At 63.2% G+C, this 53,476-nt stretch carries 58 protein-coding genes and 1 pseudogene (1 of these 59 cut by a window edge); 34 read left to right on the top strand and 25 right to left on the bottom strand.

The genetic code is table 11. The features are described 5' to 3' along the window. Together choX and betC are read right to left on the bottom strand one after the other, a co-directional pair. Nucleotides 1-798: the 5' portion of a choline ABC transporter substrate-binding protein gene (gene choX, locus U873_RS0131765; protein WP_025132096.1), read on the bottom strand. 120 nt of this gene lie to the left of the window's left edge; the window shows 798 of its 918 coding nt (coding positions 1-798); its start codon is at nucleotides 796-798; its stop codon lies off the left edge, out of view. A gap of 15 nt (nucleotides 799-813) precedes the next feature. Next, nucleotides 814-2,328: a choline-sulfatase gene (gene betC / locus U873_RS0131760; RefSeq protein ID WP_025132095.1), complete on the bottom strand. Its 1,515-nt coding sequence runs from the start codon at nucleotides 2,326-2,328 to the stop codon at nucleotides 814-816. Nucleotides 2,329-2,442: 114 nt separating this feature from the next. Here betC and U873_RS0131755 point away from each other — a divergent pair, with 114 nt between their 5' ends. Beyond that, nucleotides 2,443-3,393 (top strand): LysR family transcriptional regulator, encoded by a 951-nt coding sequence (locus U873_RS0131755; protein WP_025132094.1) that lies wholly within the window; start codon nucleotides 2,443-2,445, stop codon nucleotides 3,391-3,393. A gap of 156 nt (nucleotides 3,394-3,549) precedes the next feature. Next, complete coding sequence (locus tag U873_RS0131750) at nucleotides 3,550-3,876, top strand: DOPA 4,5-dioxygenase family protein (protein ID WP_025132093.1); 327 nt, start codon at nucleotides 3,550-3,552, stop codon at nucleotides 3,874-3,876. A 69-nt stretch (nucleotides 3,877-3,945) separates the two neighbouring features. On the opposite strand, the gene U873_RS0131745 is transcribed toward U873_RS0131750, so the two are convergent. The 3 genes from U873_RS0131745 to trpB form a co-directional block, all read right to left on the bottom strand. Continuing rightward, on the bottom strand, nucleotides 3,946-4,401 hold the full coding sequence (locus tag U873_RS0131745; RefSeq protein WP_025132092.1) for an anti-virulence regulator CigR family protein: 456 nt from the start codon (nucleotides 4,399-4,401) through the stop codon (nucleotides 3,946-3,948). A 124-nt stretch (nucleotides 4,402-4,525) separates the two neighbouring features. Continuing rightward, complete coding sequence (trpA, locus tag U873_RS0131740) at nucleotides 4,526-5,338, bottom strand: tryptophan synthase subunit alpha (protein WP_025132091.1); 813 nt, start codon at nucleotides 5,336-5,338, stop codon at nucleotides 4,526-4,528. Then, the gene (trpB, locus tag U873_RS0131735; protein ID WP_025132090.1) at nucleotides 5,338-6,558 is read right to left on the bottom strand and encodes a tryptophan synthase subunit beta; all 1,221 of its coding nucleotides are present in this window, start codon (nucleotides 6,556-6,558) and stop codon (nucleotides 5,338-5,340) included. The genes trpA and trpB overlap by 1 nt, the downstream gene beginning before the upstream one ends. 129 nt (nucleotides 6,559-6,687) lie before the next feature. Between trpB and U873_RS0131730 the strand changes: the two genes are divergently transcribed. After that, the gene (locus U873_RS0131730) at nucleotides 6,688-7,581 is read left to right on the top strand and encodes a LysR family transcriptional regulator (protein WP_025132089.1); all 894 of its coding nucleotides are present in this window, start codon (nucleotides 6,688-6,690) and stop codon (nucleotides 7,579-7,581) included. Here the strand turns inward: U873_RS0131730 and U873_RS0131725 are convergent. Further along, nucleotides 7,578-7,904 (bottom strand): YqjD family protein, encoded by a 327-nt coding sequence (locus U873_RS0131725; protein ID WP_025132088.1) that lies wholly within the window; start codon nucleotides 7,902-7,904, stop codon nucleotides 7,578-7,580. The two genes, U873_RS0131730 and U873_RS0131725, sit on opposite strands and share 4 nt — an antisense overlap. 159 nt (nucleotides 7,905-8,063) lie before the next feature. On the opposite strand from U873_RS0131725, the gene U873_RS0131720 reads away from it, so the two are divergent. Both U873_RS0131720 and U873_RS0131715 read left to right on the top strand, forming a co-directional pair. After that, nucleotides 8,064-8,279 (top strand): dodecin, encoded by a 216-nt coding sequence (locus tag U873_RS0131720; protein WP_011058429.1) that lies wholly within the window; start codon nucleotides 8,064-8,066, stop codon nucleotides 8,277-8,279. Between the two features lie 134 nt (nucleotides 8,280-8,413). Further along, a complete protein-coding gene (locus U873_RS0131715; RefSeq protein WP_025132087.1) occupies nucleotides 8,414-8,638 on the top strand; it encodes a DUF1161 domain-containing protein in 225 nt (74 codons plus the stop codon). A 96-nt stretch (nucleotides 8,639-8,734) separates the two neighbouring features. Here the strand turns inward: U873_RS0131715 and U873_RS0131710 are convergent, their stop codons facing one another. Continuing rightward, nucleotides 8,735-9,736, bottom strand: a complete 1,002-nt coding sequence (locus U873_RS0131710; protein WP_025132086.1) for an LLM class flavin-dependent oxidoreductase — start codon at nucleotides 9,734-9,736, stop codon at nucleotides 8,735-8,737. Nucleotides 9,737-9,975: 239 nt separating this feature from the next. On the opposite strand from U873_RS0131710, the gene U873_RS0131705 reads away from it, so the two are divergent. Then, nucleotides 9,976-10,407, top strand: coding sequence for an OsmC family protein (locus U873_RS0131705; RefSeq protein WP_025132085.1), 432 nt, complete (start codon nucleotides 9,976-9,978; stop codon nucleotides 10,405-10,407). A 176-nt stretch (nucleotides 10,408-10,583) separates the two neighbouring features. Beyond that, nucleotides 10,584-10,817: a DUF1161 domain-containing protein gene (locus tag U873_RS0131700; RefSeq protein WP_025132084.1), complete on the top strand. Its 234-nt coding sequence runs from the start codon at nucleotides 10,584-10,586 to the stop codon at nucleotides 10,815-10,817. 6 nt (nucleotides 10,818-10,823) lie between these two features. Here U873_RS0131700 and U873_RS0131695 read toward each other — a convergent pair whose 3' ends face one another. Both U873_RS0131695 and U873_RS0131690 read right to left on the bottom strand, forming a co-directional pair. Further along, nucleotides 10,824-11,243: a hypothetical protein gene (locus U873_RS0131695; protein WP_025132083.1), complete on the bottom strand. Its 420-nt coding sequence runs from the start codon at nucleotides 11,241-11,243 to the stop codon at nucleotides 10,824-10,826. A 42-nt stretch (nucleotides 11,244-11,285) separates the two neighbouring features. Continuing rightward, nucleotides 11,286-11,699: a hypothetical protein gene (locus tag U873_RS0131690; protein WP_025132082.1), complete on the bottom strand. Its 414-nt coding sequence runs from the start codon at nucleotides 11,697-11,699 to the stop codon at nucleotides 11,286-11,288. A 59-nt stretch (nucleotides 11,700-11,758) separates the two neighbouring features. Here U873_RS0131690 and U873_RS0131685 point away from each other — a divergent pair, with 59 nt between their 5' ends. Beyond that, the gene (locus U873_RS0131685) at nucleotides 11,759-12,832 is read left to right on the top strand and encodes an aminopeptidase (protein WP_025132081.1); all 1,074 of its coding nucleotides are present in this window, start codon (nucleotides 11,759-11,761) and stop codon (nucleotides 12,830-12,832) included. Between the two features lie 44 nt (nucleotides 12,833-12,876). Here U873_RS0131685 and U873_RS0131680 read toward each other — a convergent pair whose 3' ends face one another. Continuing rightward, a complete protein-coding gene (locus U873_RS0131680; RefSeq protein ID WP_025132080.1) occupies nucleotides 12,877-13,530 on the bottom strand; it encodes an HAD family hydrolase in 654 nt (217 codons plus the stop codon). Between the two features lie 28 nt (nucleotides 13,531-13,558). Further along, a complete protein-coding gene (locus U873_RS0131675) occupies nucleotides 13,559-14,107 on the bottom strand; it encodes a gamma carbonic anhydrase family protein (RefSeq protein WP_029978793.1) in 549 nt (182 codons plus the stop codon). Nucleotides 14,108-14,274: 167 nt separating this feature from the next. On the opposite strand from U873_RS0131675, the gene U873_RS35600 reads away from it, so the two are divergent. The 3 genes from U873_RS35600 (at nucleotide 14,275) to U873_RS0131665 (ending at nucleotide 16,872) form a co-directional block, all read left to right on the top strand. Further along, the gene (locus U873_RS35600) at nucleotides 14,275-14,463 is read left to right on the top strand and encodes a hypothetical protein (RefSeq protein WP_081818741.1); all 189 of its coding nucleotides are present in this window, start codon (nucleotides 14,275-14,277) and stop codon (nucleotides 14,461-14,463) included. An 82-nt stretch (nucleotides 14,464-14,545) separates the two neighbouring features. Beyond that, entirely contained in the window at nucleotides 14,546-16,597 is a 2,052-nt protein-coding gene (gene prlC / locus U873_RS0131670) for an oligopeptidase A (RefSeq protein WP_025132078.1), read from the top strand. Then, nucleotides 16,594-16,872, top strand: coding sequence for a YheV family putative zinc ribbon protein (locus tag U873_RS0131665; protein WP_025132077.1), 279 nt, complete (start codon nucleotides 16,594-16,596; stop codon nucleotides 16,870-16,872). The genes prlC and U873_RS0131665 overlap by 4 nt, the downstream gene beginning before the upstream one ends. Nucleotides 16,873-16,995: 123 nt before the next feature. On the opposite strand, the gene U873_RS0131660 is transcribed toward U873_RS0131665, so the two are convergent. Then, entirely contained in the window at nucleotides 16,996-17,655 is a 660-nt protein-coding gene (locus tag U873_RS0131660; RefSeq protein WP_025132076.1) for a tyrosine-protein phosphatase, read from the bottom strand. Between the two features lie 295 nt (nucleotides 17,656-17,950). Here U873_RS0131660 and U873_RS0131655 point away from each other — a divergent pair, with 295 nt between their 5' ends. The 3 genes from U873_RS0131655 to U873_RS0131645 are packed head-to-tail and all read left to right on the top strand — an operon-like array spanning nucleotide 17,951 to nucleotide 21,801. Continuing rightward, nucleotides 17,951-18,697: a gluconate 2-dehydrogenase subunit 3 family protein gene (locus tag U873_RS0131655; RefSeq protein ID WP_025132075.1), complete on the top strand. Its 747-nt coding sequence runs from the start codon at nucleotides 17,951-17,953 to the stop codon at nucleotides 18,695-18,697. Between the two features lie 2 nt (nucleotides 18,698-18,699). Further along, nucleotides 18,700-20,484, top strand: coding sequence for a GMC family oxidoreductase (locus U873_RS0131650; protein ID WP_025132074.1), 1,785 nt, complete (start codon nucleotides 18,700-18,702; stop codon nucleotides 20,482-20,484). 12 nt (nucleotides 20,485-20,496) lie between these two features. Continuing rightward, nucleotides 20,497-21,801 (top strand): cytochrome c, encoded by a 1,305-nt coding sequence (locus tag U873_RS0131645; RefSeq protein WP_025132073.1) that lies wholly within the window; start codon nucleotides 20,497-20,499, stop codon nucleotides 21,799-21,801. Nucleotides 21,802-21,846: 45 nt separating this feature from the next. Here the strand turns inward: U873_RS0131645 and U873_RS0131640 are convergent, their stop codons facing one another. Further along, on the bottom strand, nucleotides 21,847-22,203 hold the full coding sequence (locus U873_RS0131640) for a hypothetical protein (protein WP_025132072.1): 357 nt from the start codon (nucleotides 22,201-22,203) through the stop codon (nucleotides 21,847-21,849). Between the two features lie 192 nt (nucleotides 22,204-22,395). Here U873_RS0131640 and U873_RS0131635 point away from each other — a divergent pair, with 192 nt between their 5' ends. From U873_RS0131635 to U873_RS0131625, 3 genes are all read left to right on the top strand, one after another. After that, on the top strand, nucleotides 22,396-23,454 hold the full coding sequence (locus U873_RS0131635; protein WP_025132071.1) for a PA0069 family radical SAM protein: 1,059 nt from the start codon (nucleotides 22,396-22,398) through the stop codon (nucleotides 23,452-23,454). A 243-nt stretch (nucleotides 23,455-23,697) separates the two neighbouring features. Next, on the top strand, nucleotides 23,698-24,432 hold the full coding sequence (locus tag U873_RS0131630) for a carbonic anhydrase (RefSeq protein ID WP_025132070.1): 735 nt from the start codon (nucleotides 23,698-23,700) through the stop codon (nucleotides 24,430-24,432). 147 nt (nucleotides 24,433-24,579) lie between these two features. Then, nucleotides 24,580-26,112: a SulP family inorganic anion transporter gene (locus U873_RS0131625; protein WP_025132069.1), complete on the top strand. Its 1,533-nt coding sequence runs from the start codon at nucleotides 24,580-24,582 to the stop codon at nucleotides 26,110-26,112. Nucleotides 26,113-26,185: 73 nt separating this feature from the next. Here U873_RS0131625 and U873_RS0131620 read toward each other — a convergent pair whose 3' ends face one another. Next, entirely contained in the window at nucleotides 26,186-26,836 is a 651-nt protein-coding gene (locus U873_RS0131620; protein WP_025132068.1) for a hypothetical protein, read from the bottom strand. Nucleotides 26,837-27,207: 371 nt separating this feature from the next. Here U873_RS0131620 and coxB point away from each other — a divergent pair, with 371 nt between their 5' ends. From coxB to U873_RS0131600, 4 genes are all read left to right on the top strand, one after another. Next, a complete protein-coding gene (gene coxB, locus U873_RS0131615) occupies nucleotides 27,208-28,335 on the top strand; it encodes a cytochrome c oxidase subunit II (protein ID WP_025132067.1) in 1,128 nt (375 codons plus the stop codon). 82 nt (nucleotides 28,336-28,417) lie between these two features. Next, a complete protein-coding gene (ctaD, locus tag U873_RS0131610; protein WP_025132066.1) occupies nucleotides 28,418-30,013 on the top strand; it encodes a cytochrome c oxidase subunit I in 1,596 nt (531 codons plus the stop codon). Between the two features lie 111 nt (nucleotides 30,014-30,124). Next, on the top strand, nucleotides 30,125-30,682 hold the full coding sequence (locus tag U873_RS0131605; RefSeq protein WP_025132065.1) for a cytochrome c oxidase assembly protein: 558 nt from the start codon (nucleotides 30,125-30,127) through the stop codon (nucleotides 30,680-30,682). Nucleotides 30,683-30,717: 35 nt separating this feature from the next. Next, nucleotides 30,718-31,605: a cytochrome c oxidase subunit 3 gene (locus U873_RS0131600; RefSeq protein ID WP_025132064.1), complete on the top strand. Its 888-nt coding sequence runs from the start codon at nucleotides 30,718-30,720 to the stop codon at nucleotides 31,603-31,605. Nucleotides 31,606-31,612: 7 nt separating this feature from the next. On the opposite strand, the gene U873_RS0131595 is transcribed toward U873_RS0131600, so the two are convergent. After that, nucleotides 31,613-31,816: a twin transmembrane helix small protein gene (locus U873_RS0131595; RefSeq protein WP_025132063.1), complete on the bottom strand. Its 204-nt coding sequence runs from the start codon at nucleotides 31,814-31,816 to the stop codon at nucleotides 31,613-31,615. A gap of 70 nt (nucleotides 31,817-31,886) precedes the next feature. Between U873_RS0131595 and U873_RS0131590 the strand changes: the two genes are divergently transcribed. Genes U873_RS0131590 through U873_RS0131570 form a run of 5 tightly spaced genes read left to right on the top strand, consistent with a single transcriptional unit; the run spans nucleotide 31,887 to nucleotide 35,795 of the window. Continuing rightward, a complete protein-coding gene (locus tag U873_RS0131590; RefSeq protein ID WP_025132062.1) occupies nucleotides 31,887-32,627 on the top strand; it encodes an SURF1 family protein in 741 nt (246 codons plus the stop codon). Continuing rightward, nucleotides 32,593-33,183: a hypothetical protein gene (locus U873_RS0131585; protein WP_025132061.1), complete on the top strand. Its 591-nt coding sequence runs from the start codon at nucleotides 32,593-32,595 to the stop codon at nucleotides 33,181-33,183. Before U873_RS0131590 ends, U873_RS0131585 begins: the two co-directional genes overlap by 35 nt. A gap of 10 nt (nucleotides 33,184-33,193) precedes the next feature. Continuing rightward, nucleotides 33,194-34,273 (top strand): heme A synthase, encoded by a 1,080-nt coding sequence (locus U873_RS0131580; RefSeq protein WP_025132060.1) that lies wholly within the window; start codon nucleotides 33,194-33,196, stop codon nucleotides 34,271-34,273. Beyond that, on the top strand, nucleotides 34,261-35,163 hold the full coding sequence (gene cyoE, locus U873_RS0131575; protein WP_025132059.1) for a heme o synthase: 903 nt from the start codon (nucleotides 34,261-34,263) through the stop codon (nucleotides 35,161-35,163). Before U873_RS0131580 ends, cyoE begins: the two co-directional genes overlap by 13 nt. After that, nucleotides 35,160-35,795, top strand: coding sequence for an SCO family protein (locus U873_RS0131570; protein ID WP_025132058.1), 636 nt, complete (start codon nucleotides 35,160-35,162; stop codon nucleotides 35,793-35,795). Before cyoE ends, U873_RS0131570 begins: the two co-directional genes overlap by 4 nt. Nucleotides 35,796-35,862: 67 nt before the next feature. Here U873_RS0131570 and U873_RS0131565 read toward each other — a convergent pair whose 3' ends face one another. The 3 genes from U873_RS0131565 to U873_RS0131555 are packed head-to-tail and all read right to left on the bottom strand — an operon-like array spanning nucleotide 35,863 to nucleotide 38,368. After that, a complete protein-coding gene (locus tag U873_RS0131565) occupies nucleotides 35,863-36,636 on the bottom strand; it encodes a MetQ/NlpA family ABC transporter substrate-binding protein (protein WP_025132057.1) in 774 nt (257 codons plus the stop codon). Between the two features lie 59 nt (nucleotides 36,637-36,695). Beyond that, on the bottom strand, nucleotides 36,696-37,361 hold the full coding sequence (locus U873_RS0131560) for a methionine ABC transporter permease (protein ID WP_029978791.1): 666 nt from the start codon (nucleotides 37,359-37,361) through the stop codon (nucleotides 36,696-36,698). Beyond that, a complete protein-coding gene (locus tag U873_RS0131555; RefSeq protein ID WP_025132055.1) occupies nucleotides 37,361-38,368 on the bottom strand; it encodes a methionine ABC transporter ATP-binding protein in 1,008 nt (335 codons plus the stop codon). Before U873_RS0131555 ends, U873_RS0131560 begins: the two co-directional genes overlap by 1 nt. Nucleotides 38,369-38,639: 271 nt before the next feature. Here U873_RS0131555 and katE point away from each other — a divergent pair, with 271 nt between their 5' ends. Further along, nucleotides 38,640-40,778: a catalase HPII gene (gene katE / locus U873_RS0131550; protein WP_025132054.1), complete on the top strand. Its 2,139-nt coding sequence runs from the start codon at nucleotides 38,640-38,642 to the stop codon at nucleotides 40,776-40,778. A gap of 49 nt (nucleotides 40,779-40,827) precedes the next feature. Here the strand turns inward: katE and U873_RS0131545 are convergent, their stop codons facing one another. Genes U873_RS0131545 through zur form a run of 4 tightly spaced genes read right to left on the bottom strand, consistent with a single transcriptional unit; the run spans nucleotide 40,828 to nucleotide 43,633 of the window. Beyond that, a complete protein-coding gene (locus U873_RS0131545; protein ID WP_025132053.1) occupies nucleotides 40,828-41,547 on the bottom strand; it encodes a PA5502 family lipoprotein in 720 nt (239 codons plus the stop codon). Between the two features lie 37 nt (nucleotides 41,548-41,584). Then, complete coding sequence (znuB, locus tag U873_RS0131540; RefSeq protein WP_025132052.1) at nucleotides 41,585-42,373, bottom strand: zinc ABC transporter permease subunit ZnuB; 789 nt, start codon at nucleotides 42,371-42,373, stop codon at nucleotides 41,585-41,587. Further along, nucleotides 42,366-43,151 carry a zinc ABC transporter ATP-binding protein ZnuC gene (gene znuC / locus U873_RS0131535; protein WP_025132051.1) on the bottom strand — a complete coding sequence of 262 codons (786 nt, stop codon included), beginning with the start codon at nucleotides 43,149-43,151 and terminating at the stop codon, nucleotides 42,366-42,368. Before znuC ends, znuB begins: the two co-directional genes overlap by 8 nt. Further along, nucleotides 43,151-43,633, bottom strand: a complete 483-nt coding sequence (zur, locus tag U873_RS0131530) for a zinc uptake transcriptional repressor Zur (RefSeq protein ID WP_011058466.1) — start codon at nucleotides 43,631-43,633, stop codon at nucleotides 43,151-43,153. Before zur ends, znuC begins: the two co-directional genes overlap by 1 nt. Before the next feature lie 66 nt (nucleotides 43,634-43,699). On the opposite strand from zur, the gene U873_RS0131525 reads away from it, so the two are divergent. Beyond that, complete coding sequence (locus tag U873_RS0131525; protein ID WP_025132050.1) at nucleotides 43,700-44,614, top strand: zinc ABC transporter substrate-binding protein ZnuA; 915 nt, start codon at nucleotides 43,700-43,702, stop codon at nucleotides 44,612-44,614. Nucleotides 44,615-44,704: 90 nt separating this feature from the next. Here the strand turns inward: U873_RS0131525 and U873_RS0131520 are convergent, their stop codons facing one another. Together U873_RS0131520 and U873_RS0131515 are read right to left on the bottom strand one after the other, a co-directional pair. Next, on the bottom strand, nucleotides 44,705-45,655 hold the full coding sequence (locus U873_RS0131520; protein ID WP_025132049.1) for a homoserine kinase: 951 nt from the start codon (nucleotides 45,653-45,655) through the stop codon (nucleotides 44,705-44,707). Between the two features lie 62 nt (nucleotides 45,656-45,717). Then, complete coding sequence (locus U873_RS0131515; protein WP_025132048.1) at nucleotides 45,718-46,005, bottom strand: DUF2782 domain-containing protein; 288 nt, start codon at nucleotides 46,003-46,005, stop codon at nucleotides 45,718-45,720. A 74-nt stretch (nucleotides 46,006-46,079) separates the two neighbouring features. On the opposite strand from U873_RS0131515, the gene polA reads away from it, so the two are divergent. Further along, nucleotides 46,080-48,869 carry a DNA polymerase I gene (gene polA / locus U873_RS0131510; protein ID WP_025132047.1) on the top strand — a complete coding sequence of 930 codons (2,790 nt, stop codon included), beginning with the start codon at nucleotides 46,080-46,082 and terminating at the stop codon, nucleotides 48,867-48,869. Nucleotides 48,870-49,285: 416 nt separating this feature from the next. Here polA and yihA read toward each other — a convergent pair whose 3' ends face one another. Beyond that, nucleotides 49,286-49,927, bottom strand: coding sequence for a ribosome biogenesis GTP-binding protein YihA/YsxC (gene yihA / locus U873_RS0131505; protein ID WP_025132046.1), 642 nt, complete (start codon nucleotides 49,925-49,927; stop codon nucleotides 49,286-49,288). Nucleotides 49,928-50,118: 191 nt separating this feature from the next. Here yihA and U873_RS0131500 point away from each other — a divergent pair, with 191 nt between their 5' ends. The 5 genes and pseudogenes from U873_RS0131500 to U873_RS0131480 all read left to right on the top strand — a co-directional run. Then, nucleotides 50,119-50,409, top strand: a complete 291-nt coding sequence (locus tag U873_RS0131500) for a cytochrome c5 family protein (protein ID WP_025132045.1) — start codon at nucleotides 50,119-50,121, stop codon at nucleotides 50,407-50,409. Between the two features lie 46 nt (nucleotides 50,410-50,455). Beyond that, nucleotides 50,456-51,061, top strand: a complete 606-nt coding sequence (locus tag U873_RS0131495; RefSeq protein ID WP_025132044.1) for a cytochrome c — start codon at nucleotides 50,456-50,458, stop codon at nucleotides 51,059-51,061. A 196-nt stretch (nucleotides 51,062-51,257) separates the two neighbouring features. Further along, on the top strand, nucleotides 51,258-51,887 hold the full coding sequence (locus U873_RS0131490) for a thiol:disulfide interchange protein DsbA/DsbL (protein ID WP_025132043.1): 630 nt from the start codon (nucleotides 51,258-51,260) through the stop codon (nucleotides 51,885-51,887). Between the two features lie 11 nt (nucleotides 51,888-51,898). Further along, entirely contained in the window at nucleotides 51,899-52,777 is an 879-nt protein-coding gene (locus U873_RS0131485) for an endonuclease/exonuclease/phosphatase family protein (protein ID WP_025132042.1), read from the top strand. Continuing rightward, a pseudogene (locus tag U873_RS0131480) lies at nucleotides 52,774-53,476 on the top strand (hypothetical protein); the annotation flags it as partial. The gene U873_RS0131485 and the pseudogene U873_RS0131480, both read left to right, overlap by 4 nt.

Genomic DNA, 53,476 nt, shown 5'->3' with positions numbered 1-53,476 from the left:
GCTGAGTTTGTTGCGCACCACCTGGGCCATGATGCTGTTCTCCATGTCCAGGGTGAAGCGCAGGTTGCCCAGCAGCTTGCCGACGTTGGGGCAGGCCTGTGCATAACCCTTGCGGGTCAGGGTGTAGACGCTGCCGCTGGCACCAAAATACTTCTCGCCGCCGCTGAGGTAGCGCATTTTCAGTTGCACGTTCATCGGGTGCGGGGTCCAGCCAAGGAAGGCTACGAAGCGCTGCTTGCGGGTGGCCCGCGAGACTTCGGCGAGCATCGCCTGTTCGCTGGACTCGATCAGCTTCCATTGGCCGAGGTGGAACTCGTTGTTCTTGATGATTTCCTGCAGGGACAGGTTGGCCGGCGCGCCGGAGCCGATGCCGTAGAGCTTCTTGTCGAACTTGTCGGCGAATGTGTTCAGGTCGGCGAAGTCGTGCACGCCCGCGTCCCAGACGTAGTCCGGGACCGCCAGGGTGAATTCGGTGCCCTCGAGGTTCTTCGCCAGTTGAGTGACCTCGCCGTTGGCCACGAACTTGTCGTAGAAGCCCTGTTGCGCTGGCATCCAGTTGCCGAGGAACACGTCCACCTGCCCGTCCTTGAGGCCGCCGTAGATGATCGGCACCGCCAGGGTGTCGACTTTCGCCTTGTAGCCCATGGCGTCCAGCAGGAAACCGGCGATGGCGTTGGTGGCGGCGATGTCGCTCCAGCCCGGATCGGCCATCTTCACCGTCGCGCACGAGTCGGCCCAGGCGGGTGCGCTGGCCAACGCCAGGACCCCGGCCGCCAGCGCTGTGGATAACCTATGCATGCTCTTCCCCTTACGTTATTGGTTTTGGCAGGGTTGTGGATAACGAGCCTTGCGCTCCAGGTCATCGAGGTCGATGTGGTTGCGCATGTACTGTTGACTGGCGTCCACCAGGGGCTGGTGATCCCAGCTCTTGAGCCGGCCCTGGCTCAGCGCCTGGGCCACCAGGCGGCGGCGTCGCTGGCTGGCCAGGACCTGTTGGCGGATGGCCGGGATGTCCCATTTGGCCCGTGCCTCGGCGAGAAACGCGGCGAACAGCGCTCGATGTTCGAGCGATTGGCTGAGGTCGCGGTGTTCTTGCGGGTCGTTGTGCAGGTCGAAGAGTAGACAGGGGTCGTCTTCGCTGTAGATGAACTTGTAGGCGCCGCGACGGATCATCATCAGCGGGCCAATGGTGCCCTCGGCCATGTATTCGCCGAACACCTCATCATGCCCGCCCTGCCCTTGCAGGTGCGGCACCAGGGAGCGGCCATCCAGGGGCAGGTCCGCCTGCACCTCGCCGCCGGCCAATTCCACCAGGGTCGGCAGCAGGTCGGCAGTGGAGACGGCGGCACTCACCCGTCCGGCGGCGAATTGTCCCGGGGCGCAGATCAGCAGCGGCACCCGGGCGGCCATTTCGAACCAGTGCATTTTGTACCAGAGGCCACGCTCGCCGAGCATGTCGCCATGATCGCCGGAGAACACGATCAGGGTGTCGTCCATCAATCCGGTGTCTTCCAGGGTCTGCAGCAGCTTGCCGACATTGCTGTCGATGTAGCTGCAGGCACCGAAATAGGCCCGCCGCGCGTCGCGGATCTTATCCACAGGCAGCGGCTTGTCCCACAGGTCGTAGACCTTGAGCAGGCGCTGGGAGTGCGGGTCCTGGTCGGTCTGGGGCGGGGTCTGGGGCAGCGCGATCTCATCGTCGCGGTACAGGTCCCAGAAGGCCTTGGGAATGGTGTACGGATCATGGGGATGGGTCATGGAGACGGTCAGGCAGAACGGCTGGTCGCCAGACTCGCGGACGTGGTCGAACAGGTACTGCTGAGCCTTGAACACCACCTCTTCATCGAAATCCAGCTGGTTGGTGCGGATGCAGGGGCCGGCCTGCAGCACCGAGGACATGTTGTGGTACCAGCTGGGGCGCAGGTCGGGCTGGTCCCAGTTCACCGCCCAACCGTAGTCGGCGGGGTAGATGTCGCTGGTCAGGCGTTCCTCGTAGCCATGCAACTGGTCCGGCCCGCAGAAGTGCATCTTGCCCGAGAGCGCGGTGCGATAGCCCAGGCGCCGCAGGTAGTGGGCGTAGGTGGGCACATCGGCGGGGAGGTCGGCGGCGTTGTCATAGGCGCCGATCTTGCTCGGCAACTGGCCGCTCACCAGGGTGAAGCGCGACGGTGCGCACAACGGGCTGTTGCAATAGGCAGCGTCGAATACCACGCCGGTGGCGGCCAGGCGGCTGAGGTGCGGCACGCGGATCGGCGATGAACCGTAGAACGGCAGCAAGGGTGCGGCCATCTGGTCGGCCATGATGAAAAGAATGTTCTTGCGCTTCATGGATTCGCGGCATTCCATAGTCGATGGTTATGCGAGAGTGCTGCGATTGAGCATGGATCCCATGTGTTTGGCGGTAAAGCCCATGCACGGCAATGACTAGGATAAGCACAGCTTATGTATGAAACCCTTGGCGACCTGTCCCTGGACCTGCTCCGGGTATTTGAAGCGGCGGCTCGCTTGCGCAGCTTCACCGCGGCCGCGGTGGAGCTGGGGACTACCCAGCCGGCCATCAGTCAGCAGATCAAGCGGCTGGAAGAACAGCTGAACGTGCGCCTGTTCGACCGCATCTACCGCGGCATCGAATTGACGGAGTCCGCGGCCCTGCTGCTGGAGCAGGTGCAGGTCGGCCTGCAGAGCATCGATGCCGGCTTGAGCGCCATCAGCCAGCAGCATCAGCATGAGGTGTTGCAGGTGGCCACGGATTTCGCCTTTGCCGCCTACTGGCTGATGCCGCGCCTGCACCGTTTTCATGAGGCCAATCCGCAGGTCGACGTCAGCCTGGTCACCAGTGAACGCAGCCACAGCATGCTGCGCAGCGATATCGATGTGGCAATACTGTTCGGCGACGGTCGCTTCAAGCAGGGGGAAAGCCGCTGGTTGTTCAGCGAGGAGGTGTTCCCGGTGTGCAGCCCGCTGCTGCTCAAGGAGCGCAGCCGGCCCCTGCCCGCCGATGGGCTGCTGGAGCTGCCGTTGCTGCACCTGCGCAGCGAGGCCAGCAACCACTGGTTCGACTGGAGCGGGGTGTTTCGCGAACTGGGCATCGCCTCGGCTCCCGCACCAGGGCAGTTGCGTTTCGACAATTACACCCTGCTGATCCAGGCGGCCATCGGTGGCCAGGGGGTGGCCATCGGCTGGCGGCACCTGGTGGACGACCTGCTGGACCAGGGCCTGCTGTGCCGACCGATCGCCGAGACGGTGATTTCCAGCTACGGCTATTACGTGGTGCGGCCTCAGCGCAAGCGCCGGGGACCGTTGATCGAGCGTTTTGTCGATTGGTTAATGACCGAGCAGGCCGACAGCGCCCAGAGCCTCAAGGGGCTGGCTGCGCTGTCGATTGCCCGCTAGGGGCGGGGCACACGATGGGGGTGAGTAATGGCACCATGGCGCTTTCGCCGGGGCATCGCAGTCCGCTGCCTTCACCGCCAGACATTCTGCTGGCCACCGGGTAGATGCGTGACCTGTGGCCAGCCATGAGAACCCGATTTTTTCGCGAGGCTTTGCATGCAACGAATCAAGGGCTATCACGCCCACGTCTACTTCGACGCCAGTACCATCGACCAGGCCCGGGCCTTGTGTGAACAGGCGGCGCAGCGGTTTGCACTGAAAATGGGCCGGGTCCACGAACGGCCGGTGGGGCCACACCCGGACTGGAGCTGCCAACTGGCCTTCGAGCCACAGTTGTTCGGCGAGGTCATCCCCTGGTTGGCGCTCAATCGTCGCGGGCTGGTGGTGTTCACCCATCCCGACACCGGGGATGACCTGCTGGACCACACCGACCATGCCATCTGGATGGGGGCGGTCAGGCCGCTGAACCTGGCGGGGTTCTGAGGGGCATCGAGCACTGGCACACCGGCCCCCATGGGACGCCGGTGGCAGATCTGGCCGGATGAGTTCTGATCAATACAGCACGCCGTCGAGAATCTCGTAGACGATGCCGGTACCGGCGGCGATCAGCACGATGTCTGCGCCCATGCGCCGCCACTCATAGCCTTGGTACACCGGCAGGCGTGACAGGGCGCGACTGTCCAGGCGTTCACCGTAGTAGCCGCGGGGCAACGGCTGGCCACGGACCAGGTGCACCCCGGGAGGCGGTGGTGCGCCGCGAACGAAGTAGCCGTGATTGTCGTGGATGGTCTGGCGCACCGGACCGAAATCCCGCGGCGGGCCGCCACGGTGATCATCCCCCGGGCCGCGGTGGTCGCCACCACGGTTGTCCCAATGACCCTGTTGCGGGCCTCCGCGAGCACCCCCCCGATCATAATCACCACGTTCGTCGGCCATGATCTGCAGCAACGGGCTGGCGCTGAGCATCAGCACCGCAGCACCGGCGATCAGACGCTTGGGCATTTTCATCAGGTATTCCTCGCAGCACACAGAGCAAAAAAAGGGGGTTCGCCACCTTGGTCGCGAACCCCCGGGTCTTGCCATTTAGTCTGTGTGCCGAGGCGCTAATTCCTCTGTATCAGGAACTTTACCTTCAGCTGACCCGAGCCTGACGTACGCCCTCGGACAGGGCCGCGCAGAGGCTCAGGACACCGTCGACCGCCTGCTCGGACGTCTCGGCGTTGGCGATGTGGTCGATCAGTGCCGAACCCACTACCACGCCGTCTGCCAGGCGGGCGATGGCGGCTGCCTGATCGGGCGTGCGGATGCCGAAACCGATGCTGATGGGCAGGTCGGTGTGGCGCCGCAGGCGGGCCACGGCCTCCTCCACATGTTCCAGGGTGGCGGCTCCGGCGCCGGTAACCCCCGCCACCGAGACGTAGTAGACGAAGCCGGAACTGCCATCGAGTACCTTCGGCAGGCGTGCATCGTCGGTGGTCGGGGTGGTCAGGCGGATGAAGTCGATGCCCGCGGCCTGGGCCGGATCGCACAACTCGCCGTTATGTTCCGGCGGCATGTCCACCACGATCAGGCCATCGACCCCGGCGTCCTTGGCGTCGGCAATGAAGCGCGGTACGCCGTAGCGGTGGATCGGGTTGAAGTAGCCCATCAGTACCAGCGGCGTATCGCTGTTGCCGCTGCGGAACTCACGGACCATCTGCAGGGTTTTTGCCAGGTTCTGCTTGTTGCCCAGGGCGCGGATGTTGGCCAACTGGATCGCCGGGCCATCGGCCATCGGATCGGTGAAGGGCATGCCCAGCTCGATCACGTCGGCACCGGCGGCCGGCAGGCCCTTGAGAATCGCCAGGGCGGTGTCGTAGTCGGGGTCGCCTGCGGTGACGAAGGTCACCAGGGCGGCACGGTTCTGTTGCTTCAGCTCGGCGAAGCGAGTGTGCAGGCGGCTCATCAGTGTTTCTCCTGCTGGGACTGTTGCATGTGATGCATGACGGTCTGCATGTCCTTGTCGCCACGGCCCGACAGGTTGACCACCATCAGGTGATCCTTGGGCAGGGTCGGGGCGCGCTTGAAGACTTCGGCCAGGGCGTGGGCGCTTTCCAGGGCCGGGATGATGCCCTCCAGGCGGCAGCACTGGTGGAAGGCGGCCAGGGCTTCGTCGTCGGTCACCGAGGTGTATTCGACGCGGCCGATGTCATGCAGCCAGGCGTGTTCCGGGCCGATGCCGGGGTAGTCGAGGCCGGCGGAAATCGAGTGGGCGTCGATGATCTGGCCGTCGTCGTCCTGCAGCAGGAAGGTGCGGTTGCCGTGCAGTACGCCGGGCACCCCGCCGTTGAGGCTGGCGGCGTGCTTGCCGGTCTCGATGCCGTAGCCGGCAGCTTCGACGCCGATGATCTGCACGCTTTTATCGTCGAGGAACGGGTGGAACAGGCCCATGGCGTTGGAACCGCCGCCGATGCAGGCCACCAGGCTGTCCGGCAGACGGCCTTCCTGGGCGTGCAGTTGCTCGCGGGTTTCCTTGCCGATCACGGCCTGGAAGTCGCGGACCATGGCCGGGTACGGGTGCGGGCCGGCCACGGTGCCGATCAGGTAGAAGGTGCTGTCGACATTGGTCACCCAGTCGCGCAGGGCTTCGTTCATTGCATCCTTCAGGGTGCCGGTGCCGGCCACCACCGGAATCACTTCGGCGCCCAGCAGCTTCATGCGGAACACGTTGGCCTGCTGGCGCTCGATGTCGGTGGTGCCCATGTAGATCACGCAATCCAGGCCGAAGCGCGCGGCCACGGTGGCGGTGGCCACGCCGTGCATGCCGGCGCCGGTCTCGGCGATGATGCGTTTCTTGCCCATGCGCCGGGCCAGGAGGATCTGGCCGATGCAGTTGTTGATCTTGTGCGCGCCGGTGTGGTTGAGCTCTTCGCGCTTGAGGTAGATCTTGGCACCGCCGCAGTGCTCGGTCAGGCGCTCGGCGAAATACAGCGGGCTTGGGCGGCCGACGTAGTCGCGCTGGAAGTAGGCCAGCTCCTTGAGGAACTCGGGATCTTCCTTGGCCGCTTCGTATTCACGGGCCAGGTCGAGGATCAGCGGCATCAGGGTTTCGGCCACGTAACGGCCGCCGAACGCGCCAAACAGGCCGTTGTCGTCAGGACCATTACGCAAAGGGGTCTGGGTCATTGGAGCGCTCCCGGAATGAGTGTGGAAACAAGACTGGATGGAATGGCAATGAAGGCCACTCTACCCCTGACGCCGGACGCTGAAAACCGATAAGATCGCCGTGACCTGTCAGGAAAACTCACCTATTCCATGAGCCGCGACCTTCCTCCCCTGAATGCCCTGCGGGCCTTCGAAGCCACTGCCCGACTGAACAGCGTCAGCCAGGCTGCCGAGCAATTGCACGTGACCCACGGTGCGATCAGCCGACAGTTGAAGGTGCTTGAGGAGCACCTCGGGCTGAACCTCTTCGTCAAGGATGGTCGTGGCATTAAACTCACAGATGCCGGTGTGCGCCTGCGGGACGCCAGCACTGAAGCTTTCGAGCGTGTGCGCGATGTCTGTGCCGAACTGACCCAGGGCAGTGCCGAGGCGCCCTTTGTCCTGGGCTGTTCCGGCAGCCTGCTGGCGCGCTGGCTGATTCCGCGCCTGGGGCGGCTGAATGCCGACCTGCCGGACCTGCGCCTGCACCTCTCGGCCGGTGAGGGCGATCTGGACCCCCGGCGACCGGGCCTGGATGCCTTGCTGCTGTTCGCCGAGCCGCCCTGGCCGGCAGACATGCAGGTCTATGAACTGGCCCGCGAGCGTATTGGCCCGGTGCTCAGCCCGCGCTATGCCGGTTATCCACGGCTGTCCCAGGCACCGGTCACGGCGCTGGCAGCAGAGCCGCTGTTGCACACCACCTCACGGCCACAGGCCTGGCCCAGCTGGGCTGGACACAATGGTATCGGTATCGAGGCGTTGAAGTATGGGCAGGGTTTCGAGCACCTGTATTACTTGCTCGAGGCCGCGGTGGCGGGGCTGGGGGTAGCGATCGCTCCGCAACCCTTGGTCACTGAAGACTTACAGGCAGGCCGCCTGGTGGCGCCCTGGGGATTTTCCGAGACCCCGGGGCAACTGGCCCTGTGGTTACCCAAGCGCGCCGCGGACGGGCGCGCTCGGCAGTTGGCGCAGTGGTTGAAGGCAGAACTGCGCCAGCAGGCTTAGTTGTTGCGCTTGCACAGCAGGTAGGCGGCCAGCAGGCCAATGGCCCCGACGGCGACACCGGCGGTGGTCCATGGGTGTTCCTGGGCATAGTCACGGGTGGCGATCCCGGTCTCGCGGGTTTTCACCTTGACCTCTTCATAGGCATCGCTGAGCAGGCTGCGGGAATGCTTCAGCGCGTTTTCGGCGTTGCCCTTGAGCGCCTTGAGGGTTTTGCGCGACTCGTCAGAGGCGTCGTCCTTGAGGCTTTCCAGTGACTTGAGCAGGCTGGCGATCTCGGATTCCATACTTTCCAGCGAGGCTTTGCGTAACGAGGTGTTGGCCATGTCGGCTCTCCTGCAGGGTGATGAGTGGCGTGTGTAGGTTCCGACTGCGCAGGGTTGGGAAAGTGCAGAAAATCTGAACCCGGGTGGGGGTGAGGGCACTCCGAGTAATAAGAACAATCACTGCTAGGCTGTAATTCACAGCTAAAAAAGGAGAGTGCCATGACTGATCATCACACCTACAAAAAAGTCGAACTGGTGGGTTCGTCGCCGAACAGCATCGAAGATGCGATCAACAACGCGCTGGCCGAGGCGCACAAGAGCATCAAGCACCTGGAGTGGTTCGAAGTGACCGAAACCCGGGGCCATATCAAGGACGGCAAGGCTGCGCATTTCCAGGTCACCCTCAAGGTCGGCTTCCGGATTGCCAATAGTTGAAGGCTTGAGCTAGGCTCTGGAACTTGTGCGCTGGCCGAGTGCCATAGGAAATGGCAAAGCGCTACAACTGTCTTGAGCCTCTGTCTGGCGGGCGCCAACGCCGCCTCTTTTGATCCGACCAGGGAATGTGACCGATGAAAAAATTAGTAATAGCAGCAGCTTTGTTGAGCCTTGCGGGAACTGCCCTTGCCGCTGGCAAGCCCTGCGAAGAGCTCAAGAGCGAGATCGCCGCCAAGATCGACGCCAATGGCGCCAAGCACTACTCGCTGGAAGTGGTGGACAAGGGCGCGGCGGCGGATGGCAAGGTGGTCGGCTCTTGCGAAGCCGGAACCAAGGAGATTGTCTACAAGCGTGGTTGAGCCCTTGTAGATGCCCATTGAAAAGCCGACGCCCAAGCGTCGGCTTTTTTGTGCCTGCAAAACCGTCGGCGCCCGCTTGCGAGGACCGCTCGGACCTCAGCCCTTCATCACCTGCGACAGCAACTGGTAGGCGTGCAGGCGGTCGGCGTGTTCGTACAAATCGCAGGTAAAGATCAGCTCATCGGCTCCGGTCTGCTCGATCAGCACCTCCAGCTTGGCGCGAATCTTCGCCGGGCTGCCAATCATCGCCAGTCCGAGGAAGCTCGAGACGGCGTCCTTTTCATGGGGCAGCCACAGGCCGTCCATGCTCTGCACCGGCTTGCGCTGGACCAGGCTCTGGCCACGCATCAGGGCCAGGATCCGCTGGTACACCGAGGTCGCCAGGTAGTCGGCCTGTTCGTCGGTATCGGCGGCCACCAGCGGCACGCCGAGCATCACGTAGGGCTTGTCGAGCACTGCTGACGGCTTGAAGTGGTTGCGGTAGACGCGAATTGCCTCGTGCATGTAGCGCGGTGCGAAATGCGAGGCGAAGGCGTAAGGCAAGCCTCGTTCCCCGGCCAGTTGTGCACTGAACAGGCTGGAGCCCAATAGCCATACCGGCACGTTGGTACCGGTGCCCGGCATAGCGATCACCCGTTGGTCCGGGGTGCGCGGGCCCAGGTAGGCCATCAGTTCGGCGACGTCCTCGGGGAAATCGTCGGCGCTGCCGGAGCGCTCGCGGCGCAGGGCGCGGGCGGTCATCTGGTCCGAGCCCGGCGCACGGCCCAGGCCCAGATCGATGCGTCCCGGGTAGAGGCTTTCCAGGGTGCCGAACTGTTCGGCAATCACCAGGGGCGCGTGGTTGGGCAGCATCACTCCGCCGGAACCGACGCGAATGGTCGAAGTGCCACCGGCCAGATAGCCGATCAGCACCGAAGTGGCGGAGCTGGCGATACCGTCCATGTTGTGGTGCTCGGCGACCCAGAAACGCGTGTAGCCAAGTTTCTCGACATGCTGCGCGAGGTCCAGGGAGTTGTGCAGGGACTGCGCCGGGCTGCCGTTTTCACGCACGGGCACCAGGTCCAGGGTCGAGTATTTAACAGCGGACAGCGGTTTCATAAGTCTGCTTCTCCTTGGGGGCGCAGGCTTTTGTCATGGGCCAAAACCTGCCGAAGTCTGTGAGTCAGATCTATGCAATGTGGGCATATACCCGAGTTTCAATAGCCAAAGTAAATTTGTCGGGTAAACGGGCGTCGTCGACAACCGCTGAACTTTGCCATCGGATCTATCCTCAGAACCCTTAGGTAACAGAAACCAGCGCGGTGCGAACCTTCGCACCGGTTCGTGAGGAGAAAGCGATGAGCATCAAAAAGAAGGCCTCGGCCCATTGGCAAGGTGACCTGAAAACCGGCATCGGCTCGATCTCGACCGAGACCGGCGTACTGCGCGAAGCGCCCTACGGCTTCAAGGCGCGTTTCGAAGGCGGCAAGGGGACCAACCCCGAGGAGCTGATCGGTGCCGCCCACGCGGGCTGCTTCTCCATGGCGTTGTCGATGATTCTCGGCGAGGCGGGACTCACGGCCCAGAGCATCGACACCCAGGCAGAGGTCACCCTGGACCAGGTCGAGGGCGGCTTCGCGATTACCGCGGTGCACCTGACGCTCAAGGCCAAGATCCCCGGTGCCAGCCAGCAGCAGTTCGATGAGCTGAGCAAGAAGGCCAAGGAAGGTTGCCCGGTGTCCAAGGTGCTCAATGCCAAGATCAGCCTGGACGCGACCTTGCTGGGTTGAGGCGCCAGCCTTGCCGGTCGGCAGCCTTTGCGGTGTTACAGGGGCGGGCTGACCGGTGAAGGCGGTGTTTGCAGTCTGTGCGACAGATCAGAACTCGTTTCCGGCAAATGTGGTCGAATACGCCATGGCGGCTTCAGCGCATGTTCGTGCGCGCCGCCGCAAGGGAGCTTGAGATCATGAAACGTTTAGCCTTGGCGGTTGTTAGTTGCGCGCTGGCCACATCGGCCCTGGCCGCCCCCAAGCCCTGCGAGGAACTCAAGGCCGAGATCGAAGCCAAGATCCAGGCCCAGGGCGTTGCCTCCTACACCCTGGAAATCGTCACCAACGACGAAGTCCACGACAACAACATGGTGGTCGGTAGCTGTGAAAACGGCACGAAGAAGATCATCTACCAGAAGAACGACCGCTGAAACCGATCAAGGTACGCAGTTGATCATGCGCTCCTCGGCGACGATCTCGCGCTTGGCGTTGTACAGCCGGGCGCTGGGGGTGAACGCCAGGTTGCGTGCTTCCAGGCGATAGCGCTGGCCGGCCTCGAAATGGTCGTAGCGCAGGCTCAGGTAGCACAGCCGTTCCTGTGGGTCGGTGGTCATGCCCATGCCACCACCGAACACTTCGAAATCGAAACGCACCATCAGCTCGTGGCTGCCGGGGCTGACCTGGAAGAACCGGCCGTCACTCAGGCGCTGGTTGTCGAGGCGCTCGGCCATCACCAGCTTGCCTCCCGGGGTCGGTGTGGCGAGGTCGATCCAGGCCTGTTGCGGATCAACGCCGGGTAACGGCGTGCTGCAGGCGCTGAGGGTGGTGAGGGCGAGGATCAGCAGTGCTGGGCGCATGAAGAGGACCAAATGAACGCAAGGCCCTCAGCATAGCGCTGATCAGCTGCGCTGGCAGCCTGCCGGCTGGGCTTTGCCAAGCAGGGTGTGCTGCTGGTCGTAGAGCCTGGCCCAGGGGTGAAAGCCGATATTGCCGGCCTGCACCTGATAGCGCTGGCCGGCGCTGAAATCGCTGAATTTCACATTCAACTGGCAGTCGCGCCACAGGGGCTCGGCGTCCGGGCCGATATTGCCCGGCTGCACCGCGAACTGGTAACGCAGGGTCAACTCATGGGTGCCGGGCGGTACCTGAAAGTAGCGTGGGTCCTGGGTGCTCCTGGCGTCCACCTCCAGGGCTTGCAGGTGGGTGTCCTGGCGAGGCGCGAGGTCGATCCAGGCTTGGGCCGGGTCGGGGTCGGGCAGCCCGGCGCAGCCGGCGAGGGTCAAGAGTCCGGTGGTCAGCAGCAACACGCGCATGGCGAAACTCCAGGCAGGCGAGATAGTCTTGCGGGCAGACTCTCTCTGGATGATTCGATTTGAATAGGCCGTGTTCAAGCCATGGGGTACTTGATCCTCTTTTGCGCTTTTTGTTTCCGGCACTGATGCTTTTGCTGCTCAACGGTTGCAGCAGCGCCGCTTATTACAGTCAGTTGGCCGGTGGCCAGCTGCAGCTGTTGCGGGCCCGGATACCGGTGGCCCAGGTGGTTGCCGACCCCAGCCGCGACCCGACCCTGCGCGCCCATCTGGCCCAGTCGCAGCGGGCCCGGGCCTTTGCCAGCCAGCACCTGCACCTGCCGGACAACAACAGCTACCGGCTGTACGTCGATATCGGCCGGCCTTACGTGGTGTGGAACGTGTTCGCCACTCCGGAGTTTTCCCTGAGCCCGCAGACCCACTGCTTTCCCATTGCCGGTTGCGTGGCCTATCGCGGCTATTACAGCCAGGGCGCAGCCCGGGGCGAGGCGGCGCTGCAGCAGCTGGACGGCATGGACGTGGCGATTGGCGGTGTGGAGGCCTATTCGACCCTGGGCTGGTTCGACGACCCGATCATCAGCTCGATGATGCACTGGGGCGACGAGCGCCTGGCGACCCTGATCTTTCACGAGCTGGCGCACCAGCGCTTCTATGTGAAGGACGACACCGAATTCAATGAGTCCTTCGCCACCTTTGTCGAGCAGGAAGGCACGCGGCAGTGGCGAGCGTATCGCGCCCTGCCGCCGACGGACGATGCCGAGGTGCGCCAGCGAGACCAGTTCATCCAACTGTTGCTCGATGCCCGCAAGCGTCTGGAGCAGTTGTATGCCCAGCCTTTGCCCGCCGCGCAGATGCGCCAGCGCAAGGCGCAGGAATTCGAGCGCCTGCGCCGGGATTATCGGCAGCTGCGAGACAGCCAGTGGGCCGGCTCCAAGCGCTATGACGCCTGGATCAACCTGCCGCTGAACAACGCCCGGTTGCTGCCCTTTGGCCTTTATGACCAGTGGGTGCCGGCGTTTGCCGCGCTGTTCAAGCAGGAGCAAGGGAGTTGGCCGGCGTTCTATGGGGCGGTGGAGAAGCTGGGCAAGTTGCCGGCCTCGGAGCGCAAGGCTGCCTTGCAACGCTTGGCGCGGTAGGGGGGAACCCTGGCGGCGGGGGCTGCCTGCCGCCAGGGTCATCATCACGCTTGGCGCAGGAACGCCTGGTGCAACTCGTCCAGGGTTTCGAAGTGATAGGCCGGAGCCTCGGCACTCAACTCCTCACGACTGCCGAAGCCATAGCCCACGGCTGCCGCATCCAGCCCGTTGCGCCGGGCGCCGATCAGGTCGTGCTTGCGATCGCCGATCATCAGGGTATTGGCCGGGTCGAGCTTCTCCTGCTCCAGCAAATGGGCGATCAGCTGCACTTTGTCGGTGCGGGTACCGTCCAGTTCGCTGCCGTAGATCACCTTGAAGTGTCGGGCGAAGTCGAAGTGGCGGGCGATCTCGCGGGCGAACACCCAGGGCTTCGAGGTGGCGATATACAGCTGGCGTCCTTGCCCGCCAAGGGTTTCGAGCAGCGGTGTGACGCCCTCGAAGACGCGGTTCTCGTAGAGGCCGGTGACCTTGAAGCGTTCGCGGTAGAAGTTCACCGCCTCCCAGGCCCGGGCTTCGTCGAAGCCGTAGAACTGCATGAAGGCCTGGAGCAGCGGCGGGCCGATGAAGTGTTCCAGTTTGCTCAGGTCCGGCTCGTCGATGCCCAGTTTGCCAAGGGCGAACTGGATCGAGCGGGTGATGCCCTCGCGTGGGTCGGTCAGGGTGCCATCGAGGTCGAACAGTACGGTTTGGTAATGCATGGAAATTCCCGGGCAGTGCAGCGGATGGTCAGGACCGGTCGTAGCCTTCGGCCAGATGCAGGTCCTTGAGTTTCACGTAGTTGGCGGCGCTGTAGGTGAAGAAGGCGCGCTCCTTGTCATTCAATGGGCGTACCTGTTTCACCGGGCTGCCGACATAGAGGAAGCCGCTTTCCAGGCGCTTGCCCGGCGGCACCAGGCTGCCGGCGCCGACGATCACCTCGTCTTCCACCACGGCGCCGTCCATGACGATGCTGCCCATGCCGATCAACACCCGACTGCCGATGCTGCAGCCGTGAAGCATGACCTTGTGGGCGATGGTCACGTCATCGCCGATCAGCAGCGGGAAGCCTTCGGGATTGAAGGGGCCGGCGTGGGTGATGTGCAGCACGCTGGCATCCTGCACGCTGGTGCGCGCGCCGATGCGGATGCGGTGCATGTCGCCACGGATCACGGTCAGGGGCCAGACCGAGCTGTCGGCACCGATCTCGACGTCGCCGATGACCACTGCCGAGTGGTCGACGAACGCCCGTTCACCCAGTCTTGGCGTCATGCCCTGGTATTTTCTTATCGCTGTCATAGAGATTCCTGTGGCTGCATGCCGCGCCGATTGTAATTTAAGATGGTCGCCATCGACCCGCTAAAAGCGTCGAAAATACATGATTTACCAGGATTAACCGCCTTCTTTGGCCAAGGTGTCAATAATCTGGCATACTGGCTGGCCGTCTCTGGAAAAGGAGTGTGTTTATGACTACCTTGCGCATCAGATCCTCTGCGAGCAAGGCAGGAAATAAAGCGGCTGTTGAAACCCGTGAATCCATCGCTGCTCATGTAGCGGTCTATCTTCATCGTGGTGGACAGATTCAGAAGATCGCCAAAGGCATCAGCGGAATGCCCAAGAACGGCTCCTGGCATATGAACAGGAGACGAAAATAATTTCCGGAGGGGGCTTGCGCCCCCTCTCTGTTTCTTGTTGCTCTATAAACCTCTACCCAGACGCAATCTACAGGTGAATGCCTTGAGCTCCAGCAATCCCCTCCTGCAGGACTTCGACCTGCCGCCCTACTCCGCCATTCGTCCCGAGCACGTCCAGCCTGCCATCGAGACCCTGCTCGCCGACAACCGCGCCGCCATCGCCAAGCTGCTGGAACAGCAGCAAGGCACGCCGACCTGGCAGGGCCTGGTGCTGGCGCTGGACGAGTTGGGCGCCCGCCTTGGGCGCGCCTGGAGCCCGGTGAGCCACCTGAACGCCGTGTGCAACAGCGCCGAACTGCGCAGCGCCTACGAGGCTTGCCTGCCCATGCTGTCCGAGTACTGGACCGAGCAGGGCCAGAACCGCGAACTCTTCAAGGCCTACGAGGCCCTGGCCGCCAGCCCCGAGGCCGCAGGGTTCGATGTGGCGCAAAAGACCATCCTCGAGCACACCCTGCGCGACTTCCGCCTGTCCGGCATCGACCTGCCGGCGGACCAGCAGCAGCGCTATGGCGAAATCCAGATGAAGCTGTCCGAACTGGGCAGCCGTTTCTCCAACCAGCTGCTGGACGCCACCCAGGCCTGGACCAAGCACATCACCGACGAGGCGGCTCTGGCCGGCCTGACCGATTCGGCCAAGGCGCAGATGGCCGCGGCGGCCCAGGCCAAGGACCTGGAAGGCTGGCTGATCACCCTGGAGTTCCCCAGCTACTACGCCGTGATGACCTACGCCCAGGACCGTGCCCTGCGTGAAGAAGTCTATGCCGCCTACTGCACGCGGGCGTCTGACCAGGGGCCCAATGCCGGTCAGAACGACAACGGCCCGGTGATGGAAGAAATCCTCGACCTGCGTCAGGAACTGGCCCGGCTCCTGGGCTTTGCCAGCTTCTCCGAACTGAGCCTGGCGACCAAGATGGCCGAATCCAGCGATCAGGTGCTGAGTTTCCTGCGGGACCTGGCCCAGCGCAGCAAGCCGTTCGCTGCCCGGGACCTGGAGCAGCTCAAGGCCTATGCCGCCGAACAGGGCTGCGCCGACCTGCAAAGCTGGGACAGCGGCTTTTATGGCGAGAAGCTGCGTGAACAGCGCTACAGCGTGTCTCAGGAAGCTCTGCGCGCCTACTTCCCGATCGACAAGGTGCTGGGCGGGCTGTTTGCCATTGTCCAGCGCCTGTACGGCATCGAGATTGCCGAGCAGAAAGGCTTCGACAGCTGGCACCCGGATGTACGCCTGTTCGAAATCAAGGAAAACGGCCAGCACGTCGGCCGCTTCTTCTTCGACCTCTATGCCCGTTCCAACAAGCGCGGTGGTGCCTGGATGGATGGTGCCCGTGACCGTCGCCGCACCATTGACGGCGTATTGCAGAGCCCGGTGGCCAACCTGGTGTGCAACTTCACCCCGGCCGACAGCGGCAAGCCTGCCCTGTTGACCCACGACGAAGTCACCACCCTGTTCCACGAGTTCGGCCACGGCCTGCATCACCTGCTGACCCGGGTCGAGCATGCCGGCGTGTCCGGGATCAATGGCGTGGCCTGGGACGCCGTCGAGCTGCCGAGCCAGTTCATGGAGAACTGGTGCTGGGAACCCGAGGGCCTGGCGCTGATTTCCGGCCATTACGAGACCGGTCATCCACTGCCCCAGGACCTGCTGCAGAAGATGCTCGCGGCGAAGAACTTCCAGTCGGGCCTGATGATGGTGCGCCAGCTGGAATTCTCGCTGTTCGATTTCGAGCTGCACGCCACCCATGGCGACGGCCGCAGCGTGCTGCAGGTGCTGGAAACCGTGCGCGACGAAGTCTCGGTGATGCGCCCGCCGGCCTACAACCGCTTCCCCAACAGCTTTGCGCACATCTTCGCTGGCGGTTATGCCGCGGGTTACTACAGCTACAAGTGGGCGGAAGTGCTGTCGGCCGACGCCTTCTCCAGGTTCGAGGAAGACGGCGTGCTCAACCCGGCCACCGGGCGGGCTTTTCGCGAGGCGATCCTGGCCCGTGGCGGTTCCCAGGAGCCCATGGTGCTGTTCGTCGATTTTCGCGGACGGGCGCCGTCGATTGACGCACTCTTGCGCCACAGCGGCCTCAGCGAGGACGCGGCAGCATGAGTGAAGTACCCGTGAAGACCAAGAAACGCTTTATCGCCGGGGCGGTCTGCCCGGCGTGCAGTGAGCAGGACAAGCTGATGATGTGGAGTGAGGACGGCGTGCCTCATCGCGAGTGCGTGGTCTGTGGTTATTCCGACACGCTCAACGAGCAGGGGCTGTCCGTGCCCAAGGAACTCGGGACCCGGGTCAACAGCCCGGCACCCAAGGTGGCGGACATCAAGGTGCAATCGGTGCAGTTTTTCCCCAACCCCAAGTTGAAGAAAACCACTGACTGACCACGCAGTAAAAAGCCGGCTCCCCTCCAGGAGCCGGCCTGCCGGCGAAGCGATTCGCCACCCTTCCTTCTTTCACCCCGTGCGTTTTTGCGAGCAGGCTCGCTTCGACAGAGGGTACGTCGTTCAGTTGCTCAGCGGCTTGGTCGCGCTCACCGTCTCGAACCAGCTCTTCACCGAACAGGTGGCGAAAACGCTGGTGCTGCAATCGCCATTGGCCAGTGCAGTGCGCAGTTTGTCGACATCGGCCTGCATCATGTAGCGAATGCCGTCCTTGAAGTGGGAACTGTCGCCAAACCCGCCCTGGGTCATTTCATTCAGCGCATCTTCTTTGCTCCAGCCCTGGATCACCACCCGGTACATGGCCGACATCAGGCCGGTGCGGTCCGAGCCATGCTTGCAGTGCATCAGCACCGGGCCCTGGGCCTCGGCGCTCTGGATTGCGCGCAAGGCCTTGAGCACGTCCGCGTCGTCCACATGGTTGGTGCGATAAGGCAGCTGCACCAGGTTGATGCCCGGGGTCGACAGCCAGTTCGCATCGGACTCCGGCAGGAAGTTGATCACCGTCCCCACCTTGAGCTGTTGCAGCAGCGGCACGGCGCCTTTGTCCGGCAGGGCGCTGCGGTACAGGGTCGGCGACATCTGGTACAGGTTGTACTGCTTTTCCACCGATTGCGCCCATTGCTCCGGGCGGCTGGAGGGCGCCTCGGCGGCGTTTGCCTGTGGCCCGGCCAGCAGCGCCAGCAACGACAGGCAAAGGGCTGGGATGAAACGGATGCTCGACATGCGGGGGATCACCGATGAGGGGATTCAATGCCGCGCAGTATCGGTTTTCGGGGGTCAAAGCCCCGTGAGCCCTCTGTCAAAGAATCGTGAAGCTGATCCGCTTTTTACGGCGCTTTCTGATCTTTTTTCCGCCTGAAACGATTCATCTGGATGCTTAGCCTGCTACCATTTGTAACTAAAGTTTGCTGATGTGTTCATAAAGCCGGGGGCCTTCCCGGCCTTTTTGCGTTGCCCAAACATAAAGTCGCGCCATGACGCGGCTGACCAATCCATCAATGCCTGATGAGGTGCACCCATGTCTGATCAAGATCGAGACAACCCGCGGCGTGAGTTCTTGCGTAAATCCCTGACCTTGATCCCCGTGGTCACCGTCGCCAGCACCGGCCTGGGCGGCTCCCTGCTGGCGGCTGCACCTGAAGCGGCCGCCGCTACCACGCCGGCCAAGCAGCCCGCCGGCAGCAGCCAGGGCTACGAGCCGAGCTATTTCACCGCCGAAGAATGGGCCTTCATCAAGGCCGCAGTGGAACGCCTGATCCCGGCCGACGAAATGGGCCCGGGCGCCCTGGAAGCCGGCGTGCCGGAATACATCGACCGGCAGATGAACACCCCCTACGCCGCCGGTGCCCTGTGGTACATGCAAGGCCCGTTCAAGGCCGATGCGGCACCGGAGATGGGCTGGCAGAGCAAACTGGTGCCCAAGGACATCTATCGCCTGGGCATTGCCGCCACGGATGCCTGGTGCAAAGACCTCAAGGGGCAAACATTTGCCGCGCAAGACAGCGCTACCCGAGACGATTTGCTCAAGCAACTGGAGGCCGGAACCCCGCAGTTAGACGCGGTCCCGGCCAAGCTTTTTTTCAATCTGCTGTTGCAGAACACCAAGGAAGGCTTCTTCAGCGATCCGATCCACGGGGGCAATAAAGGCCTGGTGGGCTGGACCCTGATCGGCTTTCCCGGCGCCCGCGCCGACTTCATGGATTGGGTGGAACGCAACGAGCAATACCCCTTCCCGGCAGTTTCGATTCGCGGCGAGAGGGCTTGAGCATGGCAACGGTAATGAAGAAGGTCGACGCAGTGATCGTCGGTTTCGGCTGGACCGGCGCGATCATGGCCAAGGAGCTGACCGAGGCCGGGCTCAACGTGCTGGCGCTGGAGCGCGGGCCGATGCAGGACACCTACCCCGACGGCAACTACCCCCAGGTGATCGACGAGCTCACCTACAGCGTACGCAAGAAACTCTTCCAGGACGTCTCCAAGGAGACGGTGACCATCCGCCACAGCGTCAATGACGTGGCCCTGCCCAACCGGCAGTTGGGCGCTTTCCTGCCGGGCAATGGCGTGGGCGGCGCCGGCCTGCACTGGTCCGGGGTGCACTTTCGGGTCGACCCCATCGAGCTGCGCATGCGCAGCCACTACGAAGAACGCTACGGCAAGCACTTCATCCCCAAGGACATGACCATCCAGGACTTCGGCGTCAGCTATGAAGAGCTGGAACCGTTCTTCGACTACGCGGAAAAAGTCTTCGGCACCTCGGGCCAGGCCTGGACCGTGAAGGGCCAACTGGTGGGCGATGGCAAGGGCGGCAACCCTTATGCGCCGGATCGCTCGGACCATTTCCCGCTGGAGTCGCAGAAGAACACCTATTCCGCACAGCTGTTTCAGAAAGCGGCCAATGAGGTGGGCTACAAGCCTTACAACCTGCCTTCGGCCAATACCTCGGGGCCTTACACCAATCCCTACGGTGCGCAGATGGGGCCGTGCAACTTCTGCGGTTTCTGCAGCGGCTACGTCTGTTACATGTATTCCAAGGCCTCGCCCAACGTGAACATTCTGCCGGCCCTCAAGCCGCTGCCGAACTTCGAGTTGCGGCCCAACTCCCACGTACTCAAGGTCAACCTCGACAGCAGCAAGACCCGCGCTACCGGCGTCACCTACGTCGACGGCCAGGGCCGGGAGATCGAGCAGCCGGCGGACCTGGTGATCCTCGGTGCCTTCCAGTTCCACAACGTGCGCCTGATGCTGCTGTCGGGCATCGGCAAGCCCTACGACCCGATCACCGGCGAAGGCGTGGTGGGCAAGAACTTCGCCTACCAGAACATGGCCACCATCAAGGCCTACTTCGACAAGGACGTGCACACCAACAACTTCATCGGCGCCGGCGGCAACGGCGTGGCGGTGGACGACTTCAACGCCGACAACTTCGACCACGGCCCCCACGGCTTTGTCGGCGGCTCGCCGATGTGGGTCAACCAGGCCGGCAGCCGGCCCATCGCCGGCACCTCGAACCCGCCGGGCACCCCGGCCTGGGGCAGTGCCTGGAAGAAAGCCACCGCCGACTACTACACCCACCAGGTGTCGATGGACGCCCACGGTGCGCATCAGTCCTACCGGGGCAACTACCTGGACCTGGACCCGGTGTACCGCGATGCCTACGGCTTGCCCCTGCTGCGGATGACCTTCGACTGGCAGGACAACGACATCAAGATGAACCGCTTCATGGTGGAGAAAATGGGCAAGATCGCCGAGGCGATGAACCCCAAGGCCATTGCCCTGCTGGGCAAGAAGGTCGGTGAGCACTTCAACACCGCGTCCTACCAGACCACCCACTTGAACGGCGGCGCGATCATGGGCACTGATCCCAAGACCAGCGCCCTGAACCGCTACCTGCAAAGCTGGGACGTGCACAACGTCTTCGTTCCCGGGGCTTCGGCCTTCCCTCAGGGCCTGGGCTACAACCCCACCGGCCTGGTGGCAGCGTTGACCTACTGGTCGGCCCGGGCGATCCGCGAGCAGTACCTGAAAAACCCCGGCCCGCTGGTTCAGGCATAAGGAGCGATGACCATGAAAGCACTCGTTATCGCGACCCTGGCGCTGCTGGGCAGCGCATCCGTCAATGCTGCCGAAGCGGATCAGCAGGCCCTGGTGAAACAGGGCGAATACCTGGCCCGCGCCGGTGACTGCGTAGCCTGCCATACCGCCAAGGACGGCAAGCCGTTCGCCGGCGGGCTGCCGATGGAAACCCCCATCGGCGTGATCTACTCCACCAACATCACCCCGGACAAGAGCGGCATCGGCGACTACAGCTTCGAAGACTTCGACCAGGCCGTGCGCCATGGCGTGGCCAAGGGCGGCAGTACCCTGTACCCGGCCATGCCGTTTCCTTCCTACGCCCGGGTCAGCGACGCCGACATGCAGGCGCTGTATGCCTACTTCATGAAGGGCGTGGCACCGGTGGCCCGGGACAATCAGGACAGCGACATTCCTTGGCCCCTGAGCATGCGCTGGCCGTTATCCATCTGGCGCTGGATGTTCGCCCCGAGCGTGGCGACTCCGGCGCTCGCGGCCGGCAGCGACCCGGTGATCAGCCGCGGTGCCTACCTGGTGGAGGGCCTGGGCCACTGTGGCGCCTGCCACACGCCACGGGCCCTGACCATGCAGGAGAAGGCCCTGAGCGCCAGCGATGGCAGCGACTTCCTGTCTGGCAGCGCGCCGCTGGAGGGCTGGATCGCCAAGAGCCTGCGTGGCGATCACAAGGACGGCCTGGGCAGCTGGAGCGAAGAGCAACTGGTGCAGTTTCTTAAGACCGGCCGCAGCGATCGCAGCGCGGTGTTCGGCGGCATGAGCGATGTGGTGGTGCACAGCATGCAGTACATGACCGAGGCCGACCTGACGGCGATTGCCCGCTACCTCAAGTCCCTGCCGGCCAATGACCCCAAGGACCAGCCGCACCAGTACGACAAGCAAGTGGCCCAAGCCCTGTGGAACGGTGACGACAGCAAGCCGGGCGCGGCGGTGTACATCGACAACTGCGCGGCCTGCCACCGCACCGATGGCCACGGCTACACCCGGGTGTTCCCGGCGCTGGCGGGCAACCCGGTGCTGCAATCGGCGGATGCCACCTCGCTGATCCACATCGTGCTCAAGGGGGGCACCTTGCCGGCCACTCACAGCGCGCCTTCGACCTTCACCATGCCGGCGTTCGCCTGGCGCCTGTCGGACCAGGAGGTGGCCGACGTGGTCAACTTCATCCGCAGCAGCTGGGGCAACCAGGCATCGGCGGTGAAGCCCGGGGACGTGGCGGCGCTGCGCAATGGCGACCTGCAGAGCACCTCCAACGATGACCTGGGGCAGGTCACCAGCCACTGACCCCAAGGCCGGCGCCCGCTGTGGGCGCCGGCCCGGGATGGCTGTTCAGCCCTGGCTGAAGCGCTGGATGCCCAGGCGGCTTTCCAGCTGATAGCCGGCGATGCAGTGCGCCAGCCCGGCGTTCGTCAGGTCCTCCCAGCTTGCGGGCAGCAGGCCGATGCCATCGTGGTAGGCGCTCCAGCGCACCTCGGCGAACTTCGGGTCTGCTGCATCGAAGGGCTGATGGTCGCTCACCGCGGCCTTCTCGATGTCCTGGGTGCACAGGTCGAACTCGCAGGCCAGGCCCCAGAGCTGGCCATCCGGTGCCTTGACGATGATCAGGTCGGCGCCTTGTTCGTAGCTCGGGAGGTAGGCGTCTGCCGCGTAGAAGATCTTTTCCAGCGTGCCGGATGTCCTGGGCATGCTTGTGCTCCTGTTCTTTGAGCCTGCCTTATACCCTAACGGCACAAAACTGTAGGAGCCGGCTTGCCGGCGAAGGTGCGGCCTGCATCGTGCGGGGAGCCTTCACTTACAGGGCTGGGTTTCGGTCCGGCGGTGCTGGTCAGACAAATCCGACTCCATTACTGTATGTGCATACAGTAATGGAGCGCCCTCATGTTCAGCCCCCTGCCTCCTCGTGGTCGCGGCACCGCGAGCAATCCGCACAATCGCTTCGCCCCCAACCGCTCGGTGGCCGAGGATGACGGCTGGTACCAGGAAGTGCCGCTGACCCAGGGCACCGAAGTGCGCTTTGAAACCGCCAAGTCGATCATCACCCGCAACAGTTCGCCGGACCTGCCCTTTGACCGTTCGATCAATCCCTATCGCGGCTGCGAGCATGGTTGCATCTACTGCTACGCGCGGCCCAGCCACGCCTATTGGGATATGTCACCGGGGCTGGATTTCGAAACCAAGCTGATCGCCAAGAGCAACACCGCAGCCTTGCTGGAGCAGCAACTGTCCAAGCCCGGTTATCGCTGCGCACCGATCAACCTGGGGTCCAATACCGATCCCTACCAACCCATCGAGCGTGAGCAGAAACTCACTCGGCGCACCCTGGAGGTGCTGCTGCGCTATCGGCACCCGGTGACCATCGTCACCAAGGGCTCGCTGATCCTGCGCGACCTCGACCTGCTGAGTGAACTGGCGCGGCAGCGCTTGGTGGCGGTGATGATCAGCCTGACCACCCTGGACGATGAGCTCAAACGCATTCTCGAACCCCGGGCTGCGGCGCCCAAGGCCCGATTACGGGCGATCCGGGTGATGCGCGCGGCCGGCATTCCGGTGGGCGTGCTGTGTTCGCCGATGATCCCGATGATCAACGACAGCGAGCTGGAAAGCCTGCTGGGCGAGGCCCAGGCCGCGGGCGCGCAAAGTGCGGCCTACATGATGCTGCGGCTGCCCCTGGAAGTGGCGCCGCTGTTCGAGGAGTGGCTGGCGGTGCATTACCCGCAACGGGCTGCCCATGTGCTCAGCCTGATCCGCCAGAGCCGTGGCGGTGAGCTCTACGACAGCCGCTTCGGTGCCCGCATGCGCGGTGAGGGGCCCTTCGCCGACTTGCTCGCCCAGCGTTTCGCCAAGGCGCTCAAGCGCCTGGGGCTCAACCGGCGCGAGGGCTTCGACCTCGATTGCTCGGCCTTCTGCCCGCCGGGCGGGCAGATGTCGTTGCTGTGAGCGGCATTGGCCTATCGTTGAGTAGTGGGCGAAGGTTTCCCGGGGTACCCTGGTCGCCTTTTGCCATCGCCCATAGTGGCGTTCTAGAGCCTTCCATTCAGTTTGAGTTAAGTTTTTAGGGCTACCTTGTTCATCGAGTGACCCATGGGTCGCCGTCAGCGGGACGGTGGTTTTTTAATCGATCGCTGGCGTCGTGCCGGATATTTCTGGAAAATTCACCAAATCCGACAGAGAGGCTGAATCATGAGTGACAAGGATAAACAGCCGTTGGCTGCGTCGGCTCCCGCACCCACCGAGGTTGCCGAAACCGCCGATGCAGCGCTGCGCCATATCGTTGACGGCTTTTTGCATTTTCATCATGAGGTCTTCCCGCAGCAGGAAGAGCTGTTCAAGAAACTTGCTACCGCCCAGCGGCCCCGGGCGATGTTCATTGCCTGCGCCGACTCGCGCATCGTTCCCGAACTCATTACCCAAAGCTCCCCCGGCGACCTGTTCGTGACCCGCAACGTGGGCAACGTGGTGCCGCCCTACGGGCAGATGAACGGCGGTGTGTCCACCGCGATCGAGTACGCGGTGCTGGCCCTCGGGGTTCATCACATCATCGTGTGCGGACACTCGGACTGCGGCGCCATGCGCGCGGTGCTCAACCCGCAGAGCCTGGAGAAGATGCCCACGGTCAAGGCCTGGCTGCGCCATGCCGAAGTGGCCCGGACCATGGTCCACGAGAACTGCGATTGCGCCGACGAATCCTCGAGCATGCACGTGCTGACCGAAGAGAACGTCATCGCCCAGTTGCAGCACCTGCGCACCCACCCTTCCGTGGCCTCGCGCATGGCCAACGGCCAACTGTTCATCCATGGCTGGGTCTATGACATCGAGACCAGCTCGATCAAGGCCTACGATGCGGACCGGGGATGCTTCCTGCCCCTGGATGGCACCCATCCGATTCCCGTAGCGACGCCCAAAGCGCGCTTCTGAAACCTCCTGGATTCTGTTTGAAAACCCGCCGACTGAAGAGCGGCCGGTTTTCCCACAGAACCTGAATCCCTGTGTGGCTGTTGCCAGGACCGTCGTTCGTGCGGTCCGGCTTTGCCACGCCTTGAAGAAAGTGTCGGGAGAACGGTCATGCGTGCAGCACAGCTTAAAAGTGTCCTGCCACGGGAGCTGCTGGCTTCGGTGGTGGTGTTTCTGGTGGCCTTGCCCCTGTGCATGGGGATTGCCATCGCCTCGGGCCTGCCACCGGCCAAGGGCCTGATCACCGGGATCATCGGTGGCCTGGTGGTGGGGTGGCTGGCGGGGTCGCCGTTGCAGGTCAGTGGCCCGGCCGCCGGTCTGGCGGTACTGGTGTTCGAACTGGTGCGCCAGCACGGCGTGGCCATGCTCGGGCCGATCCTGCTGCTGGCGGGGCTGCTGCAATTGCTCGCCGGACGCCTGCGCCTGGGGTGCTGGTTCCGGGTCACGGCACCAGCGGTGGTCTACGGCATGTTGGCGGGGATCGGTGTGTTGATCGTGCTGTCCCAGGTGCATGTGATGCTCGATGCCACGCCCCAGGCGTCCGGGCTGGACAACCTTATCGGTTTCCCCCAGGCGTTGGCCAAGGCTATGCCCAGCCTCGGCTGGCAGGCCGGGCTGCTGGGGCTTGGGACCATCGCCGTGATGTGGGGCTGGGAGCGCTGGCGGCCCCGGTCGCTGCGGTTCATCCCCGGGGCCTTGCTGGGGGTGGGGCTGGCAACCCTGGCCAGCCTGGTCCTGGCACTGCCGGTGAAGCGGGTCGAGGTGCCGGCCAACCTGGCCGAGGCGATCGACTGGCTGCGCCCCAGCGACCTGCTCAACCTGGCGGATCCCAACCTGTTGATTGCGGCCTTCGCCGTGGCCTTTATCGCCAGCGCCGAGACCCTGCTGTCCGCCGCGGCGGTGGATCGCATGCACAGTGGCCCGCGCTCGGATTTCGACCGTGAACTGTCGGCCCAGGGCATCGGCAACATGCTCTGTGGCTTGCTGGGCGCCCTGCCGATGACCGGGGTCATCGTGCGCAGCTCGGCCAACGTCCAGGCCGGGGCCCAGACCCGCTATTCGACGATTTTCCATGGCCTGTGGCTCTTGGGTTTCGTGCTGTTGCTGTCCAGCGTGCTGCAGCGCATTCCAGTGGCGAGCCTGGCGGGGGTGCTGGTCTACACCGGCTTCAAGCTGGTGGACCTGAAGGTGTTTCGCGGCCTGGGGCGATACGGGCGGATGCCGATGCTGACCTATGCGGTGACTGCCCTGGCGATTGTCTTCAGTGATCTGCTGACCGGGGTGCTGATCGGCTTTGCCCTGACCCTGGCCAAGCTGGCATTCAAGGCGGCGCGCCTGAAGATCAGCCTGGTCGATCTGCCGGATGACGGTGAGATGGAATTGCGTCTGGCGGGGGCGGCGACCTTTCTCAAGGTACCGGCCCTGACGCGGGTGCTGGCGACTGTCCCGGCAGCCACGACGGTGCATGTGCCCCTCAATAATCTCAGCTACATCGACCATGCCTGCCTGGAGTTGCTGGAGGAATGGAGTCGGGCCAACGGGGCCAAGGGATCACGGCTGGTGATCGAGGCACGGGGGCTGAAGCGTCGCCTGGAGGGGCGCCTGAGCACGACCAGTGGAGTGGCAGCGGCGGTCAGAGGTTGAGCGGGGGGCGGGGCGCTGGGGCGACCCCTTCGCCACAAGGCTCGGTGCGAGCCTTGCTGGCGAGGAAGTGGGATCAGGCGGCGGGCTGGTCGAGTTCCAGTTCCACGCCTAGCTGGCGCGACAGGCAGGGCCAGCGTTTCCAGGCGGCCTCGGTGTCCGGGCTGCCGAGTTTGTCGCGGTAGGCTTCCACCGACTCCAGGGCGAAGCTTTCTTCGTCGAGCATGGCATCGACGGCGTGGTGTACCGCTTCGTCCAGCTGGTTGGCGAAGGTTTCGCCGATCAGTTGGTGGGCGATCAGATTGGCGACCGTCATGTCCAGGGGGATCAGGGGACGGGCGAAGTGCTTGATGTACAGGTCGTTGACTTCTTCTACCAGGCGATGGGCCAGGTAGGCTTCGTCCAGCAGGCTGTCGAGGCCGACATGGCCGTCCATGATGGCTGGAGGCTGGAGGAAGAATTGCTCGGCGATCTTCAGGACCGGCTTGATCTGCGATTCGATACCGGCTTCCCGGGCGACCGCATTGGCGGCGTCCAGCAGGTCCGGGACCTGGTCGATGTAGGCGCTGACGAAACGGGTCATGACGCCCTTGGCGTCGACTTCGGGCAGCAGGATGGCGGGGTGCAGGTGAGGCAGTTGTGTTTCCAGCTGACGGGTCAGAAGACCCGTGCTGGCTTCATGTTGTTGAGCCAGTTGGATCTGCTCGCGCAATGCGGCGGTGTTCATGAAAACTCCAGGGAACAAGGGCAATTGAATAGGGAAGACATAAGTTAGCGTGCTTACGAAAACGCTTAAGACGCATTTGTCATAATTATTTCATGCTTAGTCATCACGGTTATATCGTTCTGCCATCGCTGACCCTCGATCCCTTTCCAACCGTGGCCTGCAAACCTTCTTTTGAGTGTTTCAGCCGATTTACGCCATCGCGTTGCGAGGTGAGAGTCGCTGTCTATACTCGCCCTTGTATGAAGTTAGCTGATGACGCCCGACTGCATGTGCAGCGAAGGCTCGGCGGTTTAAGTTCGTAGTCTAGGCAGCCGCTCCCTTGCCGCAGGTGAAAGCCGGCGGGATAACAAGAACGATAAGGGGAACCCGCAATGATGCGACATCCACATGTCTGGATGGGCCTCCTGTTGTGGTCGATATTCAGCCAGGCGCAGGCCGCCTGGACGGTGAATATGACGCCTGGGGCGACCGAGATTAGCCACGCGGTATTCGACCTGCACATGACCATCTTCTGGATCTGTGTGGTGATCGGCGTCATCGTCTTCGGCGCGATGTTCTGGTCGATGATCGCTCACCGCCGCTCCACCGGCCAGGTCCCGGCCCAGTTCCACGAGAGCACCACGGTCGAGATCCTCTGGACCATCATTCCGTTCCTGATCCTGGTGGCCATGGCCGTGCCGGCCACGGCGACGCTGATCAAGATGTACGACACCAGCGAGCCGGATGTCGACATCCAGGTCACCGGCTACCAGTGGAAGTGGCACTACAAATACCTGGGCCAGGATGTGGAGTTCTTCAGTAACCTGGCCACCCCCGCCGAGCAGATCCACAACAAGAGCGCCAAGGGCGAGCACTACCTGCTGGAGGTCGACCAGCCCCTGGTGCTGCCGGTGGGTGCCAAGGTGCGCTTTCTGGTGACCGCCGCCGATGTCATCCACTCCTGGTGGGTGCCGGCCTTCGCGGTCAAGCGCGACGCCATCCCCGGCTTCGTCAACGAGGCCTGGACCCGGGTCGACCAGCCCGGCATCTACCGTGGCCAGTGCGCCGAGCTGTGCGGCAAGGACCACGGCTTCATGCCGATCGTGGTCGAGGTCAAGAGCCAGGCCGACTACGACACCTGGATGGGCGAGCGCAAGGCCGAGGCGGCCAAGCTCAAGGAGCTGACCAGCAAGGAATGGACCCTCGACGAGCTGGTGGCCCGTGGCGACAAGATCTACCACACCACCTGCGTTGCCTGTCACCAGGCCGAAGGCCAGGGCCTGCCGCCGATGTTCCCGGCGCTCAAGGGCTCGAAGATCGCCACCGGACCCAAGGACGCGCACCTGAGCCTGGTGTTCCACGGCAAGCCGGGCACCGCCATGGCGGCCTTCGGCAAGCAGCTGTCGGAAGTCGACATCGCCGCCGTGGTGACTTACGAACGCAACGCCTGGGGCAACAACAAGGGCGACATGGTGACGCCCAAGGAAGTCCTGGCGCTGAAACAGGCGGAAAGCAAATGAGCCGGCCTATCGGGTATTTGCGCAACCGGTCGCGGCGCGCCGCCGCCGATCATCCAGTCCATTCGCTCGCAGGAGACAGGACATGAGTGCTGTGATCGATGACCACGGCCACGCCGGCCATGACGACCACGCCCACGGCCCGGCCAAGGGCCTGATGCGCTGGGTGCTGACCACCAACCACAAGGACATCGGCACCCTGTACCTGTGGTTCAGCTTCTGCATGTTCCTGCTGGGCGGCTCCTTCGCCATGGTGATCCGCGCCGAGCTGTTCCAGCCCGGGCTGCAGATCGTCGAGCCGGCATTCTTCAACCAGATGACCACCATGCACGGCCTGGTGATGGTCTTCGGCGCGGTGATGCCGGCCTTCGTCGGCCTGGCCAACTGGATGATCCCGTTGATGATCGGCGCGCCGGACATGGCCCTGCCACGGATGAACAACTTCAGCTTCTGGCTGTTGCCGGCGGCCTTCCTGCTGCTGGTCTCGACCCTGTTCATGCCCGGCGGCGGGCCGAACTTCGGCTGGACCTTCTACGCCCCGCTGTCCACCACCTACGCCCCGGAAAGCGTGACCTTCTTCATCTTCGCCATTCACCTGATGGGCATCAGCTCGATCATGGGGGCGATCAACGTGATCGCCACCATCCTCAACCTGCGGGCCCCGGGCATGACCCTGATGAAGATGCCGCTGTTCGTCTGGACCTGGCTGATCACCGCCTTCCTGCTGATCGCGGTGATGCCGGTGCTGGCCGGTGTGGTGACCATGATGCTGATGGACATCCACTTCGGCACCAGCTTCTTCAGTGCCGCCGGCGGTGGTGATCCGGTGCTGTTCCAGCACGTGTTCTGGTTCTTCGGCCACCCCGAGGTGTACATCATGATCCTGCCGGCGTTCGGCGCCGTCAGCTCGATCATCCCGACCTTCAGCCGCAAGCCGCTGTTCGGCTACACCTCGATGGTCTACGCCACCGGGGCCATCGCCTTCCTGTCGTTCATCGTCTGGGCGCACCACATGTTCGTAGTGGGCATCCCGCTGGTGGGCGAGCTGTTCTTCATGTACGCCACCCTGCTGATCGCCGTGCCCACCGGGGTCAAGGTGTTCAACTGGGTGAGCACCATGTGGCAGGGCTCGCTGACCTTCGAGACGCCCATGCTGTTCGCCGTGGCCTTCGTCATCCTGTTCACCATCGGCGGCTTTTCCGGGCTGATGCTGGCCATTGCCCCGGCGGACTTCCAGTACCAGGACACCTACTTCGTGGTGGCGCACTTCCACTACGTGCTGGTGCCCGGGGCGATCTTCGGGATCTTTGCCTCGGCCTATTACTGGCTGCCCAAGTGGACCGGGCACATGTACGACGAAACCCTGGGCAAGCTGCATTTCTGGCTGTCCTTCGTCGGCATGAACATGGCCTTCTTCCCCATGCACTTCGTCGGCCTGGCCGGCATGCCGCGGCGGATCCCGGACTACAACCTGCAGTTCGCCGACTTCAACATGGTGTCCTCCATCGGCGCCTTCACCTTTGGTGCGACGCAGATCTTCTTCCTGTTCATCGTTATCAAGTGCATTCGTGGCGGCAAACCGGCCCCGGCCAAGCCGTGGGAAGGTGCCGAAGGGCTGGAGTGGAGCATTCCCTCGCCGGCGCCGTATCACACCTTCGTCACCCCGCCGGAAGTGAAATGAACAGCTGTGCTGTAGGAGCCAGCTTGCTGGCGAAGGCGTCGGGCCAGGCGCTGGAAGGCGTCGCCCGGTTCGCTGGCAAGCCAGCTCCTACGGCTTCGGGAGGGGCTTGAGATGGCCGATATTTCGTTGAAGAAGCTGGTCACCCGCCTGTTGCTGGTGGTGGTGGCGATGTTTGTCTTCGGTTTTGCCCTGGTGCCGATCTACGACGTGATGTGCAAGGCCCTGGGCATCAACGGCAAGACCGGCGGGCAGTACCAGGACGCGCAGCAGCAGGTCGATGTCTCGCGCCAGGTGCGGGTGCAGTTCCTGTCCACCAACGCCATCGACATGGTCTGGGAGTTCTACCCCAAGTCCGATGACATCGTGGTCCATCCGGGGGCGGTCAACGAGATGATCTTCATCGCCCGCAACCCCAGCAATCACCCGATGAGCGCCCAGGCGATCCCGAGTATTTCCCCCAGCAGTGCGGCGATGTACTTCCACAAGACCGAATGCTTCTGCTTCACCCAGCAAGTGCTGCAGCCCGGCGAGAAGATCGAGATGCCGGTGCGTTTCATCGTTGACCGCGACATGCCCAAGGATGTGAAGCACCTGACGCTGGCTTACACGCTGTTCGATATCACCGCGCGTCATCCACCGGTGGCGGTCAGCGCCAAGACGGGTGGCTAAGGCGTTCAAGCGTGACCGAATAAGGAGAACAATAAATGGCGACTCATGAGCACTATTACGTTCCCGCCCAGAGCAAGTGGCCGATCATCGCGACGGTGGGCATGTTTGTCACCGTATTCGGCCTGGCAACCTGGTTCAACGACCTCAAGGCCGCGCGCCCCGAATCCCATGGCCCGCTGATCTTCTTCGTCGGCAGCCTGTTGCTGGCCTACATGCTCTTCGGCTGGTTCGGCGCGGTGGTCAAGGAAAGCCGCGCCGGGCTCTACAGCGCCCAGCTCGATCGCTCGTTCCGCTGGGGCATGAGCTGGTTCATCTTTTCCGAAGTGATGTTCTTCATGGCCTTCTTCGGCGCGCTGTTCTATGTGCGGCACCTGTCCGGGCCCTGGCTGGGCGGTGAGGGGCACAAGGGCATCGCCCACATGCTTTGGCCGAACTTCGAGTTCGTCTGGCCCCTGCTCAACAACCCCGATCCGAAACTCTTTCCATCGCCCAAGGGCACCATCAGTCCCTGGGGCTTGCCGCTGCTCAATACCGTGTTGCTGGTGAGTTCCAGTGTCACCGTGACCATCGCCCACCACGCACTGAAGAAAGGCCATCGTGGCGCCTTGAAAATCTGGCTGGCGCTGACGGTGCTGCTGGGCTGTGCCTTCCTCGGCTTCCAGGCCGAGGAATATATCCACGCCTATCACGAGCTGGGCCTAACCCTGGGCTCGGGGATCTACGGCGCCACCTTCTTCATGCTCACCGGCTTCCACGGTGCCCACGTGACCATTGGCACGCTGATCCTGTTCGTGATGCTGGTGCGCATCATGCGCGGGCACTTCGACGCCGATCACCAGTTCGGCTTCGAGGCCGCGAGCTGGTACTGGCACTTCGTCGACGTGGTCTGGATCGGGTTGTTCGTCTTTGTCTACGTGCTCTGAGGAGCGCTTACCAGGGAGCGTGGGAAACCAATTGGCCGCTGAAGAAACCCCAGGCGATCAGGCCGACGGTGATCGCGGCCAGGCCTACCCGAACACTTAATGCAGTCACCAGGCGCTTGGATTGGCTGTCGTCCTTGACCAGAAAGAACAGGCCGCTGAACAGGCTGACAACCGTGGCAATCAGCATCAGGACGATGGCTGCTTTGAGCATGGTGAGACTCCGGGGGAGACGCGATGAACATCAGTATAGCGAGTCGATTTCCCAGTTTTATGGGCCGCCCATGAAAGGCTTCCGGCCGGGACTCGTGCCGACCCTGGTGGTGCTGTTGCTGCTGCCGGTACTGGTCTCCCTGGGGTTCTGGCAACTGGGGCGTGGCGAGCAGAAGCGCCAGTTGCTGAGCAGCTACGCCGAGCGTCGCGGGGCTGAACCGGTGCCGCTGTTCGAGCTGCTGAGCGCCGCGGATCCGGCTTTTCGCCGGGTACGCCTGCACGGTCATTTCGATGCTGAGCACAGCCTGTTGCTGGACAACCGCATGCACGGCGGCAAGGTCGGGGTCGAGCTGCTGCAACCCTTTCTTGATCAGGCCAGCGGCCGCTGGCTGTTGGTCAATCGTGGCTGGCTGCCCTGGCCCGACCGTCGCACGCCACCCCGCTTCAACACTCCAGAGCAGAGCCTGAGCCTGGATGCCTGGGTCTACGTTTCTCCGGGAGCGGCGTTCCAGCTGCATGCCGACCCCACTGGAGCCCGCTGGCCGCGGCTGATCACGGCCGTGGCGCCCCAGGCGCTATGGGCCGAGCTGGGGCGCAGCGGCTTCGACTATGAAGTGCGCCAGGAATCCGGTCCCGGCGCCTACCTGACCGAGTGGCCAGTGGTCGCCATGGGCCCGGAAAAACACCAGGCCTACGCGGTGCAATGGTTTTCCATGGCCCTGGCGCTGTTCGCTCTCTACCTCTATTTCGGTTGGCACAACACGCGGGAGAAACGCCATGGGAACGGCCATGAATCCACCCAGCATCTCTGACACCCCAACGCCCAACCGGCGTCGCGGGCGCTGGCAGCTGATCCTCATCCTGTTGATGGTGATCGGCCCGATGATCCTCGCCACCGGCATGTACAAGCTGCAGTTCTGGGTACCGGAAAGCCGCAGCTATCACGGCGAGATGATCGGCAATGGCCAGACCCGCGCCGACATTGGCGTGCAGTCCGAGGAGGAGCGCTGGCAGATCCTGGTCACCGCGCCCAAGGGCTGCTCGGTGGATTGCCAGCAGCTGGTGTACCTGGCGCGGCAGATCCAGGTGGCCCTGGGCCGCGATGCCTCGCGGGCCAGTCACGCCCTGGCCAGCGCCGAGCCCCTGAGTGCCGAGTACGAGGCCAAGCTGCAGCGCGAGTATCCGCAGCTGCAACGCTATCCGCTGGACCTTGCAACCTTTGCCAAGCTGGCCAACGACAAGGACGCACCGCAGCTGTGGATCGTCGATCCCCACAGCAACCTGGTGCTGCGTTACGACGCCCGGGTCAAGGGCAAGGACCTGCTCAACGACCTGCGCCACCTGCTGAAACTGTCGAACATCGGATAGGGGCAACGTCATGGCCAAACCTGGATTTCGCCTCGCGCTGTTTGCCACCTTGCTGGCGCTGATCGTGGTGCTGCTTGGCGCCTACACCCGGCTGACCCACGCCGGCCTGGGCTGCCCGGACTGGCCCGGTTGCTACGGCTTTATCAGCGTACCGAAAAGCGAAGCCCAACTGGCCCATGCCGAGCTGCACTTCCCCGACGCACCGGTGGAGGCCCACAAGGGCTGGAACGAGATGATTCACCGCTACTTTGCCGGCACCCTGGGACTGCTGATCGTGCTCCTGGCCGCCCGCGCCTGGACCCATCGCCAGCATCCTGGGCAGCCGCTGAAGTTGCCGCTGTTCCTCCTGGCGGTGGTGTTCGCCCAAGCGGCCTTCGGCATGTGGACGGTGACCCTGAAGCTCTGGCCGCAGGTGGTCACCGCGCACCTGCTGGGCGGCTTTGCCACCCTGAGCCTGCTGTTCCTGCTGACCCTGCGATTGTCCGGGGTGCTGCCGGCGCTGATCGTGCCGCGCCGCCTGCAGTACTGGGCCACCGCAGGGCTGGTGCTGGTGATCGGGCAGATCGCCCTGGGCGGCTGGGTCAGTTCCAACTATGCCGCGGTGGCCTGCATCGACCTGCCGACCTGCCACGGCCAGTGGTGGCCGAACATGGATTTTGCCAACGGCTTTCACCTGACCCAGCACATCGGCCCCAACTATCTGGGCGGCCAGCTGGACAGTGACGCCCGCACCGCCATCCACATGACCCACCGGGTCGGCGCGGTGCTGGTGACTCTGGTGCTGCTGGGGCTGGCCTGGCAATTGCGGCAGGTGGGCATGACTCGCCTGGCAGGATTGGTGCTGGTGGCACTGGGTGCGCAAATCAGCCTGGGCCTGAGCAATGTACTGTTCCACCTGCCGCTGCCGGTGGCGGTGGCCCACAACGCCGGGGGCGCGGCACTGCTGTTGACCCTGGTGCTGGTCAATTACCACGCTCGTACCAGCCTGGTGCAGGCCCGGGTTCGCCGGCCCCTGGGCTGGCGCCTCAGCCCGCGCAAACAGATGGCAGGGCCCATCACCATCAAAGGAGAGATGCCATGGCGACTCTGATCGGCGAACGCCCGCACCCCCGGGCGATCTGGCGTGACTACCTGGAGCTGACCAAGCCCAAGGTGGTGGTGCTGATGCTCATCACCTCGTTGGTGGGCATGTTCCTCGCCACCCGCGCCGGGGTGCCTTGGACAGTGCTGGTGTTCGGCAACCTGGGCATTGGCCTGTGCGCGGCAGGCGCGGCGGCGGTCAACCACGTGGTGGACCGGCGCATCGACGCGGTCATGGCCCGGACCCACAAGCGCCCGCTGGCCGAAGGGCGGGTATCGCCGGCGGCAGCGCTGGGGTTCGCCCTGGTGCTGGCCCTGCTCGGGCAGGCCCTGCTGCTGGCCTTTACCAATCCGCTGACCGCCTGGCTGACCCTGGCCTCGCTATTGGGCTACGCGGTGGTCTACACCGGCTTCCTGAAGCGGGCGACGCCGCAGAACATCGTCATCGGCGGCCTGGCCGGGGCCGCCCCGCCGCTGCTGGGCTGGGTTGCCGCAACCGGGCACATGAGCGCCGAGCCGTTGCTGCTGGTGCTGATCATCTTCGCCTGGACCCCACCGCACTTCTGGGCCCTGGCGATCCATCGCAAGGAGGAGTACGCCAAGGCCGATATTCCGATGCTGCCGGTGACCCACGGCGAGCACTACACCAAGGTGCATATCCTGCTGTACACCTTTGCCCTGCTGGCGGTGAGCCTGTTGCCCTACGCCATCCACATGAGCGGCGTGCTGTACCTGGTCTGCGCCCTGGCCCTGGGCGGGCGCTTCCTGCAATGGGCCTGGGTGCTGTACCGTGGCACTCGGCCGCACGCGGCGATCAACACCTTCAAGTACTCTATTTATTACTTGTTCCTGCTGTTCATCGCCCTGCTCGTAGACCACTACCTATTGTTGAACCTATGACTCGAACTCAGAAAACCGTCTTTATTCTCGTTGCGCTGGTGGCCCTGGTCCTGGGGCTCACCGTCAACAAAGTACTGTCCGGCAAGGGTCAGGGCGACCCCACCGCATTGATCGATGCCGGCATCATCCTGCTGCCCCAGAGCCGCACGTTGCCCGCGGTGAAGATGCTCGACCAGGACGGCCAGCCCGTGGTGATCGATGAGTTGAAGGGCAAGTGGTCGCTGCTGTTCTTCGGCTACACCTTCTGCCCGGACATCTGCCCTACCACCCTGGCCCAACTGCGCCAGATCAAGAGCGAGCTGCCCAAGGAGTCGGTGGACAAGCTGCAGGTGATCCTGGTCAGCGTCGACCCCAACCGCGATACGCCGCAGCAGCTCAAGCAGTACCTGGGCTACTTCGACAAGGACTTCAAGGGCCTGACCGCTTCCTCGGTGGAAGACCTGCAGAAGATTGCCAACGCGGTGAGCATCCCCTTCATTCCGGCAGACACCAGCAAGCCCAACTACACCGTGGACCACAGCGGCAACCTGGCGGTGATCGGTCCGGACGGCACCCAGCGCGGCTTTATCCGTGCGCCGCTGAACAACCAGAAGCTGGTGGCCCAGTTGCCGGTGATGCTGCAGCGCAAGTAACCCGGTTTTCACCGCAGCAAACAAAACGGGGCGCCCAAAGGCGCCCCGTTTGCATTGCGTCGGTCGATCAGAACGCGGGAACGATCGCGCCTTTGTACTTCTCGAGAATGAATTGCTTCACTTCCGGGCTGTGCAGGGCGGTAACCAGTTTCTTCATGGCGTCCGAGTCCTTGTCGTCAGGACGGGCCACCAGGATGTTCACGTAAGGCGAATCCTTGCCTTCGATCACCAGGGCGTCCTTGGACGGGTCCAGCTTGGCTTCCAGGGCGTAGTTGGTGTTGATCAGCGCCAGGTCGACCTGGGTCAGCACGCGCGGGATGGTGGCGGCTTCCAGTTCACGGAACTTCAGGTCCTTGGCGTTCTCGGTGATGTCCTTGACGGTGGCCAGGATGTTGTTCGAATCCTTGAGCTTGATCAGGCCGGCCTTGTCCAGCAGCAGCAGCGCGCGGCCGCCGTTGGTGGCGTCGTTGGGGATCACCACGGTGGCACCGCCCGGCAGTTCGGAGAGTTGCTTGTACTTGCTGGAGTAGGCGCCCAGGGGCTCGATGTGCACACCGGCCACGCTCAGCAGCTTGGTGCCCTTGGCCTTGTTGAACTCATCCAGGTACGGCTGGTGCTGGAAGAAGTTGGCGTCCAGGCGCTTCTCGGCCACTTGTACATTGGGCTGCACGTAGTCGGTGAAGACCTTGACCTTCAGGTCCACGCCTTCTTTGGCCAGGGCCGGTTTGACGAATTCCAGGATCTCGGCATGGGGCACCGGTGTGGCGGCCACGGTCAGGGTTTCGGCGGCGTGCGCGGAGAACGCGGCAACGGCTGCGAAAGCGACGAGCAATTTTTTCATCGATCAAGCTCCTTGTAAGTCGCCCGACCCCGGGCGCCTGCCGGCCTGAGCCGGCAATTTTATTTGCGGGAAAAGTGCACCACCAGCTTGTCGCCGACGGTTTGCAGAACCTGGACCAGCACCAGCAGCAAGACCACGGTCACCACCATCACATCGGTCTGGAACCGCTGGTAGCCGAAACGGATCGCCAGGTCGCCAAGGCCACCGGCACCCACCACGCCGGCCATGGCGGTGTAGGACACCAGGGTAATGGCGGTCACGGTGATAGCGGCAAAGATGCCCGGGCGGGCTTCCGGGAGCAAGGCATTGGTAATGATCTGCCGGGTGCTGGCGCCCATGGACTGGGTGGCCTCGATGATGCCGCGGTCGACTTCGCGCAGGGCGGTTTCCACCAGCCGGGCAAAGAACGGCGTTGCGCCCACCACCAGCGGCGGGATGGCCCCGGCGACGCCCAGGGAGGTGCCGGTGATCAGCACGGTGAACGGAATCATCACGATCAGCAGGATGATGAAGGGCAGCGAGCGCAGGATGTTGACCACCAGCGACAGCAGCGCATACAGCGACTTCTGCTCCAGCAGTTGGCGCGGGCTGCAGAGGAACAGCAGCACGCCCAGGGGCAGGCCCAGGAGCACGGTGAACAGCAACGAGCCGCCGAGCATCATCAGGGTGTCGCCGGTGGCCAGCCAGATTTCCAGCCAGTCGATGTTGGTGAAGAAGGTATCCATCAGCGCAGCACCTCCATGTGGACATCCGCTGCGGTGAAGCGGGCGAAGGCCGCTTCCATGTCACCGCCGGTGATGGCCAGGGTCAGTTGCCCGTAAGGGGTGTCTTTGATGCGGTCGATGCGTCCGGCGAGGATGCTGTAGTCGACCCCGGTCTCCCGGGCCACGGTGCCCAGCAGCGGCGCGTAGGTGGCGTCGCCCTGGAAGGTCAGGCGCACGATGCGCCCCGGCACGTGAGCGAAATCGTCGCGCTGTTCGTTCTCGTCGACCTGCTCGTCTTCCTGGACGAAGCGCTTGGTGGTCGGGTGCTTGGGGTGCAGGAACACGTCGGCCACCGGACCCTGCTCGACGATCACGCCGGCATCCATCACCGCCACCTGGTCGCAGACGCGACGGATCACGTCCATTTCGTGGGTGATCAGGACGATGGTCAGGTTCAGTTCGCGGTTGATCTCCGCCAGCAATTGCAGGACCGACGCAGTGGTCTGCGGATCAAGGGCGCTGGTGGCTTCGTCGCACAGCAGGATCTTAGGCTTGGTGGCCAGGGCGCGGGCAATGCCGACGCGCTGCTTCTGGCCGCCGGACAGCTGCGCCGGGTATTTCTTCGCATGATCGGCCAGGCCGACCCGGTCCAGCAGCTCGGCTACTCGACGATCGATCTCGCCACGGGACAGCTCGCCAGCCAGGGTCAGGGGCAAGGCGACGTTGTCGGCCACGGTCTTGGAGGACAGCAGGTTGAAGTGCTGGAAGATCATCCCGACCTGCTGGCGGAAGCGGCGCAGGCCATTGGCATTCAGCGCGGTGACTTCTTCGTTGTCGACGATGATCTTGCCGCCGCTGGGGTTCTCCAGGCGGTTGATCAGGCGCAGCAGGGTGCTTTTACCCGCGCCGGAATGGCCGATCAGGCCGAACACCTGGCCGTTCTCGACCCGAAGACTGGTCGGATGCAGGGCGGGAATATCCCTACCGGCGACCCGGTAGGTTTTATGGACGTTTTGAAACTCGATCACGTAGCGAACCTTGTGGGGCGCGTTAGAAAAGGATCAGCGGTTAGCCGGGCGCGCATTTTAGCCTGTCCGTATAGAGGTTCTTAGCATTTATTTCGCAATCATCATGCCATTTGGCAATAACGCGATCAAAGGTCATAAAAAAGGAACGGCCGCCTGCTCTCGCCAGTCACTACTTAAGCCACTCGAAAGCCGCCAGGTGCCGTGCCTGGAGGTCTTTGCCCACGAAGCCCCCGGGCCTGCCAGGGGCTCGCCAACGAGGAGTTTTTGCCTGATGAGCACGAAAAAGCCCAGCGCCCCGAAAAGCCAGATGGCCGGGACCGACACCCTGGACCGGGGCAACACCAACAGCAAGCTGCAGAGCCTCGAGGAGTTCCGCTCCGACGCCACCGGGCAGGCCCTGCGAACCAATCAGGGAGTGAAGGTTGCCGATAACCAGAACACCCTGAAAGCCGGTGCCCGCGGCCCCTCGCTGCTGGAAGACTTCATCATGCGGGAGAAGATCACCCACTTTGACCATGAGCGGATTCCCGAGCGCATCGTGCATGCCCGGGGGGTAGGTGCCCACGGTTACTTCCAGAGCAACGGTAATCATTCGGCACTGACCAAGGCCGGTTTCCTGCGGGACCCCGGGAAGAAGACGCCAGTGTTCGTGCGTTTTTCCACGGTCCAAGGACCGCGAGGCTCGGGAGATACGGTACGTGACGTGCGCGGTTTTGCCGTGAAGTTCTTCACCGACGAAGGCAACTTCGACCTGGTGGGCAACAACATGCCGGTGTTCTTCATCCAGGACGCGATCAAGTTTCCCGACTTCGTGCATGCGGTAAAACCCGAGCCCCACAACGAAATGCCCACCGGCGGCTCGGCCCACGATACGTTCTGGGACTTTGTCTCTCTGCAGCCGGAGTCGGCGCACATGGTGATCTGGGCCATGTCCGACCGGGCCATTCCGAAAAGCCTGCGCAGCATGCAGGGATTTGGCGTGCACACCTTCCGCTTCATCAACGCCGAAGGTCGCTCGCGCTTCGTCAAGTTCCACTGGCGGCCGACGGTGGGCACCTGCTCCCTGGTCTGGGACGAGGCACAGAAACTGGCGGGCAAGGACACCGATTTTCACCGGCGCGACCTGTGGGAGTCGATCGAGGCCGGCGACTATCCGGAATGGGAACTGGGGGTGCAGATCGTTGCCGAGGAGGACGAGCACAGTTTCGACTTCGACATTCTCGACCCGACCAAGCTGATCCCCGAGGAACTGGTGCCGATCACGCCCCTGGGCAAGATGGTGCTGGACCGCAACCCGGACAACTATTTCGCCGAGACCGAGCAGGTCGCCTTCTGCCCGGGGCACATAGTGCCCGGGATCGACTTCTCCAACGACCCGCTGTTGCAAGGGCGACTGTTTTCCTACACCGATACCCAGATCAGCCGCCTGGGTGGACCGAACTTCCACGAATTGCCGATCAACCGGCCTTTGGCGCCCTTCCACAACAGCCAGCGCGACGCCATGCATCGCATGACTCTGGACAAGGGCCGAGCCTCCTACGAGCCCAACTCCATCGACGGCGGCTGGCCCCGGGAGACCCCGCCGGCCGCCGAGGATGGTGGCTTCGAGAGTTATAACGAGCGTATCGATGCGCACAAGATCCGCCAGCGCAGCGAATCCTTCAGCGACCATTTCTCCCAGGCGCGGCTGTTCTACAAGAGCATGAGCAAGCACGAGCAGGAGCACATCATCGCCGCCTACAGCTTTGAGCTGGGCAAGGTGGAACGTGAATGGATCCGCGAACGCCAGGTCAACGAGATTCTGGCCAACATCGACTTGCAGCTGGCCGCGCGAGTGGCCGAGAACCTCGGGCTGGCGGCGCCGAAGAAAGCCACGGTGGCGGAGCGCAAGACTTCGCTGTCGCGCTCGCCGGCCCTGAGCCAGGCGAACCTGTTACCAGGCAATATCAAAACCCGGAAGGTGGCGATTCTGGCGGCCAACGGCGTCGATGGTGCGGCGATCGATGCGCTGAAGAAGGCTCTCAAGGCCGAAGGGGCGCACGCCAAGCTACTGGGGCCGACCTCGGCACCGGTCACTACGGCGAATGGCAAGAGCCTGCCGGTGGATGGGTCCATGGAGGGCTTGCCATCGGTGGCCTTCGATGCGGTGTTCGTGCCCGGAGGTGCGCAGTCGATCAAGGCCTTGAGCGGCAATGGCGTGGCCCTGCATTACCTGTTGGAGGCCTACAAGCACCTCAAGGCGATCGCCCTGCACGGTGAAGCCAGGGAGCTGTTGCAGGTGCTCAAGCTGGAAGCGGACGAGGGCTTGATCATCGGCGCGGATGCCAAGGCCGTGAAGGCATTTTTTGCGGCGATTGCCCAGCATCGGGTCTGGGATCGGGAAGACAAGGCCAAGGCGGTTCCGGCCTGAGCCATTGTGCCAGCCGGCTTCCTCACGGGAGCCGGCCAGGGGCAAGGCTTTACTGCGCCTTGCGCGGGCTCAGGACCATCTGCGCTGGAACATGACGCACGATCTGCCGGCTGATCTTCTGCTGGAAGTCGGGATCGAGTTTTTTCACCCGCTTGCTCAGCAGGGTCGACAGCCAGGGGTAATCCTCGGTGCGCGGTACCTGGATGATCACGTCGCACTGATAATTCACCGTATCGGCGGCCAAGGCATCGAGTTGCCGACGCAATTTACGGATATCGGTGACGTTCAGTGCAAGGGTGCTGCTTTCGGCCGTCGGATCGATCAGCTTGGCCGGTGGCCGGGCTTCGGCGGCTTTCAGGGCTGCCTCGGCCTGTTCCAGCTCAGCCTTGCGGGCATGGGCGATGGCATTGTTGACCCCGCCGGTCAGCGCGGGTGCCTTGGGCATCAGCGCCCGGGCACGGCTCAGGGCGGTGGCTGCGGCGTTGACGTCACCTTTTTGCAGGACGATCTGGCTGCGCTGCAGATAGGCTTCGGCCAACTGCCGCTGGTACTGCACCAGTTGCGGGTCATCGGGCGTCTGCGCCTGCAAGGCGCTGAGTTGATCTTCCGCGGTGGCCAGTTCGCTGCTGGCGATGTTTTGTTCCAGCTGCGCGATGGCCGTGGCCCGTGCATCAGGGACCTCGGTGGCCGCTGGTGGCGTGCTTTGGCAGGCTCCCAGCAGCAGGGAAAATGCGACAAGGAGCAGATAACGGGAGGCGAACGGCTTCATTCCTGCGACTCTCTAATTGCGCAAAAAGCGAGCAAGTCTACACCCCTCGACGGGGCAGGACAAAACTCAGCAGAAACAGTGCGGCGGCCGTGACCACGATCGATGGCCCGGCCGGGGTGTCCTTGAACCAGGACAGCGCCAGCCCGCCGCATACCGCGAGCATGCCCAGCAGGCTTGCGCCCAGGGCCATCTGCTCCGGGGAGCGGGCGTGACGCTGTGCCGCGGCGGCCGGGATGATCAACAGCGAGGTGATCAGCAACACGCCGACAATCTTCATGGCCACCGCGATCACTACGGCGATCAGCAGCATCAGCGCCATGCGCAGCGTGGCCACCGGCAGGCCTTCGACCTTGGCCAACTCCTCGTGCACGGTGATTGCCAACAAGGGCCGCCACAGTGCTACCAGCAGCAACAGCACTGCTGCGCTGCCGCCGAGAATCCACCCCAGGTCGCCGGGGCTGATCGCCAGCAGGTCGCCGAACAGATAGGCCATCAAGTCGATCCGCACTTCATGCATGAAGCTTAGTACCACCAGGCCAAGAGACAGGGTGCTGGGGGCAAGAATCCCCAGCAGCGTGTCGGATGCCAGGGGCTGGCGTTGTTGCAGGGTCACCAGCAGTACCGCCAGGAGCAGGCAGCCCACGGTGACCGCTACGGCAGGGCTGATATCCAGCAGGAAACCCAGGGCTACCCCCAGCAATGCCGCATGGGACAGGGTGTCACCAAAATAGGCCATGCGCCGCCAGACCACGAAAGATCCCAAGGGGCCGGCGACCACCGCCAGGGCCAAACCTGCGAGCAGGGCGTAGAGCAGAAAATCAGCCATGCTTGCAGTTTTCTCCATGGACATGAGGCAGGCCCGTGGCGGGCTGAGTGACCACCGATCCATGCAGGTCGTGGGCGTGGTCGTGATGGTGGTGGTAGATCGCCAGGCTGGGCGCGTTCTTGCCGAACAGTTCGACGAAGGCCGGGTCGCCGCTGACCTGCTCGGGGTGCCCCGAGCAGCAGACGTGACGGTTGAGGCAGACCACCTGGTCGGTGGTGCTCATCACCAGGTGCAGGTCATGGGAGACCATCAGCACGCCGCAGCCGTGCCGGTCCCGCAGGCGGGTGATCAGGCTGTAGAGCTCGGCCTGACCGGCCACGTCGACCCCTTGCACCGGCTCGTCGAGCACCAGCAGTTCGGGTTCGCGGAGCAGGGCCCGGGCCAGCAGTACCCGCTGCATCTCGCCCCCGGAAATACTTTGCACGGGGCTGTCGATCACTTGTTCGGCACCGACTTCCTTGAGGGCCGCCAGGGCCCGTGGACGATCCACTCCTGGCACCAGACGCAGGAAGCGCAGCACCGACAGAGGCAGCGTCGGGTCGACATGAAGCTTCTGCGGCATGTAGCCGACCCGCAGTTTGGGTTTGCGCCAGACACTGCCGCTGTCGGGCTTGAGCAGGCCGAGCACGGCGCGCACCAGGGTGGTCTTGCCGGCGCCGTTGGGACCGATCAAGGTGACGATCTGCCCGGGTTCGACACTGAGCTGGATATTGTCCAGCACGTTCTGTCCGGCAAAGGTCACCCCGACCTGCTCGAGGCGGATCAACGCAGTGCTCATCAAGCCCCCTGGCAGCCCGAGCAGAGCCCGACCACTTCGACGGTCTGGCCCTCGACCACGAAGCCGACGTCGCGGGCGCTGGAGATGATCGCGTCGCTGATGGATTTCTGCTCCAGCTCGATAGCGGCGTGGCACTCGCGGCAGATCAGGAACTGCCCCTGGTGAGCGTGCTCCGGGTGGTTGCAGCCGACAAAGGCGTTGAGCGAAGCGATGCGGTGCACCAGGCCGTTTTCCAGGAGGAAGTCCAGCGCCCGGTAAACGGTCGGAGGCGCAGCGCGGCGGCCATCCTGTTCGCTGAGCACGGCGAGGATGTCGTAAGCCCCCAGGGGCTTGTGGCTCTGCCACACCAGCTCCAGCACCCGCCGGCGCAGGGCGGTCAGGCGCAGGCCTTGCCGTGCGCACAGGGCGTCGGCCTCAGACAGTGCGCTGTGCACGCAGTGAGAGTGGTCGTGGGGACGGCTGGCGAGGGGTGTTTTAGGCATGAGCGGCGACGAGGTTTGTGAGAGACGTTATTATGTTACCTGTTCTCGCCTCTTCGAGTGTCCATCGTGCCCAGACTTTTTCGCCTTTTTGTCGCTTTTACCCTCAGCCTGTTGGCGATCGGCTCGGCCCAGGCCGAAGTGCGGGTACTCACCAGCATCAAACCCCTGCAACTGATCGCCGCTGCGGTGCAGGACGGCGTGGCGGTTCCCGAGGTGTTGCTGCCACCGGGGGCGTCGCCGCACAACTACGCGCTGCGCCCTTCCGATGTGCGCAAGGTGCAGAGCGTGGACCTGCTGTACTGGATTGGCCCGGACATGGAGGGCTTCCTGCCCCGCGTCCTCAAGGGCCGGAGCCTGCCTTCGGTGGCGGTACAGGACTTGCCAGGGATGAAGTTGAGGCATTTCGCCGAGGATAGCCACTCGCACGCCGAAGAAGCCGACGAACACGATCACCGCCCGGGAACCCTGGACGCCCACCTGTGGTTGTCGCCGGTGAATGCCCGGGTCATCGCGGCGCGTATCGCCGCCGACTTGAGCGCTGCCGATCCGGCCAACGCTGCCCGCTACCAGAGCAACCTGAAAGCCTTCAACGAGCGTCTGGACGCCCTGGATACTCGCTTGAAGGCTCGCCTGGCGGGAATCGCCGGCAAGCCCTACTTCGTGTTCCACGAAGCGTTCGATTACTTCGAGGACGCTTATGGCCTCAAGCACACCGGGGTGTTCAGTGTGGCCGCGGAGGTTCAGCCGGGCGCGCAGCACGTTGCCGCCATGCGCGCGCGCTTGCAGCAGGTGGGCAAGACCTGTGTGTTCAGCGAGCCGCCCCTGCGCCCACGGCTGGCCGAGACGCTGGTGGCCGGATTGCCGGTGAAACTGGCGGAGCTGGATGCGTTGGGTGGGTATACGCCAGCGACTGCTCAAGGCTATGAGCAGGTGCTGGAGAAGCTGGGGAACGATCTGGCGGGCTGTCTGGAACAGCTTTGAGCAGGGATTGTTGCGGGATGGCTTTCGCGGGCAAGCCCGCTCCTACAAGGGTGTTATCCATCTGTAGGAGCGGGCTTGCCCGCGAAGGGTTTACAGGGCGAACGGCAGCGCGATGCTGACCTGTTGCCGCTGTGCCAGGCGTTGCTGGAATTCCATCGGGTCGTGAATCAGCACGTCCTGCCCGGCGAAGCTCTCGGCGGCAATCAGTCGTGACAGCCAGAAACGCACGCAGGCCACCCGCAACAGGGTCGGCCAGAGCTCGGCCTCCGCTGCAGTGAACGGGCGCAGCGCGGCATAGGCGCCCAGCAGCGCTCGCGCCCGCTGGCCATCGATCACGCCCTCATCATCGGAGCACCAATCGTTCAGGGCAATGGCCACGTCGTAGAGCATCGGCCCCGAGCAGGCATTGTAGAAGTCGATCAGGCCGGTCAGGTGAGTGCCTTCGAACATGGCGTTGTCGCGAAACAGATCGGCATGAATATTGGCCCGGGGCAGGGCCAGGATCTTCACCTTCTGTGCGGCGATTTCCTCCAGCGCCCGCTGCAGCAGGTCCTGGGCGGTGGTGTCGAGGTGAGGGAGCATTTTCGTGCCCTCCTCCTGCATCCAGTCCAGGCCGCGATCGGTCTTGCGCTTGATCATGTTGTCCTTGGTGGCCACATGCAGGTGGCCGAGCAGCTCGCCGACCTGGGTGCAATGCTGGGCATTGGCCTGCTTGATGTGCTTGCCCGCCAGGCGCGGTTGCAGCAGTGCCGGCTTGCCCGCCAGCTCCCGCAGGGCGACCCCGTCGGTGGTGCGCAGTGCGTAAGGCACCGGCAGGTCGGCCTCGTGCAGCACGTCCAGCAGTTCGATGAAGAACGGCATTTCCTGGACCGGGCCGCGCTCGATCAGGGTCAGGACGAACTCGCCCTGCTCCAGGCTGATGAAGAAATTGGTGTTTTCGCTACCAGCGGCAATCCCCTGGAAGTCAAGCAGGCGGCCGAGCCCATAAGGGGCGAGAAAGGTTTCCAGCTCGGGCCGAGCCAGGGGGGTGAACACAGACATGGTTAAAAACTGCCAGTACGGGCGCCGCGATCACGCTGGCGCCAATTGAAGTCGAGAGTGTTTTACCACTCAAAGATTTTCCACGAAGGGATCAGCATATCCGGCTGATCCGAGCGGATGAAGTTGCCGTCGGAGCCATCGGCGCGCACCAGGAAGTAGGGCTTGCCACCCTTTGGCGTGACCTTGATGGCATACAGGAAACCATTCTGCCGGTATTCCTGGATGGTCTTTTCGCCTTCCGTGCGAATGGTCACGTCCGGGTCGGCTGATGGCGCATCCTCTGCGGCGATAACGGCCATTGGAGCGATTGCAATCAAGCTGGCCAGCAGCAAGCGATTCAGTGTGCGCATGATAACCTTGTCCCTTTGTCGTCAACGGTCCCGCTATTCTAGCGCCGGACCCGCCGAAAAGGTTGATCCTACTCATGAGCCAAGCCCCCCTCGTCCTGGTGGACGGTTCTTCCTATCTGTACCGCGCGTTCCACGCGTTGCCACCTCTGACCACCTCCAAAGGCCTGCCCACCGGCGCGGTCAAGGGCGTGCTGAACATGCTCAAGAGTCTGCGCAAGCAGTACCCGGACAGCCCGTTCGCGGTGGTGTTCGACGCCAAGGGCGGGACTTTCCGCGATGACATGTATGCCGAGTACAAGGCCAACCGCCCGAGCATGCCGGACGACATGCGGGTGCAGATCGAGCCCTTGCACGCCAGCGTGATCGCCCTGGGTTTCCCGCTGCTGTGCGTTGAGGGGGTGGAGGCTGACGACGTGATCGGCACCCTGGCCCGCAGCAGCGCGGCGGCGGACCGGCCGGTGGTGATTTCCACCGGTGACAAGGACATGGCACAGCTGGTGGATGGGCACATTACCCTGGTCAACACCATGTCCGGTAGCAGCATGGATGTGGAAGGCGTTAAGGAGAAATTCGGCGTCGCTCCCGAGCAGATCATCGATTACCTGGCGCTGATGGGCGACTCTTCCGACAACATCCCGGGGGTTCCGGGCATTGGTCCCAAGACCGCTTCCGGCCTGCTGGTAGGGGTCAATGGCGGCCTGAAGGAGCTCTACGAGCAGCTGGATATCGTTCCGAGCCTGCCGATCCGTGGGGCCAAGACCCTGCCGGCCAAGCTCGAGGAACACAAGGAGATGGCCTTCCTCTCCTACCAATTGGCGACCATCAAGGTCGACGTGGCCCTGGATGTGGGGCTGGATGATCTGCACTTGCGCGAGCCGGATCGTGACAAGTTGATGGAGCTCTACAGCCTGCTGGAGTTCAAGAGCTGGCTGGACGACCTGCAGCGTGACGCCAAGCGTGTCGAGCTTGATGTTGCCCAGGCCCCGCAGGCGGCTGTCGAGCAGCCTGAAGCCGAGCCGGAGCCACTTGAGCTGCAATACGAAACCATCCTCGACCCGGCGCGTTTCGACGCCTGGCTGGAGAAACTCAAGCATGCCAGGCTGATCGCCTTCGACACGGAAACCACCGGCATCGACGCCCAGCAGGCGCAACTGGTGGGGCTGTCGTTCTCGGTCAAGGCTGGCGAAGCCGCCTATGTGCCTCTGACCCACTCCTACATGGGCGCACCGGAGCAGTTGGATCGCGACACCGTGCTGCTGGCCCTGAAGCCGCTGCTGGAAGACCCTAAGCTGCTCAAGGTGGGCCAGCACGCCAAGTTCGACATGAACATCCTGGCCAACTGTGCCATCGGTGGAGACCAGGCCAACGGCATCACGGTACGTGGCGTTGCCTTCGACACCATGCTCGAGTCCTACGTGCTCAACTCCACTGCCACCCGCCATGACATGGACAGCCTGGCGCAGAAATACCTGGACCACAGCACCGTGAGCTTCCAGGACATCGCCGGCAAGGGCGCCAAGCAACTGACCTTCGACCAGATCCCCCTCGAGCAAGCCGGGCCTTACGCCGCCGAAGATGCCGATGTGACCTTGCGTCTGCACCAGGCGCTGTTCGGCAAGCTCACCGCGATTCCGAGCCTGGCCAGCGTGCTGACCGATATCGAGATGCCACTGGTGCCGGTCCTGGCCCGCATCGAGCGCCAGGGGGCGCTGGTGGATGCCCAGTTGCTGGGGGTGCAGAGCATCGAACTGGGGGACAAGATGGTTGCCCTGGAGCGCGAGGCTTTCGAGATCGCCGGTGAGGAGTTCAACCTGGGTTCGCCCAAGCAATTGGGCTCGATCCTCTACGACAAGCTCGGCCTGCCGGTGCTGAAGAAGACGGCCAAGGGCCAGCCCTCCACCGCTGAAGAGGTGCTGGCCAAACTGGCGGAGGATGACTACCCGCTGCCTCGGGTATTGATGCAGTACCGCTCCATGAGCAAGCTGAAAAGCACTTACACCGACCGTCTGCCGGAGCAGATCAACCCGCGTACCGGGCGGATCCATACCTCCTACCATCAGGCGGTGGCTTCCACTGGGCGTCTGTCCTCCAGTGATCCGAACCTGCAGAACATCCCGGTGCGTACTGCCGAAGGCCGGCGCATTCGCCAGGCCTTCATCGCGCCGGCCGGCTACAAGCTGCTGGCGGCGGACTACTCGCAGATCGAGTTGCGGATCATGGCCCACCTGTCTCGGGACGAAGGGCTGCTCAATGCATTTCGCAACAACCTCGATGTGCACACGGCCACCGCGGCCGAGGTGTTCAAGGTCGAGCTCGAGGATGTCACTTCCGATCAGCGTCGCAGTGCCAAGGCGATCAACTTCGGTTTGATCTATGGCATGGGTGCGCAGAAGCTGGGCAAGGACATCGGTGTCGGAACCAAGCAGGCCAAGGCCTATATCGATACCTACTTCGCGCGCTATCCAGGGGTTCGCGAGTACATGGACCGGACCCGGGCACAGGCTGCTGAGCAGGGGTATGTAGAGACCATCTTCGGTCGTCGGCTGTACCTGCCGGAGATCAATTCCAACAAGCCACAGGAGCGCGCCGGCGCCGAGCGCACGGCGATCAACGCGCCGATGCAGGGCACCGCGGCAGACATCATCAAGAAGGCCATGGTGGCGGTGGACAACTGGCTGGAGTCTTCGGGTCTCGATGCCCGGGTCATTCTCCAGGTGCACGATGAACTGGTGCTGGAGGTGCGCGAGGACCTGGTGGACAAGGTTCGCGAAGAGATTCGCGGGCACATGAGCGGTGCCGCGACCCTGGATGTACCGCTATTGGTCGAGGTCGGGGTGGGAAATAACTGGGATGAGGCCCATTAAGGGCACTTTTCAGCGGCTTTTGCCGCGGCATAGTGTCGCGGCAAGTGACTGGCGAAGGGCTATTAGCACGGAAAATTTCATCGATTATTGCCAATAGTTTTTGCAGCGCGCCGGAACTAAATCGGTGAACGCCCACTCAGAGTTACTGAATGGCTGGTGAAGCCCTTCGATGCTCCTATGTTGTGTTAAGTGTTGGCAGATATCTGGACCCCGCCCTAGCGGTCTAGAACTTGAACCCCGAACTTCCCCCTCCCCATACGAAGTCCGGGGTTTTTTTTGCCTGAAAATCGCCTGGGAAATGATCATGCTGCGTTAAAAACGCGGCGCGAAATGCTCATCTACAGTCAGTAAAATCCGCTTTCGCACCGCGCTTTTGCCTTGCCTGAGCATCCTCCAGGCAATTTTCCCTACGTCTCTCAGGCCTCGATTTCGGTGCCTTTGTCAGCCAGTTCCATCCAGCCCGCCAGTACGGTGTATGCCTCTTCCAGGCCCATGCGCTTGGGCGCGGAGAACAGTTGGATGGTGACCGCTTCGCCCCAGCCCTTGCGGATCTGCGACTGGACCTTGAGCAGGGTGTTCTTGGCCGCGCCGTAGGTCAGCTTGTCGGCCTTGGTCAGCAGAATGTGCATCGGCATGCCGCTGGCCACGGCCCAGTCCAGCATCAGCAGGTCGAAGTCGGTCATGGGATGACGGATGTCCATCATCAGGATCAGGCCTTTGAGGCTCTCGCGGCTGCCCAGGTAGGCTTCCAGGTGGCGCTGCCAGTGCTGCTTGAGCGGGATCGGCACTTTGGCGTAACCGTAGCCCGGCAGGTCGACCAGACGGCGATCGTCGTCTAGCTTGAAGAAGTTCAACAACTGCGTGCGCCCCGGGGTCTTCGAGGTGCGGGCCAGGCTGGCGTGGGTCAGGGTGTTCAGGGCGCTGGACTTGCCAGCGTTGGAACGCCCGGCAAAGGCCACTTCAAAGCCTTCGTCGTCAGGGCATTGATCGACTTTGGCGGCACTGAGCATGAAGGTAGCCTGTTGGCACAGACCGAGGATGGGGTTCTTGAGTTGCATGGGATTTCCGATAGGGGCGATGCCGAGAGTGGACGCGGCGAGCGGTGTCGTTTCCGTTTCAGTAGCGCCAGTATATAATGCCGCAGATTTTGTGTGCGCTTTGTCCCAGCGTAGGATGAAGTTCACGAGAGCGATAAACCTTGAATGCGCATTAGAACGCATCACGCTCTCAACCCTGAAAAGGTCGTTTTATGACGAAATGGCTGCTAGCTGCCGGTGTCTTGATGCCGCTTTACAGCGCTCAGGCTACACAGGATCCGGAAGCTGTGTACAACCGTGTTTGTGGGGCTTGTCATTCCGGCCAACTACCCACGGCGCCCCGCAAGGGCGACCAGGAAGCTTGGGCGCCGAGGTTGGCGCAAGGTATGGAGACGCTGGTGCAACACGTGACCCAGGGTTTCAAGGCGATGCCGCCGCGTGGTTTGTGCATGGACTGCAGTGCCGAGGATTACCGAGTCATCATCCATTGGATGAGCGAGTGATCCCGGTCCATAACTCTTTAACCCTTAGCCGTAGTTGGATTAGCTGATGAACAAATTACTCGTGAGTCTGCTGTTGACCTTGGGCATCACAGGTGTCGCCCATGCCGCAGGCGACGCTGCTGCCGGTCAGGCGAAAGCCGCAGTCTGTGGCGCTTGCCACGGCCCTGATGGGAACAGCATGGCGCCAAACTTTCCAAAGCTGGCGGGTCAGGGGGAAAAGTACCTGGAGAAGCAGTTGCACGATATCAAGTCGGGCAAGCGCCAGGTGCTGGAAATGACCGGTCTGCTGACCAACCTGAGCGATCAGGACATGTCTGATATCGCCGCCTACTTCGCCAGCCAGAAAGGCAGCGTCGGCGCGGCAGATCCGAAAGTCGTGGCCCGGGGCGAGGAATTGTTCCGTGGCGGCAAGCTCGATCAGGGCATGCCAGCCTGCACCGGTTGCCACTCGCCAAACGGCGCGGGTAACGCAGCGGCCGGCTTCCCTCACCTGAGCGGCCAGCACGCACAATACGTGGCCAAGCAACTGACCGACTTCCGCGAAGGCAACCGCACCAACGACGGCGACACCCTGGTCATGCGCAGCATCGCTGGCAAGCTGAGCAACAAGGACATCGAAGCGGTGTCCAGCTATATTCAGGGCCTGCACTGAGGTTGGTTCGATCGGGCCTGCCGAGGATGCGAAGCCACGGCACGTTAATGATCGATTAATCTGACGATGCAAGCATAAAGGGTGGCTCAGGCCGCCCTTTTTTATGGCGTCTGCCGCTACACTAGCGAACTCAAGCCCGCCATGATCTGTCTGAACTCAGGTCGCGCGAGGCGCCAAAATTGTCCAGGAGTAAAGCATGCGTAATCTGATTCTCAGCGCCGCTCTCGTCACTGCCAGCCTATTCGGCGTGACCGCTCAAGCCGCCGAACCGGTCGAGGCCGGTAAACAATATGTCGAGTTGAGCAGCGCCGTTCCGGTTGCGGTGCCTGGCAAGATCGAAGTGGTGGAGCTGTTCTGGTACGGCTGCCCGCACTGCTACGCCTTCGAGCCAACCATCAATCCCTGGGTTGAAAAGCTTCCAGCCGATGTCAATTTCGTGCGTATCCCGGCAATGTTCGGCGGTATCTGGAACGTTCATGGTCAACTGTTCATCACCCTGGAAGCCATGGGCGTAGAGCACAAGGTCCACAAGGCCGTATTCGAAGCCGTCCACAACGGCAAGAAACTCGCCACTCCGGAAGAGATGGCCGAGTTCTTGGCTACCGAAGGCGTCGACAAGGACAAGTTCCTCAGCACCTACAACTCCTTCGCCGTCAAAGGCAAGGTCGAAGACGCCAAGAAGAAGGCCCAGGCCTATCAGATCACCGGCGTACCGACCATGGTGGTCAACGGCAAGTATCGCTTCGACCTGGGCACCGCCGGTGGTCCTGAAGGCGCGCTGAGCGTGGCCGACCAGTTGATCGCCAAAGAGCGCGCAGCCAAGTAAGCGCCGCCGCCATGCCGCGCTGGGGCTCGGAACGCATCGTTGGCCTGCATGATCCGCAGGTCAACGAACATCATTTAGCGTCTAGCGGCCTGCCGGCGGACAGCCGCCTGCGCTTGCTCAGTTTCAATATCCAGGTCGGGATCAGTACCGAACGCTATCGTCACTACCTGACCCGTGGCTGGCAGCACTTGCTGCCCCATAACGGGCGGGCGGGCAATCTGCAGAAGATTGGCAGCCTGTTGGGGGATTTTGACCTGGTGGCCCTGCAGGAAGCCGATGGCGGGAGCCTGCGTTCAGGCTACGTCAATCAAGTGGAGCACCTGGCCCAGCTGGGTGCGTTCCCCTACTGGTATCAACAGCTCAATCGCAATCTCGGGCGCCTGGCTCAGCACAGCAACGGCGTGCTCAGTCGCTTGCGGCCCTGGGCCATCGAAGACCACCCGCTGCCTGGTCCCAAGGGGCGTGGTGCGATCCTGGTGCGTTTCGGCGAAGGCCCTGACGCGCTGGTGGTCGTGATGATGCACCTGGCGCTCGGCGCCCGGGTTCGCACCCGGCAACTGGCGTATATCCGCGAGTTGATCGGCGGCTACAAGCATCAGGTGCTGATGGGTGACATGAACACCCACGCCAGCGATCTGCTGGAGCATTCCCCCTTGCGCGATCTCAGCCTGCTGGCGCCGCAACTGCAGGCGACCTTCCCCAGTTGGCGGCCGCAACGCTGCCTGGACCACATCCTGCTCAGCCCCAGCCTGACCCTGGAGCGAGTCGAAGTCCTGGCCCAACCCATATCCGATCACCTGCCGGTCGCGGTAGAGATTCGTCTGCCGGGTTCGCTCACGGCTGATGCATTGCCCGCGTTGAGTCCTGCCCCTCGCGGAACCGATGAATGAGCGACGACGCCCAGCGCTGGAAAGAGAAATACCTCAAGAGCATCGAACAGCAGGACAAGCTTGAGCGCCGTTGGGCTGCTCGCCTGGACTTGCTGCGCCGCGGGCTGGTGCGCAGCACCCTGGCGGCGGAGGGCACCGATCGCGCGGTCGACCAGTGCATGAAGGAAATGCGCGAGGTGATCCGCACCGATGACATGGATGCAGGCCTGGCAGCCTTGCTGCCGCGGCTGGAAAAAGCCGTGCTGGACTCTGAGCAGCGCCGGGAAACCCGAGTCGATCAGATGAGCAGCGCCCTGACTGCCCTGGTTGCCCAATTGCAGTCCCTGCCCCTGCCCCGAGAGGTCAGTCGGCCGCTCAAGGCGTTCGCCAAGCAGCTGGACAGCCGGGTAGGCCAGGCGCGGGAAATTCCCCTGCTGCTGGGGGAGCTGAGCAATCTGCAGGGCAAGGCCCTGGGTCAGTTGGAAAACCCGGTCGAGCCGGGGCGACCGAGCCTGCTGCAACGATTGTTCGGTGCCCGCGATAGCGCTGAGGCCACTCCTCAGGTGGAGGCTGTGCAAGTACCAGCGGCACTGCCTGCTCCAGACGTCCGTACGCAGGCGGAAGAGGTCGAGGTCGCGGATGCCACGGTGCGCGAGCACTACCAGACGCCTGTTGCCCAAGCCCCCGAAATCGTTCAATCACCCGCACCCGCACCCGCAC

The sequence above is a fragment of the Pseudomonas sp. PH1b genome (assembly GCF_000633395.1).
Lineage (GTDB): Bacteria > Pseudomonadota > Gammaproteobacteria > Pseudomonadales > Pseudomonadaceae > Aquipseudomonas.
The sequence above is the reverse complement of the archived record's forward strand: the minus strand, read 5'-3'. Positions and strand labels throughout refer to the sequence as shown.

Excerpts from the sequence above, each read along its gene's own strand:
- zur (WP_011058466.1), bottom strand. The coding sequence starts at position 43,633 with ATGCCTAAAACACCCCTCGCCAGCCGTCCCCACGACCACTCTCACTGC.
- U873_RS0131585 (WP_025132061.1), top strand. The coding sequence starts at position 32,593 with ATGGGAACGGCCATGAATCCACCCAGCATCTCTGACACCCCAACGCCC.
- ctaD (WP_025132066.1), top strand. The coding sequence starts at position 28,418 with ATGAGTGCTGTGATCGATGACCACGGCCACGCCGGCCATGACGACCAC.
- U873_RS0131695 (WP_025132083.1), bottom strand. The coding sequence starts at position 11,243 with ATGCGCCCAGCACTGCTGATCCTCGCCCTCACCACCCTCAGCGCCTGC.
- U873_RS0131500 (WP_025132045.1), top strand. The coding sequence starts at position 50,119 with ATGACGAAATGGCTGCTAGCTGCCGGTGTCTTGATGCCGCTTTACAGC.
- U873_RS0131690 (WP_025132082.1), bottom strand. The coding sequence starts at position 11,699 with ATGCGCGTGTTGCTGCTGACCACCGGACTCTTGACCCTCGCCGGCTGC.
- U873_RS0131565 (WP_025132057.1), bottom strand. The coding sequence starts at position 36,636 with ATGAAAAAATTGCTCGTCGCTTTCGCAGCCGTTGCCGCGTTCTCCGCG.
- polA (WP_025132047.1), top strand. The coding sequence starts at position 46,080 with ATGAGCCAAGCCCCCCTCGTCCTGGTGGACGGTTCTTCCTATCTGTAC.
- U873_RS0131605 (WP_025132065.1), top strand. The coding sequence starts at position 30,125 with ATGGCCGATATTTCGTTGAAGAAGCTGGTCACCCGCCTGTTGCTGGTG.
- U873_RS0131725 (WP_025132088.1), bottom strand. The coding sequence starts at position 7,904 with ATGGCCAACACCTCGTTACGCAAAGCCTCGCTGGAAAGTATGGAATCC.
- U873_RS0131595 (WP_025132063.1), bottom strand. The coding sequence starts at position 31,816 with ATGCTCAAAGCAGCCATCGTCCTGATGCTGATTGCCACGGTTGTCAGC.
- U873_RS0131630 (WP_025132070.1), top strand. The coding sequence starts at position 23,698 with ATGAGTGACAAGGATAAACAGCCGTTGGCTGCGTCGGCTCCCGCACCC.
- U873_RS0131645 (WP_025132073.1), top strand. The coding sequence starts at position 20,497 with ATGAAAGCACTCGTTATCGCGACCCTGGCGCTGCTGGGCAGCGCATCC.
- U873_RS0131520 (WP_025132049.1), bottom strand. The coding sequence starts at position 45,655 with ATGTCTGTGTTCACCCCCCTGGCTCGGCCCGAGCTGGAAACCTTTCTC.
- katE (WP_025132054.1), top strand. The coding sequence starts at position 38,640 with ATGAGCACGAAAAAGCCCAGCGCCCCGAAAAGCCAGATGGCCGGGACC.
- U873_RS0131515 (WP_025132048.1), bottom strand. The coding sequence starts at position 46,005 with ATGCGCACACTGAATCGCTTGCTGCTGGCCAGCTTGATTGCAATCGCT.
- U873_RS0131660 (WP_025132076.1), bottom strand. The coding sequence starts at position 17,655 with ATGTCGAGCATCCGTTTCATCCCAGCCCTTTGCCTGTCGTTGCTGGCG.
- U873_RS0131625 (WP_025132069.1), top strand. The coding sequence starts at position 24,580 with ATGCGTGCAGCACAGCTTAAAAGTGTCCTGCCACGGGAGCTGCTGGCT.
- U873_RS0131675 (WP_029978793.1), bottom strand. The coding sequence starts at position 14,107 with ATGACAGCGATAAGAAAATACCAGGGCATGACGCCAAGACTGGGTGAA.
- U873_RS0131665 (WP_025132077.1), top strand. The coding sequence starts at position 16,594 with ATGAGTGAAGTACCCGTGAAGACCAAGAAACGCTTTATCGCCGGGGCG.
- U873_RS0131750 (WP_025132093.1), top strand. The coding sequence starts at position 3,550 with ATGCAACGAATCAAGGGCTATCACGCCCACGTCTACTTCGACGCCAGT.
- U873_RS0131570 (WP_025132058.1), top strand. The coding sequence starts at position 35,160 with ATGACTCGAACTCAGAAAACCGTCTTTATTCTCGTTGCGCTGGTGGCC.
- U873_RS0131545 (WP_025132053.1), bottom strand. The coding sequence starts at position 41,547 with ATGAAGCCGTTCGCCTCCCGTTATCTGCTCCTTGTCGCATTTTCCCTG.
- U873_RS0131560 (WP_029978791.1), bottom strand. The coding sequence starts at position 37,361 with ATGGATACCTTCTTCACCAACATCGACTGGCTGGAAATCTGGCTGGCC.
- U873_RS0131485 (WP_025132042.1), top strand. The coding sequence starts at position 51,899 with ATGCCGCGCTGGGGCTCGGAACGCATCGTTGGCCTGCATGATCCGCAG.
- coxB (WP_025132067.1), top strand. The coding sequence starts at position 27,208 with ATGATGCGACATCCACATGTCTGGATGGGCCTCCTGTTGTGGTCGATA.
- U873_RS0131495 (WP_025132044.1), top strand. The coding sequence starts at position 50,456 with ATGAACAAATTACTCGTGAGTCTGCTGTTGACCTTGGGCATCACAGGT.
- U873_RS0131640 (WP_025132072.1), bottom strand. The coding sequence starts at position 22,203 with ATGCCCAGGACATCCGGCACGCTGGAAAAGATCTTCTACGCGGCAGAC.
- U873_RS0131720 (WP_011058429.1), top strand. The coding sequence starts at position 8,064 with ATGACTGATCATCACACCTACAAAAAAGTCGAACTGGTGGGTTCGTCG.
- U873_RS0131650 (WP_025132074.1), top strand. The coding sequence starts at position 18,700 with ATGGCAACGGTAATGAAGAAGGTCGACGCAGTGATCGTCGGTTTCGGC.
- znuB (WP_025132052.1), bottom strand. The coding sequence starts at position 42,373 with ATGGCTGATTTTCTGCTCTACGCCCTGCTCGCAGGTTTGGCCCTGGCG.
- U873_RS0131705 (WP_025132085.1), top strand. The coding sequence starts at position 9,976 with ATGAGCATCAAAAAGAAGGCCTCGGCCCATTGGCAAGGTGACCTGAAA.
- U873_RS0131620 (WP_025132068.1), bottom strand. The coding sequence starts at position 26,836 with ATGAACACCGCCGCATTGCGCGAGCAGATCCAACTGGCTCAACAACAT.
- U873_RS0131490 (WP_025132043.1), top strand. The coding sequence starts at position 51,258 with ATGCGTAATCTGATTCTCAGCGCCGCTCTCGTCACTGCCAGCCTATTC.
- trpA (WP_025132091.1), bottom strand. The coding sequence starts at position 5,338 with ATGAGCCGCCTGCACACTCGCTTCGCCGAGCTGAAGCAACAGAACCGT.
- U873_RS0131715 (WP_025132087.1), top strand. The coding sequence starts at position 8,414 with ATGAAAAAATTAGTAATAGCAGCAGCTTTGTTGAGCCTTGCGGGAACT.
- U873_RS0131730 (WP_025132089.1), top strand. The coding sequence starts at position 6,688 with ATGAGCCGCGACCTTCCTCCCCTGAATGCCCTGCGGGCCTTCGAAGCC.
- cyoE (WP_025132059.1), top strand. The coding sequence starts at position 34,261 with ATGGCGACTCTGATCGGCGAACGCCCGCACCCCCGGGCGATCTGGCGT.
- U873_RS0131655 (WP_025132075.1), top strand. The coding sequence starts at position 17,951 with ATGTCTGATCAAGATCGAGACAACCCGCGGCGTGAGTTCTTGCGTAAA.
- U873_RS35600 (WP_081818741.1), top strand. The coding sequence starts at position 14,275 with ATGACTACCTTGCGCATCAGATCCTCTGCGAGCAAGGCAGGAAATAAA.
- yihA (WP_025132046.1), bottom strand. The coding sequence starts at position 49,927 with ATGCAACTCAAGAACCCCATCCTCGGTCTGTGCCAACAGGCTACCTTC.
- U873_RS0131700 (WP_025132084.1), top strand. The coding sequence starts at position 10,584 with ATGAAACGTTTAGCCTTGGCGGTTGTTAGTTGCGCGCTGGCCACATCG.
- U873_RS0131680 (WP_025132080.1), bottom strand. The coding sequence starts at position 13,530 with ATGCATTACCAAACCGTACTGTTCGACCTCGATGGCACCCTGACCGAC.
- U873_RS0131710 (WP_025132086.1), bottom strand. The coding sequence starts at position 9,736 with ATGAAACCGCTGTCCGCTGTTAAATACTCGACCCTGGACCTGGTGCCC.
- U873_RS0131580 (WP_025132060.1), top strand. The coding sequence starts at position 33,194 with ATGGCCAAACCTGGATTTCGCCTCGCGCTGTTTGCCACCTTGCTGGCG.
- U873_RS0131745 (WP_025132092.1), bottom strand. The coding sequence starts at position 4,401 with ATGAAAATGCCCAAGCGTCTGATCGCCGGTGCTGCGGTGCTGATGCTC.
- betC (WP_025132095.1), bottom strand. The coding sequence starts at position 2,328 with ATGAAGCGCAAGAACATTCTTTTCATCATGGCCGACCAGATGGCCGCA.
- U873_RS0131635 (WP_025132071.1), top strand. The coding sequence starts at position 22,396 with ATGTTCAGCCCCCTGCCTCCTCGTGGTCGCGGCACCGCGAGCAATCCG.
- U873_RS0131755 (WP_025132094.1), top strand. The coding sequence starts at position 2,443 with ATGTATGAAACCCTTGGCGACCTGTCCCTGGACCTGCTCCGGGTATTT.
- U873_RS0131590 (WP_025132062.1), top strand. The coding sequence starts at position 31,887 with ATGAAAGGCTTCCGGCCGGGACTCGTGCCGACCCTGGTGGTGCTGTTG.
- U873_RS0131600 (WP_025132064.1), top strand. The coding sequence starts at position 30,718 with ATGGCGACTCATGAGCACTATTACGTTCCCGCCCAGAGCAAGTGGCCG.
- znuC (WP_025132051.1), bottom strand. The coding sequence starts at position 43,151 with ATGAGCACTGCGTTGATCCGCCTCGAGCAGGTCGGGGTGACCTTTGCC.
- trpB (WP_025132090.1), bottom strand. The coding sequence starts at position 6,558 with ATGACCCAGACCCCTTTGCGTAATGGTCCTGACGACAACGGCCTGTTT.